Consider the following 57,671-nt stretch of genomic DNA (forward strand, 5'->3'; position numbering starts at 1 on the left):
GCGGAGGCCTTCCCGCCGCCCTTGCGGCTCTCGCGGGCGGCCTTCTTGCTCTCGTAGTCGGCCTTGCGGGCCGCCTTCTTGCGCTCGTACTCGGCCTTGCGCTCGGCCTTCGCCTGCTCCCGCTTGTCCTTCTTCGACTCGGCGGCGGACTGGTCCGCGCGCGGCGGAAGGCTCGGCACAGCAGTCTGGCCCGGCGGGACGTTGGACTGCGGGGCCACGCGCACCCACGCGGCGGCCACCTGGCTGCGGGCCGCCTCCGCGGAGAGCTGCGGCGCGACGGGGGCCTCGTACGGACCCGGCGCTTGCTGCGCGGGGTGCCCGGCGGGCCGGCCCTCGCCGACCGCGTCCGCAGAACTGCTGTGGTCCGTCATCGGCTCGGCTCTCTCCCCGCATGTGTTCCCCGTCCGCCGGTCGGGCGTGCGGCGGGCCCTGGTGAGATCAGGTGCGGTCGGCAGTGTGGCAAATCGAGCTGACATTCCCCTCCCGGATTTCCTCGCGGGGAGAGGTGAGGAAAAAGTAAGGAATCCCCGTGGGGAAAACCGGGGGGCCGGTGGCGCGGCGACCTGTCGGCGGCTCCGTCACAATGCCGGGTTGTGCCCGGGTTGCGGGTGCGGAGCCGTCCCCGACCTCCCGAAGGACGAGAGTTGAGCGATCAGAAGGTCCACCCGTGGCAGGACGCGGGCACCGCCCCCGAAGCCCCCGAGCCGCCGCTGGTGGAGGCCGAGCACGCCTGGATCTCCGGCTACGAACCGGGAAACCCCTGGCAGTCGAAGCTCTGCCTGCGCACCCCGCACGGCACGGTCGCGTACCCCCTCACCCCGCACACCATGCCGGACCTGCTGGAGGGCCTGGTGGTGGTCGCGCAGGAGCAGCAGGGGGTGACGGGGGCGGACCTGTACGACCCCGAAGCCGAGGAAGCCGACAACGATGCCGAACCTGACGGCCCGGCAGTGCCCACGAACATCCACAACGGCCGCGCCGCGCGCCTGACCGGCTGGGCCGTGGTGCACGAACTGTGGGAGCGCGAGGACCCGAAGGTCCGCCTCGCCATGGGCGCGGTCGTGGTCGCCGTGTTCCTGTTGGGGATCTTGCTTTCCTGACGGGATACGTTCAACTCACCACGGACGAAGGAGCCAAGCATGCTGACGGAGACGACCGGCCGGACGCCCCAGGACCTCGCCGCCGAACTGGCGGGGATGCGGGCTGTCGACGACTGGCCCTCGGTCTGGTCCGGCCCGCCCCAGGGCGGTTCGGGGATGTTCAACGAGTGGTGCGGACGGTACGGCTGGGATCCGCAGACGCTCGACCGGCAGTTGATCGTGCGGACGCGCAGTGGGGGGCGGTGGACGTTCTACGACCGCATCGGCGGCGAGTGGAGCCCGCTGGTGAGCCTGACGCACTACCCGTGGCAGGTGAAGGCCGGCTCTGCGGCCGAGAACGGTGAGGTCCTCGCGACCGCCGCCGCGGTCTGGCCGGCGCACCTGGAGGCAGCCGTGGACGTCCTCGGAGCGCCGACGTGGACCGGCCCCTGGGACGCCGCGGACTTCCCGGAACCGCCGCACCCGTCCTACTGGCACGGCCGTGAGGCACGTATGCGGTCCCGCCGCCCCTACCAGTTCGCGTACTGGGCGCCGGGCGGAGACGTGCCGGGACAGCCGTTCGTCGTGCTGAGCCAGTCCGTGGCCTTCCCGACCTGGACCGCCGACATGGCCGGCGCATCGGCAATCACCCTTGACGTGTACGCACCTGAAGAGTTCCAGGGCACCGTCCGATGACGGACGCGAGGCACCCCACCCCTGACGAGCTCGCACGCGCCATCGCGCTCGAGGCCGCCTACGAGGCGTCGAAGCCCCGGACCCCGGACCGGGTGGAGGAGGTCACGTCCCGCATATGGGGGGACTGGGCCGCCGCCTACCCGGAGGCAGAGGGGCGACCGTCCCTGCTGTCGTTCATCAGGGAGGTCGCCAACACCCAGGCGGTCACCATCGAGGACCGCGGCGAGACCCGCGCCTTCTGGTCCTGGAGGTCCCAGCCGGAGGGCGCCCCGCAGGACGTGGGACACCGGTTCGTCGCGCAGGCGTGCGGCGAGAGCCGCGGCTACCAGGTGCTCGAGGACACCGAAGCGGGCCGGACCCTGGACTCCTACCACTTGTGGCAGCCCGAAGTGCAGAAGGCGCTGGCGCAGGACCTCGGTCTGCCCGAGAAGGAGTTGCAGGACCTGGCTCCGGAGGTCTGGCGGGCGGCGTCGTTCCGCTACGCCCAGGAGTCCCAGGGGCCCGTCGTGGCCTTCGCCGCCGATCTCGGCGCCGGTTCCGTCCTCGGTGAGATCGAGATGCCGCAGCTTCTCGACCACCCGAACGTCGGGAAGGAGGGGGTGAGGTTCCCCCTCCCGCTCCCCCGCCACGAACATCTGCCCGCGGAGATCGACGAGCTGATGTCGGACGAGGCCGTGCGGTGCCAGGTGCGGATGGAGGACTACGACGCGAAGGACACGACCCCCGCGCAGTTCGCCGCCAGACTCGCCGCCATCGACGCCCCCGAGCGGCAGCGGACCGCGCTCGAAGCGGCGGTCGGAACCCTGTCGGCGGCCCAGGGCTACGAGGAGCTGACCGCAACCCCACCGGAGCGGGAACAGCCCGAGCCCCCGAAGCCCGCACTGGGCCATTCCTTCATCCACGGGGCCACCATCCCCCGCACCATGACGGTCCCGCCCCGCCCCGCTCCCGCCGTGGTCAGCACGCACGGCGTGATCAACCCGGTGGTCGAGGCCGCCCCGAAGTCCCCTGGGATCGAACAGTGACCGGCCGCGAAGAGGTACCCGCCCCCGGCGAGGAGGTCGAGCTCTTCTTCTCGGACGTCTTCGCCTTCGTCAGCGAGTTCCTCGCCCCGACCGTGCGCCGCCGGCTGAACGGTTCCTCCGCCACCTGGTGCCCCCGCTGGTGGGAGCACCCCGAGGCCGGCGCGCGGCTCTCCGCGCTGTGGCTGGCCTGGGAGCAGCTGCGCCTGGAGCCCACCCTCGGCCTGTCGACGTGGTGGCTGCACCACGCCGACCCGCACCTGCGGGTGCTGATGGACACGGACCTCGGCCCGTTCGCCGCCTGTTCGCCCAAGGTGGGCGGGCACACGGCGTACCCCTTCGACCCGCTCCCGCTGGAGGAGTACGACCCCGAGGCGCAGCCGTTGTAAGGGATCGGTGAGGGCGCGCGACGCGTTCCTCACCGTTTCCCCACACAGCCCAACCACCCACTGACCGCGCCGCTTTCCTCGCTCCGCCCCCGCGGTTTCCTCGACTTTCCCCACGGGGAAATCGCGCGCTCCCCCGGCCGTCCCGCCACCTACGGTGGCTCGGCGACCTGACTGAGGGAGGCCCGGGACGGTGGAATCACCTGCCGAGAACAAGCGAAGTGCCGTACTGGCCCTGGCACTGCTCGGTGCCCTGCTGGTCGGCAGCCTGGTCGTCCTCACCGTCTTCGACGGCGAGGACGACCCCAAGGCCTCGACCGCACCCACGCCGACGGCCACGCGAGGCGCGGCAAAGGGCACAGGAGCAGGCACAGGTGCTGCAGGCGCCCCCGCGCCGCAGTCAGGCGCCGCCGACGCGGTGCCCTCCATCGTCAAGCCGGACGACCTGGCCGCGGCCCACCGCGTGATGGCCGAGTACATGTCGGGCCTGAACACCTACACGCACACCGACACGGCCGCCTCCTGGGCGCCCCCGCTGCTGGACCGCACGGCGCGCAACGAGGAGATGAAGAAGCTGACGGTGCTGCCGTCGGGCAAGGCGTGGGCGACGTGCCAGCAGGCCAAGTGCTCCTCCGCAGGGAAGGCGGTCGTGCGCCGTGACGCGCTGATCGCCGACGAACTCACGCGGGGCAGCGGCCAGACGATCTCGAGCGTGGTGGAAGTGACCGCGACCCGCTCGAACGGGGGCAGCAAGAACGAAACGGAGACGAACACCTGGCTCGTGAACGCACGCAAGACCGGCAACGAGTGGCAGGTGTCCGGCTTCGACATCTACGGGCTGGGCAACGTGGGCGCGCCCGAGCCGAAGGGGGAGTGAACGCCCGTGGTGGCTCCTGCCGTACTGGCAGCCGCTTCGAAGGCAGCCAAAGTGGCGAAGGCCGCCAAGGGCGCGGCACAACTCGCCTCGGGACAGGGGGGCGGAGGCGGGGGGAAGAAGAAAAACAACCTCAAGTGGGTGTTGCTCATCGCCGCCGCCGGCGGGATGCCGATGTTCGGCATCGGGCTCGTCCTCATCATCCTCCTCATCTCCCTCGTGGGCGGCCTGGGCAGTGGCGCCGCCCAGGCCGCCTGCGGCAACTACGGCGAGACCGCGGGAGCCGGCAACACCGGCGACAAGGCGGCCACGAACCCGATCATGCCCGCCGGCAAGATGTACATGCCGAGCGACACCGCCCGCGACGAGATACCCCCGAAGATGATCCTCGCCTCGATGCGCGCGGCCGCCCGCTACGACGGCCTCGACTGGACGATCATCGCCGGGCAGATGTACCAGGAGACGAGGTACGGCCAGGACAAGTCCGCTGCCCCCGGCGGCGACAACGGCCTCGGATACAAGGGCCTGCTGCAGTTCGGTGACTGGGCCTGGGGCCAATACGGCGAGGACGGCAACGGCGACGGCCAGAAGGACCGCTACGGCATCGACGACCTGGCCTTCGCGGCGGCCAACTACATGCACGCCCTGAAGGTGGAGACCAACGCCTGGGACGCGCTGCTCGGCTACTCCGGCTCGACCAAGACCAACACCGTCTACCCCCGCGTGGTCCTCACCCAGGCAGCCCGCTACCGCGGCACCCTCACCGGCGACAAGGACCTGATCAACCGCTGGTACGCGCACCTGAAGACCACCGTCGAGAAGAATCCTTCCTTCCCGGTCCTGGGCCAGAGCTCGGACATCCCCGAGCCCGTCGGCAACGACGCCCAGCCGAGCGAGGCGCTGAGCATCCGCTCCAAGGGCCCCCACAGCTGGTCCACCCCGCCCCTCGACGGCGGAGGCGGACAGGGCGGTACGACCACGGCCATGGCGCCGATGGGGTTCTCCCGCCCGCTCACAGCCCCGTTCCGCCCGGACGACCCGCCCGCGACGACCGGCGGCAAGGACTGGCAGTGGCCGCTGAAGCAGGGCACCTACACGATCGGCACCAAGTACCACCAGGAAGGCCCGCACTGGAGCCTCGGCTACCACACCGGCCTCGACCTGGTGGCCTCCACCGGAACCCCGATCTACGCCCCGGCAGACGGCAAGGTCGTGAAGGTCGGCAGCGGCGGCGCGTACGGCAACGAGACCCGCATCGAGCACGCGGGCGGCGTCATCACCCTCTACGCCCACCAGAGCAGCGTCGCCGTGAAGATGGGCGACACCGTCAAGCGCGGTGACCAGATCGGCCTGGTCGGCGCCACGGGCAACGTGACCGGCCCGCACCTCCACTGGGAGGTGCTGATGCCGGGCGTCGACGACCCCTTCCGCAGCGGCCAGGACAACGGACCCGGCGAGATCGACCCCGAGGCCTGGCTGGCCGGCAAGATCACGGCCAGCCCCGACTACGGCGGCGTGCCCGGCGGCAACGGAAACGGCAAGGGCAAGGACGCCGACTACCGCTCCTGCGCCAAGAACGGCAAGGGCACCCCCGTCCCGCCGGACGGCGCCGGCTCGACCGGACCCCTGCCGGACGTCGACGACCAGGTGGTCCGCGCGGCGCTCGGCTGGGCCCAGCGCGGCATCGGCAAGCCCTACGTCTGGGGGGCCACGCGCCTCCAAGGCGACAACCCCACGTCCTTCGACTGCTCCAGCTTCACGCAGTGGATGTACTACCAGGCCAGCGGCGGCAAGATCAACATCGGCTCCACCACCTACGACCAGCAGCCCAACCTCTCGAAGTACAAGGTGGACCTGAGCCAGTCCAAGCCGGGCGACGTGATCTTCTTCCACCCCAGCGCGGCGGGTTCGGAGCACGTCGGCATCGTCTGGGACCCGGCCAAGCACACGATCCTGCACGCCCCGAGGCCGGGCAAGAACGTCGAGTTCAGCAACTGGGAGTGGCAGGGGCAGATCACGGGCGTCTACCGGGTGCCGACGGGCGGCAACTTCCCCTAACCCAGCGGTGCTTACGGCGCGCGACCCACCGGAACAACGCAATGCCGACGTCCATCCCGGGCCCGGCGGAAGGAACGCCCTGACCATGGCCCAAGAACCACAGAAGAAGCCACGCGCCGAAGACGACTGGACGACGGAGATCGTCCTCCTCGTGGTCGGCGTCCTGGCCCTCCTGTCCGCCGCCTGGCTCGCGGCCCGCCTCGGCGCGTCGTTCACCGACCAGCCGGAACCCCCGGGCAACCCCTTCTCCTTCGCCATCGCCCTGGCCAAGGGCGACTACGCCTGGCCCGGCGGCGCGGCCAGCGCGATCGCCGCCGCCGAGGCGCTGCTGCTCGCCGGCCTGATCACCGCCGGGTACCGGATACGCCAGCGGATGCGCAACAAGCCCGAGGTAGACCGCGCGGCCAAGCACATGGTGGACGGCGCGGACCTCGGCAAGCTCACCATGAAGGGCGCGGCCGCCACCGCGGAGCGCCTCGGCGTGAAGGCCGGCGTTCCCGGCGTGTTCATCGGCCGGTCGGTCAAGGGCCGCCAGCCGCTGTTCGGCTCCTTCGAGGACATGCACGTCGACATCTGGGGCCCCCGTACCGGCAAGACGACCCGGCGCGCCATCCCGGCGATCCTCGACGGCCCCGGGGCGGTCCTCGTCACCTCCAACAAGCGGGACATCGTCGACGCCACCCGCGGACCCCGCCAGGCCCACGGGCAGGTGTGGGTCTTCGATCCGCAGCAGGTCGCCCAGGAGGCGCCGGCCTGGTGGTGGAACCCGCTGTCCTACGTCACGGACGTGGCCAAGGCCCGCAAGCTCGCCGACCACTTCGCCTCGGGCTCCCGCGACCCCGACTCCTCCGGCGACGCGTACTTCGACCCGGCGGGCCAGGACCTCCTCGCCAACCTGCTGTTCGCGGCCGCGACCGGCAAGATGCCCATCACCCAGATCTACACCTGGCTGACCAACCCGAAGGACGACACCCCCGAGCGCATCCTGCGCGGCGCCGGGCACCACATGCCCGCCGACGCCCTCAACGGTGTGATCACGGCCCCGGACAAGCAGCGCGGCGGTATCTATGGCGTCGCCCTGCAGATGGCGTCCTGCCTGATCAACCCCGAGGTCAACAAGTGGGTGTCCCCGCTCGGCCCGACCGACGGGCGGCCCGAGTTCGACCCGCACGAGTTCGTCCGCACCCGCTCGACCCTCTACTCGCTCTCCCGCGAGGGCACCGACTCCGCGGGCCCGCTGGTGACCGCCCTGACGGTGGCCGTCGTCGAGGCGGCCGAGGAGTACGCCACCAGCCAGCGCGGCGGCCGCCTCTCGCTGCCGATGGTCGGCGTCCTGGACGAGGCGGCGAACGTCTGCCGCTGGCGCGCCCTGCCCGACCTCTACTCGCACTACGGCTCGCGCGGCATCATCCTGATGACGATCCTCCAGTCCTGGGCCCAGGGCGTCGAGGTGTGGGGCGACCGCGGCATGGAGAAGCTCTGGTCCGCCGCGAACGTCCGCGTCTACGGCGGCGGCGTCTCCGACACCCGCTTCCTCGGCGACCTCTCGGAGCTGGCGGGCGAGTACGAGCTCCGCGAGTACTCCGCGACGCAGGAGTCGGAGCGCGGCCGCTGGTCCGGCAACCGCACCGTGAACCAGTCGGTCCGCCGCGAGCGCGTCCTCCAGGTCTCCGACCTGGGCTCGATGCCCCCGGGCCGGGCCCTGGTCCTGGCCTCGGGCACCAAGCCCGTCCTGGTGGAGACGATCCCCTGGTGGGAGGGCCAGCACGCCGGCGAGGTGAAGGCCTCCCTGTCGAAGTACGACCCGGGCGCCCACTGAGCACCCCACCCGTACGGGAAACCCCAGGTCACGAGCATCGCGACCTGGGGTTTCCCCGTATTACCCGGCGTACTCCGCCCACTTGCCGCTCGTCGCCATCTCCTTCAGCTGCGCCATCGTCAGCGCCGGCTCCTTCCGGGAGGCGTCGCTCTCCTGGTTCTTGGAGTTGAAGGCCGAGACGATCACGCGGGTGCCGTCCGTCCGCAGCGTGTCCACGTTCCACCAGACCACGTTCTTGCCGCCCTTCTCCCCGGGCGTCTGGCGGGCCACCACCTTCGTGCCGTCCGGCATCACCGTGGCGCCCGCGAACAGGCTGTCCACGGGACCGGCCTTCCCGACCGACTGGACCTCGACGCTGACCATCGACTTGCCCTTGCCGTCGTCGAGCACGGCGTAGGCGCTGCGGCCCTCATCCCCCTTGGCGACGACCGGGATGCCGTACCCGGCCAGCAGGCCGTCCAGGACCGGCCCGACCGGGGCGCCGGGACGCGGGGCCGAGCGCGGCGACTCCGGGTGGGCCGGCGGCAGGTCCTCCAGCGCCGGGCGCCACAGCGGTGAGAGCGCCAGGGCCTTCAACTGGGCCGGGTCCAGCGGAGGATTGGGCCGCGAGACGGGCTCGTCCTTCTCCGCGGCCGCGTTCCACTCCTGTACGTCCACCAGGTAGCCCTGCGGGGTCACCAGCGTGGCCCGCCACGCCTTCGTGAGGACGTGCCGGTCGGGGTACTCGTAGCCCTGGTAGACCATGATCTTCGAACCGTCCGCCAGCGTCTCGGACGTGCAGCCGTCGTAGTCGAACTTGTTCTTGTCGGGGCAGGTGATCAGCTCGGCGTTGCTGGCGCCCTTCGGGTCCACGCGGTTGAGACCGACCCCGATGGCCGCATTGCCCTTGCCGTCGTCGTACACGCCGGAGGCCCCCGTCATCCCCGCGGGTCCGGCACCCGTTCCGTGCCCCTTGGCCTCGGTCAGCCGCCCGCCGGGCAGCAGCTGCGTGAGCCAGGCGACCATCTGCTCGTCGGAGACGGCACCGGTGCCGGACCCCGGAACCCCCTTCGCCGGCGGGGGGCTCGACAGGGCCGGCGGGGCCGCGACGTCGGCCGTCCCCGAGCCGCCCGAGCCGCCGGAGCCGCTCAGCAGGCCGCCCGCGAAGGCGCCGACGGTACCGATCAGTGCCAGCCCCACCGCCGATCCGCCGATCACGGCGGCCCGGCGGCGGAACACCAGCCTCCGTCCGCGCCGCTCACCCCCGGCAACGAGGGCCTGCCGGTCAGGCGTGAAACCGTCCCCCGCCTGCCGCAGGGCTTCACCGAGCTCATCTTCAAAGGACATGCGAACCCAGACCTTCCACTCAGGAGCGAGGAGGAACGAGGAATGACAACGAAAGAAGGCGCCGCGGACGGCCCACAGGGCTCAGCGGGCGACCAGCTCGGACAGCGAGCCGCCCAGTTGCTGCCGCAGCCGCGTCAGCGCCCGCGTGCTCCGGGTCCGGACCGCCGCCGAGCTGACGTTCATCGCCTCGGCGGTCTCCTCGATGCTGCGGTCCTCCCAGTACCGCAGCACCAGCACCGCCCGGTCCTTCGGCGCCAGCTGCCCCAGCGCCTGCAGCAGGGTCACCCGCAGCTCCGGGTCGGCGGCGCCGGCCTCCGGGACACCCGACTCGGGGAACTCCCCGACCGGGCGCTCCCCCGCCGAGCGGCGCCGCTGGTGCGTCAGGAAGGACCGTACGAGCACGGTCTGCGCGTAGGCGGCCGGATTGTCGATGCGGGAGATCCTCCCCCAGAGCAGGTACATCCGCCCCAGGGTCTCCTGCACCAGGTCCTCCGCGAGGTGCACGTCACCGCTCGCCAGCAGGCAGGCCGACCGGTACAACGGCCCCGACCGGCCCGCCGCGAACTCCCGGAACCCGTCCCTGCGCCCCTGCCGCATCCACTCCCCCTCGCGCCCGTCTCACTCCTTCGACGCGACGGCGGTCCGAAAATGTTTCAGCCGAGTTCGAGGAAGGGGACGCGCGGGTCCGCTTCACCACAGGCGCGGTGGCCGTCTGCCTGCTGGTACCGGGGATCGCCCCGTACTGACGACCGCAATCCGGCCGTACGCAGCGGGGCCGGCGGCAGGTGGACGTTCGAAGCGGGCGGCAACTGGCGTCCCGTACGCCGCCTGACCCACTGGGCGTGGCACCTCAAGGCGGACGAGGCGTCCGAGAACCCCGGTCTCCTGGTCCGCTCGGCCGACGAGTGGCCCGAGTTCCCCGAGGCAGCCGAAAGCGTGCTCGGGCCTGCGGCCTGGAACGGCGCCTGGGACGCACCGGACTTCCCGGAACCGCCGGAACCGGCGTTCTGGGAGAACCGTGAATACCGCCTCGAGACCCGCACGCGCCGTCTACGCCGGGGTCGGGGAAGCGTCGGGCCTCACGGGTTCCTTCGTGAGCCTTCAGGGGCGTTCACGGTCAAAAAGCAAAAGCCCCAGGTCACGGCGAGTGAGTCCTGGGGCTTCGCTGGAGCCGCCTTCGGGATTCGAACCCGAGACCTACGCATTACGAGTGCGTTGCTCTGGCCAACTGAGCTAAGGCGGCACCGCTGGGAAGACGAGAAAAATTCCCCGGAGGGAGCCTCTCATCAGCAGCGTCGCCAAGTCTACAGGGTTCAACCGGATGCCCCGAACCAGGGTCGCCGCCGGGGTCAGCAGCGCTTGCCGGCGGGTGGGGCCTGGCCTTCCAGGAGGTAGCGGTTGATCGCGGTGTCGATGCAGTCGCTGCCCCGGCCGTACGCCGTGTGGCCGTCGCCGTCGTACGTGAGGAGGGTGCCCGAGTCCAGCTGCTCCGCCAGGGCCCGGGCCCACTTGTACGGGGTCGCCGGGTCGCGGGTGGTACCGACCACCACGATGGGGGCCGCTCCCCTGGCCTCCAGGCGCTTGGCCGCACCGGTGGCCTTGACCGGCCAGTACGTGCAGTTCAGCGAGGCCCACGCCAGTCCCGCGCCGAAGACCGGCGAGGCCTTCTCGAAGGAGGGCAGAGCGGCGTCCACCGCCTCCGGGCCGCTGAAGGCCGGGGGCTGGTCGAGGCAGTTCACGGCGGCGTTGGCGAACATGAGGTTGGCGTACTTCCCGTCCGCCTCGCGCTCGTAGTAGCTGTCGGCGAGGGACAGCAGGCCGGCGCCGTCCCCGTTCATCGCGTCCGTGAGGGCCTGGCGCAGCTGCGGCCAGGCGCTCTCGTCGTACAGCGCGGCGATCACGCCCGTCGTCGCGAGGGCCTCGCCCAGCGGGCGGGCCGGGTCGCCGGAGGGGACCGGCTGGGCGTCCAGCTTGCGGAAGAAATCCTTCAGCCGCTGGCCCTGCGCCTCCGGGCCGCCCTGCCCCAGCGGGCAGTCGGCCTGCTGGGCGCAGTCCTTCGCGAAGGAGCGGAAGGCCGTGTCGAAGCCCGCCGTCTGGTCGCGGTTGAGGTCGAGCGCCGGCCGCGAGGGGTCCATCGCCCCGTCCAGGACCAGTCGGCCCACCCGGCCGGGGAAGAGGTCCGCGTACGTCGCGCCGAGGAAGGTGCCGTAGGAGGCGCCGACGTAGTTCAGCTTCCCGTCGCCCAGGACCGCCCGGAGGATGTCCATGTCGCGGGCGGCGTCCACGGTGGAGACGTGCGGCAGGACCCGCGCGGAGCGCTGCTCGCAGCCCGCCGCGAACTCCTTGAACGCCGCCACGAGCCGGGCCCGTTCCTCCTGGTCGTCCGGCGTCTGGTCCACCTGGGTGAACCGGTCCATCGCCGGGCCGCTCAGGCACTCCACGGGGCTGCTGCGGGCCACCCCGCGCGGGTCGAAGGAGACCATGTCGTAGCGGGCGCGGACGGGCGCCGGGTAGCCGATGCCGGCGTACGCCTGGAGGTAGCCGATGCCGGAACCGCCGGGACCGCCCGGGTTGACCACCAGGGAGCCGAGCTTCTTGCCCGGCCCGGTCGCCGTCCTGCGGGCCACCGCGATGTCCACGTCCTGGCCGGAGCCCGGGTTCGCGTAGTCCAGCGGCGCCTTCATCGTGGAGCACTGGAACCCCTGGACACCGCAGTCGCGCCAGGTCAGCTTCTGCTCGTAGTACGGGCGCAGCCCGGCGGGGACCGAGGACGGCTCGGCCGAGGCCGAGGCCACGTCCGGGCTGCCGGAGGTGCAGCCGGAGAGCAGCAGCCCGGCGGCTGCGATCACGATCCCGGTGGTGCGCAGCAGTCGCCTGGTGTCCATGCGGCGAGCGTACGTCCTGCCGGGGCGCCTGTCCGTCGGCCGCCGCCCGGGCGGCGGACCGCCGGCCGGGGACCGGCCCCGGGTGCGGCGACCGTACCGTCCGCCCGGCGCCGGGCCCGGGATCGCTCGTACGGGTGAACCGGTCAGCCGGCGCGCAGCGCCATCGTCATGGCCTCCACCGCCAGGAGCGGGGCCACGTTCCGGTCGAGGGCCCCGCGGCAGGCGATGATCGCCTCGATGCGCCGCAGCGTCCGCTCGGGGCCCGAGGCGCGGGCGATCCGGTCGAGGTCGGGGCGTATGTCCTCGTTGGCGATGGCCAGGGCCGAGCCCAGCTGGAGGGCCAGGACGTCCCGGTAGAAGCCGGTCAGGTCGGTGAGGGCGAGGTCGAGGCTGTCGCGCTGGGTGCGGGTGCGGCGGCGCTTCTGGCGGTCCTCGAGCTCCTTCATCACCCCCGCGGTACCGCGCGGCAGCCGGCCTCCGGCGCCCGCTCCGGCGCCGAGGGCCGCCCTCAGCTCCTCGGTCTCCTTCGCGTCGACCTCCTCGGCGACCTGCTTGGCGTCCTCCGCGGCGGCGTCGACGAGCTCCTGCGCGGCCTTGAGGCAGCCGCCCACGTCATCGACCCGCAGGGGGAGCTTCAGCACGGCGGCGCGGCGGGAGCGGGCGGCCTCGTCGGTGGCGAGCCGGCGGGCCCGGTCGATGTGTCCCTGGGTCGCGCGGGCGGCGGCCGCGGCGGCGGCCGGCTCGACGCCGTCGCGGCGCACCAGCACCTCGGCCACCGCCGCCACGGACGGGGTGGTCAGGGTGAGGTGCCGGCAGCGGGAGCGGATGGTGGGCAGCACGTCCTCCAGGGAGGGCGCGCACAGCAGCCACACGGTGCGCGGGGCGGGCTCCTCCACGGCCTTGAGCAGGACGTTGCCCGCGCCCTCGGTGAGCCGGTCGGCGTCCTCCAGGACGATGACCTGCCAGCGGCCCACGGCCGGCGAGAGCTGGGCCCGGCGGACCAGGTCGCGGGTCTCCTTCACGCCGATCGACAGGAGGTCGGTGCGGACGACCTCCACGTCGGCGTGGGTACCGGCCAGGGTGGTGTGGCAGCCGTCGCAGAACCCGCAGCCCGGTTCGCCGCCGAGGGCGCGGTCCGGGCTGACGCACTGCAGGGCCGCCGCGAAGGCGCGGGCGGCGGTGGCCCGCCCGGACCCGGGCGGGCCGGTGAACAGCCAGGCGTGGGTCATCTTGGAGCCGGGAGGCAGCGGCTCGCCCTCGGCCGCGGCCGTGACCAGGGCGTCGGCGTCGCGGGCGGCGGCGGCCAGCTGCGCGTGCACGCGCTCCTGTCCCACCAGGTCGTCCCACACGGGCATCCCGCCCACCGCCTTTCACCGTCCGCGGATGCCGCGCACCCGTCTGCTCACATTGTGGCGCGCGCCGCCGACAATCCGTCCCCGGCACGGGGAGCGCCCGCCCGCCGGGTCAGCGGCGCCGGCGCCGGCCGCCGCGGCCGCCCGCGTCGCCGCGGTCGTCCCCGCCGTCCGGGCGCGGGCCCAGCAGCTCGTCCGCCAGGGTCGGCTGGTCGTCCTCCGCCGGGGCCGCCCCGGCGCGGTCGGACGTGCCGCCGCGCGGCCGGCCGCCCTCGTCGAAGACGGGGAGCTCGCGGGTCACGTCGTTCGCCGAGTCCCGGAAGATCTCCGGCGGGACGCGGTCGGCCGGGGGCTCCTGCGTGTGCGGGGCCGTCGGCCGCTCCGCCGGGCGGGTCCGGCCGCCCGGGCCGGCGGGGGCCTGGCCGTCGGGCCGTACGGCGGGCAGGACCGCCGTCTCGTCCGCCGCGCGCGCCGCGGCCGGGTCGATCTTGGGCACCGGGACCGTCTGGGTCACGTCGTCGGGCTGCACGAACCGGCGCACCACCGGCGTCTCGACGGTGACGGCATCGTCCGCCGGCAGCGGGTCCTTGCTCATCACGACCTTGGGCGCGGGAGCCTCGGGGGCCTTCGGCGCGGCGGCGGCAGCGGCGGCAGCCGAGGCCTCCGCGAGCTTGCGCGCCTCCTCGGCCCGCAGCAGGGCCTCCTCGGCCCGCCGCTGCTTCTCCAGCCGGCGCTCCTCCGCCTCGGCCCTGAGCCGGGCCTCCTCCGCCTCCTGGAGCCGGATCCGCTCCCGCTCGGCGGCCAGGGCCCGCTCCTCGGCCTCCGCGCGCAGCCGCTCGGCCTCGGCCCGGGCCCGGGCCTCCTCCTCGGCCCTGAGCCGGGCCTCCTCGGCCTTGCGCCGGGCTTCCGCAGCCTTGCGGGCGGCCTCCGCCTCGGCGAGACGGCGTGCTTCGGCGGCCTCCGCCTCGGCGAGACGGCGTGCTTCGGCGGCCTCCGCCTCGGCGAGACGGCGTGCTTCGGCGGCCTCCGCCTCGGCCTTGCGCCGGGCCTCCGCGGCCTCTTCCTCGGCCCTGATCCGGGCCTCCTCGGCCTCGCGGGCCAGGCGGGCCTCCTCCTCGGCCTTCAGCCGGGCCTCCTCCGCCTTGCGGGCGGCCTCCTCCTCGGCCTTGCGCCGGGCCTCCTCCTGGGCGAGGCGGCGGGCCTCCAGCTGTGCGGCGACCTCCGCCTCCGACAGCGGCAGCATCCGGTCCAGGCGGTGGCGCACGACGGTCGTCACGGAGCCGGGCTCCTGGCCGGCGTCGACCACCAGGTAGCGCCCGGGGTCGGCGGCGGCGAGCGTCAGGAAGCCGGCCCGCACCCGCTGGTGGAACTCGGTCGGCTCGGACTCGAGCCGGTCGGGCGCCTCGGTGAACCGCTCCCGGGCGGTCTCCGGGGACACGTCCAGCAGCACGGTCAGGTTCGGGACCAGGCCGTCGGTGGCCCAGCGCGAGATCCGGGCGATCTCGGTCGGGGACAGGTCGCGCCCGGCGCCCTGGTAGGCCACCGAGGAGTCGATGTAGCGGTCGGAGATGACCACCGCGCCCCGCTCCAGGGCTGGCCGCACGACCGTGTCGACGTGCTCCGCGCGGTCGGCGGCGTACAGCAGTGCCTCGGCGCGGTTCGACAGCCCGGCGGAGGAGACGTCGAGCAGGATCGAGCGCAGCCGCTTGCCGACCGGGGTGGCGCCCGGCTCCCGGGTCACGACGACCTCGTGGCCCTTGCTCCGTATCCAGTCGGCCAGTGCCTCGACCTGGGTGGACTTGCCGGCGCCGTCGCCGCCCTCCAGGGCGATGAAGAACCCGGTCGCGGAGGGCGCCTGTACGGGCTCCCCGCCGCGCAGCGCGTCGCGCAGGTCGCGGCGCAGCGGTACGCCGCCGCGGTCGTCGGCCTGGGTGAGGACCACGACGGCGGCGGGCAGCAGCAGGGCGCCGACCAGCATGAGGGTGTAGGCGGCGCCGCCGTGCGTGAGGACGATCCGGCCGGCGTCCAGCCGGTGCGGGCCGATCGCGCCGGCCAGCAGGGGGGCGGCCACCGCCCCGACGGCCACGGCCACCCGGACCACGGCCTGGAGGTGCTCGGTGACCCGGGCCCGGCGGAACTCCTCGGTCTCCTGGTCGAGCAGCGTGTGGCCGGTGTTGGCGGCGACGCCGGCGGCGGTGCCCGCGAGCAGCGCCAGGAACAGCACGGTCGCCGTGTCCCGGACCAGGCCGCTCAGCAGCAGCGCCAGCCCGGCGACCGCCATGGCCAGGGCCAGCAGCCGGCGCCGGGACAGGCCGGGCAGCACCCTGCCGGCCTGGGAGGCGCGGATGCCGACGCCGGTGCCGCCGACGAGGGCGAGCACCATCAGGGCGTACGAGGACGGGCCGCCGCCCAGGTCGAAGGCGTGCAGTACGGAGACGGAGGCCGCGCAGGCCACGGCTCCGGAGACGGCGGCGCAGGCCAGTACGAGGAGCGGGATCGCGCCGGTGCGGCCCTTCTCGGTCCGGTCGCCCGCCCGGGGGGGCCGCAGCCCCTCCAGCGGGGAGCGCGGCCGCGAGGTCTTCACGGCGGGCAGCGCCAGCGGCAGCAGCAGCGAGACGGACGCGGCGAACAGGCCGGCGGCGACGTACGACCCCAGCGCCGACTGGTTCACGGCGAACCAGTCCACGCCCAGGCCCAGCGCCCGGCCGACCAGGGTCGCGGCGAGCAGGGCGGCGGCCGCGGCGGGCATCGCCGCGAAGGCGGTGCGCAGGCTGAGGCGGCGCAGGGCGTCGAGGTGGTCCGGGAGCGGGCGGACGGTCGCCCCCTCCGGCGGCGGCGCGGGCAGCAGCGCGGGCGCGGCGTTCTCCTTGGCCACGGTCCACACGCGCTCGGCGGCGCCGGAGACGAAGACGGTGGCCAGCAGGGCGATCGTGGCGTGCGCCGGGATCCAGTCCAGCCAGAGCGGGGCGACGACGAACAGCACGATCCGCAGCCCGTCGGCGCCGACCATCGTCCAGCGGCGGTCCAGCTTCCCGTCGGGGGCGGTGAACCGGGCCAGCGGTCCGAGCAGGACCGCGCCGAACAGGACGGTGGCGAGGACGCGCACCGCGAAGACGGCGGCGACGGCGAAGGCCGCACCCCGGTAGCCGGTGCCGAAGAGGCCGCCGGTGGTGGTCGTGACGGTCGCCTGGAGCGTCAGCAGGACGAGGACCAGCAGGGCGAGGGCGTCGCCGATGCCGCTCACCAGCTGGGCGCTCCACAGCCGGCGCAGCCCGGGCGTGCGCAGCAGGGCGCGCACCGCTCGCTCGCGGGAGTCCGCGGCTAGGGCTTCGTCGTAGGCGGGGTTCTCGGAGGCGGTCACGACCGGTGGCTGCTCGGCTCGCGTCATCCGCCCAGCCTATCCGCTGTGATGGGCCGTCGCCGTGGCCTGTGGACGCCGCCGCATGTGACCCCGGACCCACCTTCCGGGGGCGGCTGCGCGGAGCCGGTCCCGTCCTCCTCCCCGGCGGTGGCCGGGGAGGAGGACGGGGCGGGGCGCCTACTCGTCCGCCGGGGCCGCGGCGGCCGCCTTCTTCGCGGCGGCGGCCGTCGTCGTCTTCTTCGCCGCCGTCTTCTTGGCCGCGGAAGCCGTCGTCTTCTTCGCGGCCGTCTTCTTGGCCGCGGTCGTCGCCTTCTTCGCCGGCGCCTTCTTCGCGGGCGCCTTCTTCACGGCCTTCTTCGCGGTCTTCTTGGCCGGCCCCTTGGCCCGCTTCTCCGCGAGCAGCTCGTAGCCCCGCTCCGGCGTGATCGTCTCGACGTCGTCGTCCCGCCGCAGCGTCGCGTTCGTCTCGCCGTCCGTCACGTACGGGCCGAAGCGGCCGTCCTTGACGACCACCGGCTTCTCGCTGACCGGGTCGGTGCCCAGCTCCTTCAGCGGCGGCTTGGCCGCGGCCCGGCCCCGCTGCTTCGGCTGCGCGTAGATCGCGAGGGCCTCGTCCAGGGTGATCGAGAAGAGCTGGTCCTCGGTCTCCAGGGACCGCGAGTCCGTGCCCTTCTTCAGGTACGGGCCGTAGCGGCCGTTCTGGGCCGTGATCTCCACGCCCTCCGCGTCCGCGCCGACGACGCGCGGCAGCGACATCAGCCGCAGGGCGTCCTCGAGGGTGACCGTGTCCAGGGACATGGACTTGAAGAGCGAGGCCGTCCGCGGCTTGACCGCGTTCTTGCCGGTCTTCGGGGTGCCCTCGGGCAGCACCTCCGTCACGTACGGCCCGTAGCGGCCGGCCTTGGCGACGATCTCGTTGCCGCTGACGGGGTCCTTGCCGAGCTGGAAGTCCCCGCTCGGCGCGGCGAGCAGTTCCTGCGCGTACGCGATCGTGAGCTCGTCCGGGGCGAGGTCGTCGGGGACGTCGGCCCGCTGGTGACCCTCCGCGTCCTTCTCGCCCTTCTCCACGTACGGGCCGTAGCGGCCGACGCGGAGCACGATGCCGTCGCCGACGGGGAAGGAGGAGATCTCCCGGGCGTCGATCGCGCCGAGGTCCGTGACCAGCTCCTTCAGGCCGCCGAGGTGGTCGCCGTCGGCCGGGACGACCTCGGCGGCGCTCTCGGAGCCGAAGTAGAACCGCTTCAGCCACGGCACGGACTGGGCCTCGCCCCGCGCGATGCGGTCGAGGTCGTCCTCCATCTTGGCGGTGAAGTCGTAGTCGACGAGCCGGCCGAAGTGGGTCTCCAGCAGGTTCACGACGGCGAAGGACAGGAAGGAGGGGACGAGCGCCGTGCCCTTCTTGAAGACGTAGCCGCGGTCGAGGATCGTGCCGATGATCGACGCGTACGTCGACGGGCGGCCGATCTCCCGCTCCTCCAGCTCCTTGACCAGCGAGGCCTCGGTGTAGCGGGCCGGGGGCTTGGTCGCGTGGCCGTCGGCGGTGATCTCCTCGGCAGTCAGCGCGTCGCCCTCGGCGACCTGCGGCAGCCGGCGCTCACGGTCGTCGAGCTCGGCGTTCGGGTCGTCGGCGCCCTCGACGTAGGCCTTCATGAAGCCGTGGAAGGTGATCGTCTTGCCGGAGGCGCTGAACTCGGCGTCGCGCCCGTCGGACGCGCGGCCGCCGATCTTCACGGTGACCGAGTTGCCGGTGGCGTCCTTCATCTGGGAGGCGACGGTGCGCTTCCAGATCAGCTCGTACAGGCGGAACTGGTCGCCGGTCAGGCCCGTCTCGGCCGGGGTGCGGAAACGATCACCCGAAGGCCGGATCGCCTCGTGCGCCTCCTGCGCGTTCTTGACCTTGCCGGCGTAGACGCGCGGCTTCTCGGGCAGGTAGTCGGCCCCGTAGAGCTGGGTGACCTGCGCCCGGGCCGCCGCCACCGCGGTGTCGGAGAGCGTGGTGGAGTCCGTACGCATGTAGGTGATGAAGCCGTTCTCGTACAGCTTCTGCGCCACCTGCATCGTCGCCTTCGCGCCGAAGCCCAGCTTGCGCGAGGCCTCCTGCTGGAGGGTCGTCGTGCGGAACGGGGCGTACGGGGAGCGGCGGTACGGCTTGGACTCGACCGAGCGGACGGAGAAGTCGGCGCCCTGGAGCGCGGCGGCGAGCGCCCGCGCGCCGGCCTCGTCGAGGTGCAGCACCTCGCCCTTGAGCTGCCCGTTCGGGCCGAAGTCGCGGCCCTGCGCGACGCGCTTGCCGTCGACCGTGTTCAGACGGGCGACCAGCGACGACGGGTCGGAGGCGTCGCCGGCGCGGCCGGTGCCGAAGGTGCCGGTCAGGTCCCAGTACTCGGCGGAGCGGAAGGCGATGCGCTCGCGCTCGCGCTCGACGACGAGGCGGGTGGCCACGGACTGGACGCGGCCGGCCGACAGCCGCGGCATGACCTTCTTCCACAGGACCGGCGAGACCTCGTAGCCGTAGAGGCGGTCGAGGATGCGGCGGGTCTCCTGGGCGTCGACCATGCGCTGGTTCAGCTCGCGCGGGTTGGCGACGGCGTCCCGAATGGCGTCCTTGGTGATCTCGTGGAAGACCATCCGGTGGACGGGGACCTTGGGCTTGAGGACTTCCTGGAGGTGCCACGCGATGGCTTCGCCCTCGCGGTCCTCATCGGTGGCGAGGAAGAGTTCGTCGGACTCGGCCAGCAGGTCCTTGAGCTTCCTGACCTGGGCCTTCTTGTCCGCGTTGACGACGTAGATCGGCGCGAAGTCGTGCTCGACGTCCACGCCGAGGCGGCGCACCTCGCCGGTGTACTTGTCGGGGACCTCGGCGGCGCCGTTCGGGAGGTCGCGGATGTGCCCGACGCTCGCCTCGACGACGTATCCCGGGCCGAGGTAGCCCTTGATCGTCTTCGCCTTGGCAGGGGACTCGACGATGACGAGTCGGCGGCCGCCCTTTGCGGTCTCGCTAGTCGGGGACAACTTGGCTCTTCTCTCCGGTCGGCACTCGGTCGCGGTACGGCGACGCTGCGGAGTGTGACGGTACAACCCGCCCCCGTGTCAAACGGCACAAGCCCGCAACGGCCACTCGAACGGTAACCCGACAAGTGCCATTTCTGCCGCCCGGATGCCGCGCCGGACCCCTCCCGGTCACCGGGCCGGGTGGCCGGGGGGCCGTCTGGCCCCACCCCCGCACCCGCCGCGACGTCGGGTTTCACACCCCGGTGGAGATCATCGCCGGTCCGCGCCTCAGAACCGCTGGAGGCACCAGACTCCCAGGGCCAGCGACCCCGCGCCGGCGAGCAGGGCGAGCGGTACGGCCACCGCGGGGCGCACGCCTTCGGCCACCGGCGCACGACGGCCTGCGCGCGCCCCCGTCCAGACCAGCAGAGCGGCCCCGAACAGCAGGAACACGCCCGCCGCGAAGACCGCCGGACCGCGTTCCATGCCGTTCCCCCTTCACCCCGGGCCGCCCGGGGGATCCCCCCGAATCCCCCGCTGCCCGGGAGCCTGCCACCCGTGGGGATACGGCGGGCGAACCCCGGGTTACATCACGGGTTCGCCGGGCGCGGCGGCCCCGGGCGGCTACCGGCCCTGCTCCCGGACGGGCTCCAGGAAGCCCTGCTCGACCAGCATCCGGATCGCCTCCGGGGTCCGGTCGCGCAGCAGGACCGGGTCCTCCTCGACCAGCTGCGCGATCGCGTCGAGGATCCGGCCCGCGCTGAGCGAGCCGTCGCAGACGCCGGCGAAGCCCGCGCCGACCGTGTCCACCTTGGTGGCCCGGCGCATCCCGCGGTTCTGCCGGAGCACCACGTGCTCGGGGTCCTCCGCGCCGGGCGCGCCGACCTGCTCCTGGACGACCTCCTCGGTCAGCCGGAAGTACCCGGCCAGCAGGGCGGCGTCGTCGTGCTCGCGCAGGTAGTCCTGGCGGGCGAAGTGCGCCAGGACGGTCTCGCCGAGCGGCTGTTCCACCGTGTGCGGCCACTCCTCGACCACGATCGAGGGCTCGGCGGCGTCGGTGCGGCGCAGCGTGATCCAGCCGAAGCCGACGGCCTTGGTCCCCCGCGACTCGAACTCGTCGAGCCAGTCCTCGTAGCGCGCGGCGTACTCGGCCGGCCCGGTGCGGTGGTCGCCGGCGTCGCGCAGCCACAGCTCGGCGTACTGCGTCACGTCCTGTACGTCGCGCTGCACGATCCACGCGTCGCAGCCGCGCGGCACCCAGGAGCGGACCCGGTCGTGCCAGTCCTCGCCCTCGACGTGCTGCCAGTTGCCGAGGAACTGCGCGAAACCGCCCGGGTTGAGGTGTTCCCCCGCCTGCCGGACCAGGGTGCGGCACAGGTCGTCGCCGCCCATCCCGCCGTCCCGGTACGTGAGCCGGGCGCGGGGGGAGATGACGAAGGGCGGGTTGGACACGATCAGGTCGTACGTCGCGTCGCCGACGGGCTCGAACAGGGACCCGGCGAGCAGCTCGGCCTCGGGGGCCCCGGAGAGTGCCAGCGTCAACCGGGTGAATTCCAGGGCGCGCGGGTTGACGTCGGTGGCGGTGACGCGGGTCGCGTGCTGGGCGGCGTGCAGCGCCTGGATCCCCGATCCGGTGCCCAGGTCGAGGGCGGATCCGACGGGGACGCGGACGGTGATCCCGGCCAGGGTGGTGGAGGCGCCGCCGACGCCGAGGACGACGCCCTCCTCGCGGCTGCCGATGCCGCCCGCCCCGCCGACGGCGCAGCCGAGGTCGGAGACGATGAACCAGTCCTCGCCGTCGGGGCCGCCGTACGGGCGCACGTCGACGGTGGCGTGCACCGTGTCCTCGCCGTCGGCGACCTCCTCGCGCCGCAGCCAGCCGTCGGCGAGCGCCGTCTCCAGGGGCAGCGCCCGGGCGGCGTGCACGCCGGGCACGGGGCACTGCAGGAGGAACAGCCGGACCAGCGTGGCGAGGGGGCCGTCGCCGTGGCTGCGGGTGGCGCGCAGGGCGGGGACCGTCTCGCTGCGGGCGAGCGCGGCGTAGGCGGGGGCGCCGAGCAGGTCGAGCAGCCCGTCGGCGGTGAAACCGGCGGCGAGGAAGGCTTCGCGGAGCTCGGCGGCGCGATCGGGCTTGGGGAGGCTGGTGGTACTCACGCGTCCATTGTGGCTGCTGGTCCCGGCGATCCGCGCGAAGCGCGGGGCGCGACGGGGCGTCCGCGAGCCCGCGGGACGGTCCGGCCCGGGGGCGCGGGACGGTCCGGCCGGGCACGGGACGGTCCGGCCGGGCACGGGACGGTCCGGCCGGGCACGGGACGGTCCGGCTGGGCACGCGGGGCGCGGCGGCCGGATCCGTCGGGGACCCCGGCCGCCGCGGACGGCGTACGCCCGCCCGCGCGGGGGCGGCTACTTGGGCGCCGAGACCTGGCAGCCCTTCTGGGTGTAGATCACCTTGAGGCCCGTGGAGTTGAGCTTCTCCTTGCTCGCGGTCTCGTTGGCCGCGACCTCCGTGAGGCCGCCGGCGACCTGCTGGAGGCCGTCCGCGAACTTGGCCTGGTCCTTGGGGTCCAGCGCGTCGATCTTCGTCTTGAGATCGGTGTAGCCCTTGGAGATCTCGCCGTAGCTCTTCACCACGGAGTCCTGGGCGGTCTTGCCGTCCGTGACCGGGGCCGTGCCGGCCGCCGTCAGGGAGCCCGCCATGCTCTTGTACGAGTCGGACAGGGTCTGGAAGGCGGCCGAGTCGGTCTTCTGGACCTCCTCGGGCTGGCTGCTCTGCGAGGCGACGCGCTTCAGCTCGTCATTGGTGGTCTTGATCTTGGTGAGCTCGGGCTCCCACTTGTCGCAGACCTTCTTGGCCCAGGCGTCGGCCTTCTTGTCGCCGTCGTCGTCCCCGCCGCAGCCGGACAGCACGAGCATCAGTACCGCGCCGCAGGACACCGCGGTCGCAAGCTTCTTGTTCACCGGATTGGTCCCTTCGAAGGCTCTCGGCCGGAAGATACACGCCCGCCATCCGAGCACACACAAAGGCGGACGGACGGCGCGTCAGTACGCGCCGCCCGTCCGCCGTTCGGGCGCATTCCCGGGCCGGTCGGCCCAAGGGGCCGCGGACGGCCCTCAAGGGGTCCGCGGGGTCAGGAGACGGGTGCCGGGTCCGCCGGCTTGCCCACGCGCTCCGCGGTCGCGTTCGCGCCCTCGTCGTCGCCGACGGCGATGCCGCGCCGCTTGGACACGTACACCGCGCCGATGATGACCAGGAGCGCGATCGCGGCGACGACGGCCCGTACGACCGCGCTGGTGTCCTCGCCGTAGCTGAACTGCACGACGGCGGGGGCGATCAGCAGGGCCACCAGGTTCATGACCTTCAGGAGCGGGTTGATGGCCGGGCCGGCGGTGTCCTTGAACGGGTCGCCGACGGTGTCGCCGATGACGACCGCGGCGTGGGCCTCGCTGCCCTTGCCGCCGTGGTGGCCGTCCTCCACGAGCTTCTTCGCGTTGTCCCAGGCGCCGCCGGAGTTGGCGAGGAACACCGCCATCAGGGTGCCGCAGCCGATGGCGCCCGCGAGGAAGGAGCCGAGCGCGCCGACGCCGAGGGTGAAGCCGACGGCGATCGGGGTGAGCACCGCGAGCAGGCCGGGCGTGGCCAGTTCGCGCAGGGCGTCCTTGGTGCAGATGTCCACGACGCGCCCGTACTCGGGCTTCTCCGTGTAGTCCATGATCCCGGGGTGCTCGCGGAACTGGCGGCGCACCTCGAAGACGACGGCGCCCGCGGAGCGGGACACGGCGTTGATGGCCAGGCCCGAGAACAGGAACACGACGGCCGCGCCCAGGATCAGGCCGACCAGGTTGTTGGGCTGGGCGATGGCGAGGCTGAGGTTCATCTCCCCGGCCTTGGCCCCGACCGTCCTGACCGCGTTGGTGATGGCGTCGTTGTACGAGCCGAAGAGCGCGGCGGCCGCCAGGACCGCGGTGGCGATCGCGATGCCCTTGGTGATGGCCTTGGTGGTGTTGCCGACGGCGTCGAGGTCGGTGAGGACCTGGGCGCCCGCGCCCTCGACGTCGCCGGACATCTCCGCGATGCCCTGGGCGTTGTCGGAGACCGGTCCGAAGGTGTCCATCGCGACGATGACGCCGACGGTGGTGAGCAGGCCGGTGCCGGCCAGGGCCACCGCGAAGAGCGCGAGCATGATCGACGTGCCGCCGAGCAGGAAGGCCCCGTAGACGCCGAGGCCGATGAGCAGCGCCGTGTAAACGGCGGACTCCAGGCCGACGGAGATGCCGGCGAGGACGACGGTGGCGGGGCCGGTCAGCGAGGTCTTGCCGATGTCCCGGACGGGGCGGCGGCTGGTCTCGGTGAAGTAGCCGGTGAGCTGCTGGATCAGGGCCGCGAGCACGATGCCGATGGCGACGGCGACCACGGCCAGGATGCGCGGGTCCCCGGAGTGGGCCAGGATCGCGGGGTCCTCGACCCCGGCGAGCTCCTTGTAGGTGGCCGGGAGGTAGGCGTAGACGGCGACGCCGACGAGCACCAGGGAGATCAGGGCGGAGATGAAGAAGCCGCGGTTGATCGCGGTCATCCCGCTGCGGTCGGTGCGGCGGGGGGCCACGGCGAAGATGCCGATCATGGCGGTGACGACGCCGATGGCCGGCACGATCAGCGGAAAGGCGAGGCCGAGGTCGCCGAAGGCGGCCTTGCCGAGGATGAGGGCGGCCACGAGGGTGACGGCGTACGACTCGAAGAGGTCGGCCGCCATCCCCGCGCAGTCGCCGACGTTGTCGCCCACGTTGTCGGCGATGGTCGCGGCATTGCGCGGATCGTCCTCCGGAATGCCCTGCTCGACCTTGCCGACCAGGTCGGCGCCCACGTCGGCGGCCTTGGTGAAGATGCCGCCGCCCACGCGCATGAACATCGCGATGAGCGCGGCGCCGAGGCCGAATCCCTCCAGGACCTTGGGGGCGTCGGCGGCGTAGACGAGCACGACGCAGGAGGCGCCGAGCAGGCCGAGGCCGACCGTGAACATGCCGACCACGCCACCGGTGCGGAAGGCGATCTTCATGGCCTTGTGGGCCACTTCGGTGAGGTCCTTGGCGGGCTCGCCCTCGGCGGGCGTGGCCTCGCGGGCGGCCGCGGCGACGCGGACGTTGGCGCGGACCGCCAGGCGCATGCCGATGTAGCCGGTCGTGGCCGAGAAGAGGGCGCCGACGAGGAAGAAGGCGGAGCGCCCCGAGCGCTGCGTCCAGTCGTCGGCGGGGAGCAGGAAGAGCAGGAAGAAGACCACGACGGCGAAGATGCCGAGGGTGCGCAACTGGCGGCCCAGATAGGCGTTCGCGCCCTCCTGCACCGCCGCGGCGATCTTCTTCATGCTTGCGGTGCCCTCGTCGGCCGCGAGGACCTGGCGGACCAGGATCTGCGCGACGACGAGGGCCGCCAGTGCGATGCCCGCGATGACGAACACGATGAGCCGGTTGTCATCGGTGAGTACTGCGGCCGCCAGATCATCGGCGGGAACCGCGGCATTGGGGGTGAAGAGCCCCGTCATTCGTCCTCCTTGACGTGATGAGCTCAAGATGTGGACGGATTGTAGGGAGCGCGACCGGATCAAAACAGTGGGCGTGAAACGGAATTGGCGTGCTCCTGCTCCTCAGCAATAGATCGCGTCACTCCTTTACCCCCGAAAGAAGTAATGGGACAAAGCCATTGACGGGCGATCAGCGATCTAGAGGATTTCCCGGGAAATGAAAAAGGCCCTGCTCAGCAGGGCCTTGATAAAGATCGGAAGATAGGACGGGCGGGCCTTACGGAAGATCGGCGACTCCGGAGACGGGCCAGCGCATGCGGATCGTTCCGCCCGATTCCCCACTGGTCACCGAGACGTCGTCGACGAGCCCGCTGATCACCGCGAGCCCCATCTCGTCCTCGCCGTCGGCGTCGGGGTCCAGGGCCGCGTCCATGCCGGGTACCGGCTCGGACGAACCGCCGCCCGGCCCGGGCACCTGGTCGCCGACCTCGATGGAGAACTGCTTCTCCTCCTCGATCAGCACCACCCGGACGGGCGCGGTCAGCCCGTTGCTGCGGTGCAGTCCGACGGCACGGGAACAGGCCTCACCCACGGCGAGGCGCACCTCGTCGAGGACGGCTTCCTCCACCCCGGCCCGGCGCGCCACGGCGGCCGCGACCAGGCGGGCCGTGCGGACGTGTTCGGGCTGGGCGCTGAAACGCAGTTCCACGGTGGCCATGTTCGTCCCCCTCGGACTACAGGCGTGCCTTGACAGGGGCCCGGACCACCCGTGGTCCGGTACCCCCTGCTCCTCATCGGCTCCCGCGCCGCCGGGCGGCGCCCGCCGGGAGCCGTCAGTCGGTGGCGCTGACGGCGTCGTCCACAGAGGTGTGGATCGGGAACACCTTCGTCAGACCGGTGATCCGGAAGATCTTCAGGATGCGCTCCTGGTTGCAGACCAGACGCAGCGAGCCCTCGTGCGCGCGGACGCGCTTGAGGCCTCCCACGAGCACACCGAGGCCGGTGGAGTCGAGGAAGTCCACTCGCTCCATGTCGACAACCAGGTGGTAGCTGCCGTCGTTCACCAACTCCACCAACTGCTCGCGCAGCTTGGGCGCGGTATACACATCAATCTCGCCACCGACCTCTACGACCGTGCGGTCGCCGACAGTGCGAGTCGACAGGGACAGGTCCACGGATCCTCCAGCACCTTGCTATCGAGCGGCGCCCCCCAGGGGCCTCCCACCCGAAGGTAGGGGAGGGATCGGCTGCCGCGATGGCATTCAATCACTTACCGGCAGGCGCGCACGACGCCTTGAGACCATTGTCCCGCACGCCGGTGACACACTCGGTTCCAATGGCCAACACTCACCGCCCCGGTCCGGCCACGGCACCGGAGGACCCACGACCCACCCCCGGCGCCGTTCTGGACCGCCTGTCACGGGGGCCTTCCCGAGCTGCGCGCATCACCCATACGGAGCACTTGCCCCCTCGGGAGGGCCGTCATGCGGTCTGGCCGCACCGCGTCCGAACGGATGTGGTGGCGGCGATCCAAGCCGCGGGCATCGAACACCCGTGGGAACACCAGGCGGCCGCCGCCGAGCACGCCCTGGACGGCGAGTCGGTGGTCGTCGCCACCGGAACCGCCTCGGGCAAGTCCCTGGCCTATCTGGCCCCCGTGCTGTCCGCCCTCGCCGACGGCGCCGAGGCGCCGAACGGGCGGGGTGCGACCGCCCTCTACCTGGCCCCGACCAAAGCTCTGGCGGCCGACCAGCGGCGCGCCGTCCGGGAGCTGGCCGCACCCCTCGGAAACGCCGTGCGACCGGCCGTGTACGACGGGGACACGCCCGTGGAGGAACGCGAGTGGGTGCGCCAGTACGCCAACTACGTGCTGACCAACCCCGACATGCTGCACCGCGGCATACTGCCCTCCCATCCCCGCTGGTCCTCCTTCCTGAAGGCCCTGCGCTACGTGGTCGTCGACGAGTGCCACAGCTACCGGGGGGTATTCGGCTCCCACGTCGCCCAGGTGCTGCGGCGGCTGCGCCGGCTGTGCGCCCGCTACGGCTCCGAGCCGGTGTTCCTGCTGGCCTCCGCGACCGCCGGCGACCCGGCGGCCGCCGCCTCCCGGCTGACCGGCGTACCGGTCACCGGGATCACCGACGACGCCTCGCCCCGCGGCGAGGTGGTCTTCGCGCTGTGGGAGCCGCCGCTGACCGACCTCAGGGGCGAGAAGGGGGCCCCGGTGCGCCGCACCGCCACGGCGGAGACCGCCGACCTGCTGACCGACCTGGTCGTCCAGGGAGTCCGGACGGTGGCCTTCGTGCGCTCCCGGCGCGGGGCCGAGCTGATCTCCGTGATCGCCCGGGAACGGCTGGCGGAGGTCGACCGGTCCCTGCCCCGGCGGGTCGCCGCCTACCGCGGCGGCTACCTGCCCGAGGAGCGCCGCGCCCTGGAGCGGGCCCTGCACTCCGGGGAACTGCTGGGACTGGCCGCCACCACGGCCCTGGAGCTCGGCGTGGACGTCTCCGGCCTGGACGCCGTGCTGATCACCGGCTATCCGGGCACCCGGTCCTCGCTGTGGCAGCAGGCCGGGCGCGCCGGCCGGTCGGGGCAGGGCGCCCTGGCCGTGCTGATCGCCCGCGACGATCCGCTGGACACCTATCTGGTCCACCACCCCGAGGCGCTCTTCCGGCAGCCGGTGGAAGCCACCGTGCTGGATCCCGACAACCCCTACGTGCTGGCCCCGCACCTGTGCGCAGCGGCCGCCGAGCTCCCCCTGACCGAGGCCGACCTCGACCTCTTCGGCCCGGCCGCGCCCGGGCTGCTGCCGCAGCTGGAGGCGGCGAAGCTGCTGCGGCGGCGGACCGCGGCCTGGCACTGGACCCGCCGGGAGCGGGCCTGCGACCTGGCCGACATCCGCGGCGGCGGGGGCCGCCCGGTCCAGATCGTCGAGGCCGCGACCGGCCGCCTGCTGGGCACCGTCGACGAGTCCGCCTCCCACACCGCGGTCCACGACGGCGCCGTCCACCTCCACCAGGGACGCACCTACCTGGTGCGGCGACTGGACCTGGAGGAGTCCGTGGCCCTGGTCGAGGAGGCGGACCCGCCCTTCTCCACCACGGCCCGCGACACCACCTCGATCACGATCCTGGAGACCGAGACGGAGGTCCCGTGGGGCACGGCCCGGCTCTGCTACGGCTCCGTCGAGGTCACCAACCAGGTCGTGTCCTACCTGCGCCGCAAGCTGATCACCGGCGAGGTGCTCGGCGAGGCCAAACTGGACCTGCCGCCGCGCACCCTGCGCACCCGCGCCGTGTGGTGGACGGTCACCGAGGACCAGCTCGACGAGGCCCGGATCTCCCCGGAGATCCTCGGCGGCGCCCTGCACGCCGCCGAGCACGCCTCCATCGGCCTGCTCCCGCTCTTCGCCACCTGCGACCGCTGGGACATCGGCGGCGTCTCCGTCCCGCTGCACCCCGACACCCTGCTGCCCACGGTCTTCGTCTACGACGGCCACCCGGGCGGGGCCGGCTTCGCGGAGCGGGCCTTCCACACGGCCCGGGAGTGGCTGACGGCCACCCGGGACGCCATCGCCGCCTGCGAGTGCGAGGCGGGCTGCCCCTCCTGCATCCAGTCCCCCAAGTGCGGCAACGGCAACGACCCCCTCCACAAGCGCGGCGCGATCCGCCTCCTCACCCGCCTCCTCGCCCCCGCCCCCTGACCGCCCGCCGGGGGCCGCGGGCGGCCGTACGGGGGCCAGGAGCGGGCGTACGGGGGCCAGGAGCGGGCGTACGGGGGCCGCGGGCGGCCGTACGGGCGCCAGGAGCGGGCGTACGGGCGCCAGGAGCGGGCGTACGGGCGCCAGGGGCGGGCCCGCACGGGCCCGGACCGCGGGGGCGAAGGGGCCGGCCCGGACGACCGCGGTGACCTCGGCCACCTCGCCCCCGACGCGGCACCCGGCCACCGCCGCCCCCTGGGCCGCCGCCACCCGTCCGGCCGCCGCGCAGGCGGCCCGCGGGCCGTGCGCCCAGGTGGCCGCCGCCGCGAGGGCCGCCAGATCGGCCGCGGCGCCCGCCCGGTGCCGGGCCACCACCGCCTGCCCGAGCAGCAGCACGCCCCCGAACACCGCCACCAGCGCCGTGGCCACCACGGTGGCCCACACCGTCGCGGAACCCCGGTCCCGGCTCACGGCGGCGGCCCGACGCCGTCCTCGGCCAGGGCCACCGCCCGGGCCCCGATCCGTACCGGCAGCCCGGCCGGCCCCGGGGCGGGCGCCGCCACCCGCACCCGCCACAGGTCCCCGGTCCGCTCCAGCTCCACCCGCGCCCCCGGCGGGGCCGCCTGCCGGGCCGCCGCGAGCGCCGCCTCGACGGGTTCCGACCGGGCCGCCGCCCGGGCACCGGCCCGGGCGGCGTCCACACACCGGATCTGCGCGGCCGCCGCCATCAGCGCCCACACCAGCAGCGCCGCGAACAGCACCAGCGCGGGAATGACGAGCGCCGCCTCCGCTGTCACATAGCCCCGGTCGGCCGATCCCCCGTCCGCGGACCCCCTGTCCGCAAAGGGCGGCGGCTTTCGCTCAGAAGGGCGCATCGAGTGCCTTCCCGATGGTCGACTGGAGTGCCGCCGAGACCACGTCACTCGTCACCACCTTGTACAGAACCGCGGCGAACGCACAGGCCGCGATCGTGCCCATGGCGTATTCCGACGTCGACATTCCCGCGTCGCTCCCGCGACGCCTCAGAGCCGCCCGCAGACGAAACACGAAGATCCTCATGACAACCTCCTGTGGGATTACGTTCTTGATGTGATTTCAGGTTTGTGATTCCGGAACTCCCCGGCGGAGCACGGGGGCTCCGGGATTTCAGCCGGCCGACAGCAGGCCGGACGCCATTCCGATCACCACCGGTGCCACCCCGACCGCGAGGAACGCGGGGAGGAAGCACAGCCCCACCGGCGCGGTGACGAGCACCGCGGCCCGCTGCGCCCGGGCGGCCGCCCGCCGGGACCGGTCCGCCCTCAGGGCCGCCGCCAGCCGGGAGACCGGCTCCGCCGCGGGAGCCCCCGTCCGCGCGGCGCGCTCCAGGCAGTCCGCCAGCCCCCGGGCCCCGGGCATCCCCGCCAAGCTCCCCCACGCCGCGCCCGGTTCACCGCCGAGCCGCAGCTCCGCCCCCGCGAGCGCCAGCCGCTCGCCCACCGGGCCCCCCAGCGACTCCCCCACCACCTCGGCCGCCTCCACCGGCCCCGCGCCCGCCGCCAGACAGGCGGCCAGCAGGTCCGCCGCGAACGGCAGCTCCCGTTCCGCCTCCCGGGGGTCGACCCCGGCGGGTGGCCGGGGCCGCAGCGACCACCACCGCACGACCGCCGCCGCAGCGCACCCGGCCGCCGGCCCCCACACCCCGCCGACCAGCGCCCAGGCCGCCAGCAGCGCCCCTGCGGGCCCCGCCCAGGCCACGGCCGCCGTCCGCACCCGGGGCCCCCACCGCGGCCCGCGCCGCACGGGCCCGGCCGCCGGTATGACCGCGGCGAGCCTGCGCCGCACCACCCGCTTCCCCATCCGCGCCGACACCGCCGACGCCAGGCACCACACCGCCGCCCCAAGGCACAGCGCCGTCCCCAGGCTGTGGACCGCCGGCCCGCCCCTCACCGCTCCCCCGTCCGTACGATCCGCCGGCACCACAGCAGCCCCAGCGCCTCCAGCACCCCACCCGCCGCCAGGCAGCCCCACCCCACCGGGGAGTGCAGCAGCACCCGCAGCGGATCCGCCCCGAGCGCGGTCCCCATCAGCAACCCCACCAGCGGCAGCAGCGCGAGCACCACCGCCGTCGACCTCGCTCCGGCCAGCTGGGCCCGCAGCGACTCCTTCCGGTCCCGCTCGGCCCGCAGGGCGCCCTCCAGCCGGTCCAGCCCCGCCGCGAGGCCCGCGCCGCCGTCCACCGAGACCCGCCAGCAGGCCGCCATCCCGGCCAGCCCCTCCGCGCCCGGCTCCCGCGCCGCCTCGCCCAGGGCGCAGGCCACGTCACCGCCGAACGCCGCGGCCGCCAGGACGGCCGTCTCGGCCGGTCCCGGGCCGTCCGGAGCGGCCGCCGTACGCCGTACCGCCGCCGTCAGCGCCGGACCGGGCTGGGCACCCGCCCTCAGCTCCCCGACCACGGCCGCGCACAGCGCCACCACCGCGCCGGCCCGGGCGGCCCGCGCCCGCTCGCGCTCCCGGGCCCGCAGCCACCGGCGCAGCAGCGGCACCGAGGCCGCCCCCAGCACCAGCGGGATCACCGAACCGCCGAGGACGGCGACCAGCACACCGGCCGCGAGCGCCGCCCCCTCCCGCCACCGGGCGGCCCGCACCCGTGCCGCGGCCACCAGCCGCCATCCGGGGGACGGCCCGCGCGGCACGGCCGGAACTCCCCCCGCCAGCACCAGCCGGGCCCGGCGGGCCGCCCCACCGCCCCCGGCCAGCCCCCAGGCGGCCGCACCGGCGCAGAGCACCGCGGCGAACACCGGCACCGCCCCGGGCACCCCGGCGTTCACCGGACACCCCGCAGCAGCGGACCGAGGCGCTCCCAGCCCCGCTCCCGTACGAAGCCGCGCATTCCCCAGCGCAGCGCGGGGACGGTCACCACCAGCCCGGCGGGATCCCGCTCCAGCACGTGCACCTCGGCCACCCGCCGGCGCCCCGACCGGTCCCGGACCAGATGGACCACGAGGGTCAGCGCGGCCGCCACCTGGCTGTGCAGGGCGGCCCGGTCGAGCCCGGCGGCGGTGCCGAGCGCCTCCAGCCGGGCCGGGACGTGCTCGGCGGCGTTGGCGTGGACCGTGCCGCAGCCCCCTTCGTGCCCGGTGTTCAGGGCGGCCAGCAGATCGGCCACCTCGGCGCCGCGGACCTCGCCGACCACCAGCCGGTCGGGGCGCATCCGCAGGGCCTGCCGCACCAGGTCGGCCAGTGTGACCAGCCCCGCGCCCTCCTGGTTGGCGGGCCGCGTCTCCAGCCGCACCACGTGGGGGTGGTCCGGCCGCAGTTCGGCGGAGTCCTCGGCCAGCACGATCCGTTCGGCGGGCCCGACCAGTCCGAGCAGGGCGCTGAGGAGGGTGGTCTTGCCCGTGCCCGTCCCGCCCGAGACGAGGAAGGACAGCCGGGCCTCGACCATCGCCCGCAGCAGCCGCTGCCCGCCCGGCGGCAGGGTCCCCGCGGCGACCAGCTCGTCCAGCGTGAACGCCTTGGGCCGCACCACCCGCAGCGACAGGCACGCCGACCCGACGGCCACCGGCGGGAGGACGGCGTGCAGGCGGGTGCCGTCCGGCATCCGGGCGTCCACCCAGGGCCGGGCGTCGTCCAGCCGCCGCCCCGCGACGGCGGCGAGCCGCTGGGCCAGCCTCCGTACCGCCTCGGCGTCCGGGAAGGTCACGGCCGTCAGTTCCAGCCCACCGCCCCGGTCCACCCACACCCGGTCCGGGGCGGCCACCAGCACGTCGGTCACCCCGGGGTCGTCGAGCAGCCGCTCCAAGGGGCCCGCACCGACGAGCTCGGACCGCAACTCGGCCGCTGCGCCCAGCACTTCCGCGTCCCCGAGCAGCCGGCCCTGCGCCCGCAGGGCCGCCGCGACCCGGGCCGGCGTGGGCTCGGCACCGCTCTCGGCGAGCCGTCGGCGGACGGCGTCCAGCAGGACCGCGCTCATGCCGGCACCTCCTGTGCGGAGCCGAGCGCCCGCTGCCAGAACCCGTCGCAGAAGCGAGCCAACGCGCCCCGCGCGCCCGGCGGTTCCCCCTCGGCCACCCGTCCCGGGAGCCCCACCTCCACCGGCACCTCGCCGGCCAGCGGCGCTCCCAGCAGGCCCGCGACCGCTTCGGCGTCGAGCCCCTGCCGGCAGCGGCCCCGTACGACCACGCGGACGTCCCGGGCCACCATCCGCACCCCGGCGGCGACCCGCCCGGCCGCGGCCACCGACCTCAGTTCGCCGGGGACCACCAGCAGGACGAGGTCCAGCTGGGCCAGCACCTCCGCCACGGCCTCGTCCACCCGGCGGGGCAGGTCGACCACGACCACCCCGCCCCGCCGGCGCGCGGCGGCCACGACCGACCGCATCGCGGCGGGCGGTACCACCACCCGGTCCCCGCGGTCCCAGCTCAGCACTCGCAGCGCGTGCAGCTCGGGGAGGGATTCCTCCAGCGCTCCGGCCCCGACCCGGCCGCGGGAGGCGGCGAAGTCCGGCCAGCGCAGCCCCTCGGCGCCCTCCCCGCCGAGCAGGACGTCCATGCCCCCGCCGAGGGGGTCCCCGTCGACGAGGATGGTGCGCTCCCCGGCCCGGGCGGCCCGGAGCGCGAGGGCGCAGGCGAGGGTAGACGCCCCGGCTCCGCCGCTGCCGCCGATGACCCCGACGGTGAGGGCGGGCCGTCCGGCCCCTTCGACGACATCGGCGAGGCGGTCGACGAGCCGGTTCTCGGCATCGGGCAGCCGCAGCACCTCCTCGGCGCCGATCTCCACCGCCCGCTGCCACACGAACGGGTCGTCGAGGTCCCGGCCGACGAGGAGGACCCCGTCCCGGCGCGGCGCCCCGCGGACCCGGCGCGCGGCGTCGTCCCCGACCAGGACCAGCGGGGCGGTGTCCCAGCCGGTGCCCGCGCGGGGCCCGGCGCCGCCCGCACCGTCCCCGCCGGCCCGGTCGTCCCCGGGGCCGCTCCGCTGCGGCACCGCGTGGTGCACGTGCGGCTCGGCGCCCGCGGCGGCGCACAGCCGCAGCAGGTCGTCGAGCAGCAGCGGGTCCTCGGTGATGATCAGCGGTCGCCCGCCCGCCGGCCCGGCCCCCGCGCCCCGGGCGGACAGCCCGCTCCCACCCGCCACGACGGGCACCGGCGCTTCACACGACTTCGATCCAGCCACGATCTCCGCCCCTTCTCGCTGCAAATCCACACGCCGCGGACTTCGCGGCTGGAATCACGGTGGAGGGATCGGGAAAAAGAAGTGGATCTTGCTGGAAAACTGTGGACAAGAAGGCACTTGTGAATATCTTCTCCACCCCGGCGAGTGAGTTCCGGAGTGCGCCGGAACGACTACGCAGCGCGATGCGTCGGAGGGTGCGAGGACCTGCGCCGGGCGGGTCCGCCGAAGCGGAAGGGCCGGGAGGATGTCCGTCGAAGACGCGGGATGGGGGCGCGAACCGCGTCCGGACATGCGACGACCCCCGCCGGGGGGGAGAGCGGGGGTCGTCCCCACGGTCCGACTCGGGGGGGGGAGGAGCCAGACCGGGTTAGCACGGTCGCGAACGATCCGTGACTTCCATGGTGTACCCGAGAGCCCTCTCAGGCAAACCCACGCGCCACACCTTACGCCGAATGGTGGGCGCATATGCTCGGGTCGTGGAAAATCAGCCCTTGCCGCACTCCTCGCCTCGGACCGCCGCCTTCTTCGACCTGGACAAGACGGTCATTGCGAAGTCCAGCGCCCTGACGTTCAGCAAGTCCTTCTACCAGGGTGGCCTGATCAACCGTCGGGCCGTGCTGCGGACCGCGTACACCCAGTTCATCTTCCTGGCCGGCGGCGCCGACCACGACCAGATGGAGCGGATGCGCGAGTACCTGTCCGCCCTCTGCAAGGGGTGGAACGTCCGGCAGGTGCGGGAGATCGTCGCCGAAGCACTGCACGACCTGATCGACCCGATCATCTACGACGAGGCCGCGTCCCTCATCGAGGCCCACCACACCGCGGGCCGCGACGTGGTGATCGTCTCGAGTTCCGGTGCCGAAGTCGTCGAGCCCATCGGCGAGATGCTCGGCGCGGACCGGGTCGTTGCCACCCGCATGGTGGTCGGTGAGGACGGCTGCTTCACCGGGGAGATCGAGTACTACGCCTACGGACCCACGAAGGCGGAAGCCGTGCGGGAGCTGGCCGAGTCCGAAGGCTACGACCTCGCGCGGTGCTACGCGTACAGCGACTCGATCACCGACGTGCCGATGCTGGAGGCCGTCGGGCACCCGCACGCGGTCAATCCCGACCGGGCCTTGAGGCGCGAGGCGGTCGCGCGGGAGTGGCCGGTACTGGTGTTCAGCAAGCCCGTGCGGCTGAAGCAGCGGCTGCCCGGGCTCTCCGTGCCCGCGCGGCCCGCGCTCGTCGCCGCCGCGGCGGTCGGCGCGGCCGCCGTCACCGCCGGGCTGGTCTGGTACGCGAGCCGCCGGCGGGCCGCCGCGACCCTCGCGTCGACCTGAGTTCCACGCCGTTCCGGGGCGAAGAATCGTCCCGGCCTGGGCCGATATGGACTGTCCGAATCACCCGGGATCGCCCCGGAAAGTAAAGAACTCGGGCCAGGGGTTTCACTCCGCCGCGAAGCGAGGTACAAAGGAGTCACGGCCCGCGAGACCAAAGAACATCCGAGAGGATCATCTTTAAAACGCAGTAAGGCCCACGGACCGAAGCAGGAGCGCCGAGCACCCACGCGACGTCGACCCGTCGATTACGGGCCAGCCGCACCAGGCCACGGGCAAAGTACCCGGCCTGATGGGCACCTTCGAGGACGCTTGGTAACTGGGCGCGAATGCCAGCGGCGACACCAGAGCAGGACGGTGTCGCCGCAACCCGTTGCCCGGGCGGCCGGCGCACATCCGCGCCCCGTCCGCCCCGGACCCACGCCGCCGGGAACCTACGCCGCGCCGCGCTGGAGCGCCTCGCAGACCGCCGTCGACTCGCGCGCACCGAGCTCGATCGCACGCCCGCAGTGCGCGATCCAGGCCGCCATCCCGTCCGCGGTGCCGGAGACGTAGCCCTTGAAGGCCTCCAGGTAGGCCTCGGACCCCTGTTCGGCGTGCCCGACCTCCGCCGGGCAGATCGCCTTCGGGTCCAGACCGCTGTTGATCAGCACGATCCGCTCGGCGGCCCGCGCGACCAGGCCGTTGTACGAGGCGAAGGGGCGCAGGGCCAGCAGCTCGCCGTGCACCACCGCGGCGGTGACCAGGGCCGGAGCCGACCCGCCCGCGATGACCACCCTCGACAGCCCGTCGAGCCGGCCCGCGGCCTCGTCGGCATCCGGAAGCGGAAGGTCGACCAGCGGCTCGTCCACCGGCTCACCGGCCAGGCGCGGACGGCCCACCACATCGCCCGCCTCGGCCGAACCGGACGCGACCAGGTGGAGCCGGGCCAGGACCCGCATCGGCGACTGGCGCCAGATGCTCAGCAGCTGGCCGGCCTCCGCCGTCAGGCGCAGGGCCGCGCCGACCGCCAGCGCCTCCGGGTCCGCGCCGAAGTCCGTCCGGCGGCGCACCTCCTCCAGCGCCCAGTCGGCCCCCGACAGCGCCGCGCTCCCCCGGGCGCCGCGCAGTGCGGCCTCCGAGGTGATCTCCCCGCTGCGCCGGCGCATGACCCGGTGCCCGTAGACCCGGTCCACGGCCTTGCGTACGGATTCCACGGACTCTGCGACGCCCGGGAGGGCACCCAGGGCCGCCAGCGGGTCAGAAGCGCTACTCATAAGTAGGGAGCCTACGCACTGCGGACCCCCGGCACCGACCCCTCCTTGGAGTGGTCTTCTTCACTCACCCCGACCACACCCCGCGTTCGATCAACTACTCTTGGTGAACATGAAGATCGCTTTCGTGGGAAAGGGAGGCAGTGGGAAGACGACGCTGTCCTCCCTCTTCATCCGCCACCTCGCAGCCAGTGGAGCCCCCGTCGTCGCGGTGGACGCCGACATCAACCAGCACCTCGGAGCCGCCCTCGGGCTCGCCGAGGAGGAGGCCGCGGCGCTGCCGGCGCTGGGCGCGCACCTGCCCCTGATCAAGGAGTACCTGCGCGGCTCGAACCCGCGCATCGCCTCGGCCGACAGCATGATCAAGACCACGCCGCCCGGGGCGGGTTCGCGCCTCCTGCGGGTGGACGAGGACAACCCGGTCTACGAGGCCTGCGCGCGCACGCTGCTGCTCGACGGGGACTCCGTGCGGCTGATGGCGACCGGCCCCTTCACCGAGTCCGACCTGGGGGTGGCCTGCTACCACTCGAAGGTCGGGGCGGTGGAGCTCTGCCTCAACCACCTGGTCGACGGGCCGCACGAGTACGTCGTCGTCGACATGACGGCCGGCTCGGACTCCTTCGCCTCGGGCATGTTCACCCGCTTCGACATGACCTTCCTGGTGGCCGAGCCGACCCGCAAGGGGGTCTCGGTCTACCGCCAGTACAAGGAGTACGCCCGGGACTTCGGCGTCTCGCTGCGGGTCGTCGGCAACAAGGTCCAGGGTCCGGAGGACATCGAGTTCCTCCAGGACGAGGTGGGCGATGACCTGCTGGTCACCTTCGGCCACTCCGACTGGGTGCGGGCGATGGAGCGGGGCCGCCCGGCCGCCTTCGAGCTGCTGGAGGCGGCCAACCGGCTCGCCCTGGAGACCCTCCGGCACGCGGCCGAGGACTCCTACTCCGGCCGCGACTGGGACAAGTACACCGAGCAGATGGTCCACTTCCACCTGCGCAACGCGGAGAGCTGGGGCAACGCCAAGACCGGGGCCGACCTGGCGGAGCAGGTCGACCCCGGCTTCGTCCTCCACGAGGGCCTGGTCAGCCCTCGTCCGGCTCGCCGGCCGGCCCCTCAGCCGGCTTGACCCTGCCCGCCGCCGGGGCGGCCGGGGCGGCCGGCGGCCCCGCGGTGAGGAACTTCGTCCAGCCCTCCTTCGGCGCCTGCCCGACCTCCAGGGTCCGCAGCCAGTCCAGCGTCTTGGGGTCCTGGGCGTCCAGCCAGTCGGCCAGCTCCCGGAAGGGCACGCAGCGGACCTCCTTCTGGGTGCACATGCTCTTGATGGACTCCTCGACGGCGCGCATGTAGGTGCCGCCGTTCCAGGACTCGAAGTGGTTGCCGATGATCAGCGGTGCGCGGTTGCCCTGGTAGGCCCGGTCGAAGGCCTGCTTGAGGCCGTCGCGCATCTGGTCGCCCCAGTACTGGTGCTGCGAGGGGTCGCCCTGGGTGGTCGTGCCGGACTGGTTGACCATGTAGTTGTAGTCCATGCTCAGCGTGTCGAAGGCCCGGCCGGGCATCGGCACCAGCTGGAGCGGGAGGTCCCAGAGCCCGTCCGTCTTCTTCGGCCAGACCTGCTTGCTGATCCCGCTGGAGTCGTAGCGGAAGCCCATGTCCTTGGCCGCCAGCATGAAGTTCTTCTGCCCTTCGAGGCAGGGGGTCCGGGCGCCGATGAGCTCCTTGTCGTAGTCGAACGGGAGCGGCTCCATGTCCTTCAGGCCGGCGTTCGTCTTCCAGTTCTTGACGAAGGACTTGGCCTGGTTGATCTCGCTCTTCCACTCCTCGACGGACCACGTGCCCACGCCGCCGTCGGGGCCGCAGAAGTGGCCGTTGAAGTGGGTGCCGATCTCGTTGCCCTCCAGCCAGGCCGCGCGGACCTGGTCGGCGGTGTCCCTGATGCCCTGGAGGTCGCCGAACCCGATGTCGGAGCGGCCCGGCGAGTGCTGCGGCGCGGTGTAGAGGGAACGCTTCTCCTCGGGCAGCATGTACACGCCGCTGAGGAAGTAGGTCATCCGCGCGTTGTGCTCCTTGCCGACCTCGCGGAAGTGGGAGAAGAGCTTCTGGCTGTCCTCGCCGGCCCCGTCCCACGAGAACACCACGAACTGCGGCGGCTTCTCACCGGGCTTCAGCTTCTGCGGCTTCTGCACGTTCGGCTGCGGACCGGTGTAGGCGGTCGATCCGTCGCCGATGAGCCGGTTGGCGCTGCCGGGTGCCTCCGGGGCGGCGGCACCCTTCCTCCCGTTCGACCCGCCGGGGGCCGCACGCCCCGCGGACCCCGAGCCGCTGCACCCGGCGGCGCACAGGACCAGGGCCGTGGCGACCAGCCCGCCGGCGATCTTCTTCGTGGCGGCCATCATCCGCACACCTCTCCCTCGCAGTACCGATGCAGGACGTTCGCGACGCAACGTCCCATGCGGTGCTCTTTTAGGAAGGTGTGACAAGCCAGACAAAATGCTTAATCACTCCCAAGAGGGAGTTCCTAGGCCGCATGCCAGGATTTCCCCCCAACCTTCTTTACTCTCCATTACCATCCATTTACCGAGTGTTGAGAATCCCGCCGCTTCATCCCTCCGCAGAGGAGACGGGAACCCATGACAGCCACCGCACCAGCCCCCTCTGCCCACCAGAAGCCGTGGGGCGCGGGGAACTTCCGCAAGGACCTGCCGGCCGACCTGTCCGCGTCCGCAGCCGTCTTCCTGATCGCCCTGCCGCTCTCCCTGGGCATCGCACTGGCCACCGGCGCCCCCCTCCAGGCCGGGCTGGTGGCCGCGGCCGCGGGCGGGATCGTGGCCGGGCTGCTCGGCGGAGCGCCGCTCCAGGTGAGCGGCCCCGCCGCCGGACTCACGGTCGTGACCGCCGAGTTGATCCAGCGCTACGGATGGCGCACCACCTGCGCCATCACCGTCCTGGCGGGCTGCTGCCAGCTCGCCCTCGCCTTCCTGCGCACCGCACGGTCCGCGCTCATGGTGAGCCCGGCCATCGTGCACGGGATGCTCGCGGGCATCGGCGTGACCATCGCGCTGGCCCAGCTGCACATCGTGCTCGGCGGCACCCCGCAGAGCTCGGCCGTGGCCAACGTGCTCGGCCTGCCCGCCCAGTTGGCCGATCCGCATCCGGCTGCCCTGGCGGCGAGCGCGCTGACGCTGTGCGTCCTGCTCGGCTGGAACCGGCTGCCCGGACGGGCGGGCCGCGCCCTGCGCAAGGTGCCCGCCGCGCTGGCCGCCGTCGCCTCGGCCACGGCGTTCGCGGCGCTCGCCGGGCTGTCGCTGCCCCGGGTCGACCTGCCGTCCTGGAGCAGCCACGCGCTGCCCGAACCGCCCCAGGGGCCGGTGCTCGGGCTGATCGCCGCCGTCCTGACGATCACGCTGGTCGGCAGCGTGGAGTCCCTGCTGTCCTCGGTCGCCACCGACAAACTGATCGCCTCCGAACGCGGTACGGAGGACCGCCCGCCCCGCGCCGACCTCGACCGCGAACTGCGCGGCCAGGGCGCGGCGAACATCGTCTCCGGACTGCTGGGCGGACTGCCGATCACGGGGGTGGCCGTGCGCAGCGTGGCGAACGTCAAGTCGGGTGCCGTCAGCAGGAAATCGGCCATGTTCCACGGCCTGTGGGTGGTGCTCGCGGCCGGTCTGCTCGTCCCGGTCCTGGACCTGATCCCCCTCGCGGCCCTGGCCGCGCTGGTGATGTTCGTCGGAGTCCAGATGGTCAGCATCACGCACCTGCGGACCGTCTCGCGGCACCGCGAGATCCTGGTCTACGCGACCACGATCGCGGCCGTGGTGCTGGGCGGGGTGCTGGAAGGGGTGGCCGTCGGGATCGCGGTCGCCGTGGCCCTGGCCCTGCACCGGCTGGCCCGGACGCGGATCACGGTCGCGGAGGCCGACGGCGTCCACCGGATCGCGGTGCACGGGCAGTTGACCTTCCTGGCCGTGCCCCGGCTGAGCCGGGTGCTGAACCAGGTCCCGCACGGCGGGAGCGCGGTGGTCGAGCTCGACGGATCGTTCATGGACCACGCCGCCTACGAGACCCTGCACGACTGGCAGGAGTCGCACCTGGCGCACGGCGGCTCGCTCGAACTGACCGGCCGGGGCGGCGCGGCGATCTCCGGCGGACCCCCGGGCCCGTCCGGCGGCTCCGGGTCCCCCGGGGACGGGCACGCCGACGGGGGCGTGCGGGAGGGTGCGGCGGCCGGAAGCCACCGGGCCGAGGCGGGCCGGGGGACGCACCAGTGCTGCCGCCCCTGGACGCCCTGGCAGAACCACTGCGACCACCGGGCGGTCCTGGCGGCGCAGCCCGCGCCGGCGGGCGGGGAGGGCGGGGTCGAGGCCGGGGGCGCGCCCGGGCGTCCGGTGTCCGGCGCCCCCGGAGCCTCCGGCTCCCCGGCGGCCGCGGCCCGGCGGCGCGGGGCGGGCCAACTCGCGAGCGGGATCGGCGCCTTCCAGCGGGACACCGCCCCGCATGTGCGCGAGGAGCTGGCCCGGCTGGCGCGCGAGGGTCAGCGGCCCTCTCAGCTCTTCCTGACCTGCGCGGACTCCCGCCTGGTCACCAGCATGATCACCGCCAGCGGACCGGGCGACCTGTTCACCGTGCGCAACGTGGGCAACCTCGTCCCGCTGCCCGGTGCGGAGTCCGGCGACGATTCCGTCGCGGCGGCCATCGAGTACGCGGTGGACGTGCTGGAGGTCGCCAGCATCACGGTGTGCGGGCACTCGGGCTGCGGTGCGATGCAGGCCCTGCTGAACTCCCGACCGGGCACCCCGACGACCCCGCTCAGCCGCTGGCTGCGCCACGGCCTGCCCAGCCTGGAGCGGATGGGCAGCCGGCACCACGCCTGGGCCCGGATCTCCGGGCGGCTCCCGGCCGACGCCGTGGAGCAGCTCTGCCTGACCAACGTGGTGCAGCAGCTGGAGCACCTGCGGGCCCACGAATCGGTGGCCCGGCGCCTCGCCGAGGGGGCGCTGGAACTGCACGGGATGTACTTCCACGTGGGTGAGGCCCAGGCCTATCTCCTCTCCGCCGGCGAGGACTTCTTCGACTGTCGGGTTTTCGACAGCGTCGGGCAGAACGCCTGACCAGCGGCCCGCCGGAACCGATACCCTCCCGTATCCGTGCGAGCTGACGGCCCCCTCCCGCACCCTGCGGCGGGAGGGGGCCGTTCGCGCGCCGCCGGCCGACGCCGACACGCCGTGCGTGCGTACGGAGGCCGGGTACGGGCCCAGTCGTGGTATAGGTCTAAACCAATTTTCGGCAACCCCTTGTCACCTGGGCGTCTGACTGATGAGCTGTCCCCGGGGACTCAGCTATGCCCGGGGACAACGGACACCCTGGGAAAGGGAGATGTCGTGAGCAACGAGAGCCTGGCCAATCTGTTGAAAGAGGAGCGGCGGTTCGCGCCGCCCGCCGATCTGGCCGCCGCCGCGAACGTGAAGGACGCCGCGTACGCGCAGGCCGACGCGGACCGGCTGGGCTTCTGGGCGGAGCAGGCCCGACGGCTTTCCTGGGAGACCGAGCCCACCGAGACGCTCGACTGGAGCAACCCGCCCTTCGCGAAGTGGTTCGCCGACGGCCGGCTGAACGTCGCGTACAACTGCGTGGACCGGCACGTGGAGGCCGGCAACGGCGACCGCGTCGCGATCCACTTCGAGGGCGAGCCCGGCGACAGCCGCTCGATCACCTACGCGCAGCTCAAGGACGAGGTCTCACAGGCGGCCAACGCCCTGACCGAGCTCGGCGTCCAGGCGGGCGACCGGGTCGCCGTCTACCTCCCGATGGTCCCCGAGGCGGTCGTCGCGATGCTGGCGTGCGCCCGCGTCGGCGCCGCCCACTCGGTGGTCTTCGGCGGCTTCTCCGCCGACGCCGTCGCCTCCCGCATCCAGGACGCCGACGCCAAGCTGGTGATCACCGCCGACGGCGGCTACCGCCGCGGCAAGCCCAGCGCGCTCAAGCCCGCGATCGACGAGGCCGTCGCCAAGTGCCCGCAGGTCGAGCACGTCCTCGTCGTCCGCCGCACCGGCCAGGACACCGCCTTCACCGAGGGCCGCGACCTGTGGTGGCACGAGGTGGTCGGCCGCCAGTCCACCGAGCACGCCCCGCAGGCCTTCGACGCCGAGCACCCGCTCTTCATCCTCTACACCTCGGGGACCACGGGTAAGCCCAAGGGCATCCTGCACACCTCCGGCGGGTACCTCACGCAGGCCTCGTACACCCACCACGCCGTCTTCGACCTGAAGCCGGAGAGCGACGTCTACTGGTGCACCGCCGACATCGGCTGGGTCACCGGGCACTCCTACATCGTCTACGGCCCGCTGGCCAACGGCGCCACCCAGGTGATGTACGAGGGCACGCCGGACACCCCGCACCAGGGCCGGTTCTGGGAGGTCGTGCAGAAGTACGGCGTCACCATCCTCTACACCGCGCCCACGGCGATCCGCACGTTCATGAAGTGGGGCGACGACATCCCCGCGAAGTTCGACCTGTCGAGCCTGCGCGTGCTCGGCTCGGTCGGCGAGCCGATCAACCCCGAGGCCTGGGTCTGGTACCGCAAGCACATCGGCGGCGACCGCTGCCCGATCGTGGACACCTGGTGGCAGACCGAGACCGGCGCGATGATGATCTCCCCGCTCCCGGGCGTCACCGCGACCAAGCCGGGCTCCGCCCAGCGCGCCCTGCCCGGCATCGGCGCCACCGTCGTGGACGACGAGGGCCACGAGGTCCCGAACGGCGGAGGCGGCTACCTGGTCCTCACCGAGCCGTGGCCGTCGATGCTGCGCACCATCTGGGGCGACGACCAGCGGTTCATCGACACCTACTGGTCCCGCTTCGAGGGCCGCTACTTCGCGGGCGACGGTGCCAAGAAGGACGACGACGGCGACATCTGGCTGCTGGGCCGGGTCGACGACGTGATGCTGGTGTCGGGCCACAACATCTCCACCACCGAGGTGGAGTCGGCGCTCGTCTCGCACCCCGCCGTCGCCGAGGCCGCCGTCGTCGGCGCGGCCGACGAGACCACCGGCCAGGCGATCGTGGCCTTCGTGATCCTGCGCGGCAGCGCTTCGGAGACGGACGGCCTGGTCGGGGAACTGCGCAACCACGTGGGTGCCACGCTCGGACCCATCGCCAAGCCGAAGCGGATCCTGCCGGTCCAGGAGCTGCCGAAGACCCGGTCCGGCAAGATCATGCGCCGTCTGCTGCGCGACGTGGCGGAGAACCGCGCGGTCGGGGACGTCACCACGCTCGCCGACTCCTCCGTGATGGACCTGATCCAGACGAAGCTGCCCAGCGCCTCCGACGAGGACTGACCCGCGGCAGGGGACACGACCGCCCCGGAGGGCGTCCGGCGCACAGCGCGCCGGACGCCCTCCGTCCGTTTAAGGTGAAGATCACCCGATACGACGGCACGGAGCCCTGTAAAATACGAGAAGCGTCAAGAATTGACGTCTGAAAGTCTTCAGAAACGTCTCTGGGTGCGCCGGGAAGTCTGGTCGGCAACTGCATGTGTCATGCCGTCGACCGACCGGAGGTCCCCCCGTGGCCACGTCCGCAACCCGCCGCAAGCTCCTCGGACGGCTCTCGCTCCCCGAGCGCCGCTTCGTCGCGGACGCGCTGCGCACCGAGACCGTAGGCGGCGTCCTGCTCCTCGCAGCCGCGATCGCCGCCCTGCTGTGGGCGAACATCCCCGCCCTCTCGGACAGCTACGAGAGCGTCCGGTCCTTCCACATAGGCCCCGCCGCCCTCGGCCTGGACCTCTCGCTCCAGCACTGGGCCGCCGACGGCCTGCTCGCGGTCTTCTTCTTCGTCGCCGGCATCGAGCTCAAGCGCGAACTCGTCGCGGGCGACCTGCGCGACGCCAAGGCGGCCGCCCTCCCCGTCATCGCAGCCGTCTGCGGGATGGCCGTACCCGCGCTGGTCTACCTGCTGGTCAACACCCTCGGCGGCGGGTCGACCACCGGCTGGGCGGTCCCGACCGCCACCGACATCGCCTTCGCCCTCGCCGTACTCGCGGTCATCGGCACCTCGCTGCCCTCCGCCCTGCGCGCCTTCCTGCTGACCCTGGCCGTCGTCGACGACCTCTTCGCCATCCTGATCATCGCGGTGTTCTTCACCGGAACGATCGACTTCGCGGCGCTGGGCGGCGCCGTCGCCGGCCTGGTCCTGTTCTGGTTCCTGCTGCGCGCCGGCGTCCGCGGCTGGTACGTCTACGTCCCGCTCGCCCTGGTCATCTGGGGCCTGATGTACAACAGCGGCGTCCACGCCACCATCGCCGGCGTCGCCATGGGCCTCATGCTGCGCTGCACCCGCAGGGAGGGCGAGGAGCACTCCCCCGGGGAGCACATCGAGCACCTGGTCCGGCCCCTGTCGGCCGGCCTGGCCGTGCCCCTCTTCGCCCTGCTCTCGGCCGGTGTCTCCCTCTCGGACGAGGCGATCGCCCAGGTCTTCACCCGCCCCGAGACCCTCGGCGTGGTCATCGGCCTGGTCGTCGGCAAGACGGTGGGCATCTTCGGCGGCACCTGGCTGGCCGCCCGCTTCACCAAGGCCGAGCTCAGCGAGGACCTCGCCTGGCCCGACGTGCTCGCCGTGGCATCCCTCGCCGGCATCGGCTTCACGGTCTCCCTGCTGATCGGCGAACTCGCCTTCGCCGGCGACCCCGTCCTCACCGACGAGATCAAGGCCGCCGTCCTGTTCGGCTCGCTCATCGCGGCGATCATCGCCTCCGTCATGCTCAAGCTGCGCAACCGCACCTACCGGCGGCTGACCGAGGCCGAGGACCGCGACGAGGACCACGACGGGATCCCGGACATCTACGAGGAGGAGAACCCGGAGTACCACCTGCGGATGGCGCGGATCCACGAGGAGAAGGCCGCCGAACACCGCCGCCGGGCCGCCGCGGCCGCCCCGGCTCCGGGCCCGGCGGCGGGCCCCGAGCCGGACGGCGCCGCGGGCGAAGCCACGGGCGGGTCCAGCACGCGGGCCGACCGTCCGGCATGATCTGACTGACGACGGAGGACAGCCGCCGGCAGACGACGACAGAGGGAGACAGAGATGAGCGCAGTGGACCAAGGGGCTCCGGGGGCCGAGCGCACCCTCGGCCAGCTCGTCGCCGCGGCCACCGCCGAGATGTCCGCCCTGGTGCACGACGAGATCGCGCTCGCCAAGGTGGAGATCAAGCAGGACGTCAAGCGCGCGGGCATCGGCAGCGGCGCGGCGATCGCGGCGGGCGTGCTCCTGCTCTTCTCCCTCCCCGTACTGAGTTTCGCCGCGGCCTACGGCATCCACAACCTCGGTCTCGGGCTCGCCTGGTCCTTCCTCATCGTCGGCGTGGCGTTCTGGCTGCTGGCGGCCCTGGTCGGGCTGCTGGCCATGAGCAAGTTCAAGAAGATCAAGCCCCCGGTGAAGACGATGGAGTCCGTCAGGGAGACCGCCGCACTGGTGGGGACCGTCAAGCCGCATCCGCGGCCGTTGAGTGACCAGGCCGTGGGTGTGGCACGCTCGTCCTCATGACAGCCCCCTCGCCGGACTCCAGTACTCCGCCCACCGCCGCCACGGCGGTACGGATCGACCTGCCGGACGGCAGGGCGGTGACCCACCGGGACGTCGCGGCCAACGGCGCCCGGTTCCACGTCGCGGAGCTCGGCGACGGGCCGCTGGTCCTCCTGCTGCACGGCTTCCCGCAGTTCTGGTGGACCTGGCGCCACCAGCTGACCGCCCTCGCGGACGCCGGCTACCGGGCGGTCGCGATGGACCTGCGCGGGGTCGGCGGCAGCGACCGCACGCCACGCGGCTACGACCCCGCGAACCTCGCACTCGACATCACCGGGGTCGTGCGGTCCCTCGGCGAGCCGGACGCCGCGCTCGTCGGGCACGACCTGGGCGGCTACCTCGCCTGGACGGCCGCCGTGATGCGGCCCAAGCTCGTGCGCCGGCTGGTCGTCTCCTCCATGCCGCACCCGCGCCGCTGGCGCTCGGCCATGATGGGCGACCTCGGCCAGACCCGGGCGAGCTCCCACATCTGGGGCTTCCAGCGGCCGTTCATCCCCGAGCGGCAGCTGGTCGCCGACGACGGGGCCCTCGTGGGGCAGCTGATCCGTGAGTGGTCCGGACCGCGGCTCGGGGAGGACGGCCCGGACGAGGAGGCGCTCGCCGTCTACCGGCGGGCGATGTGCATCCCGTCCACCGCGCACTGCTCCATCGAGCCCTACCGCTGGATGATGCGGTCGATGGCCCGGCCCGACGGGCTCCAGTTCTACCGCCGGATGAAGCGGCCCGTACGGGTGCCGACGCTGCACCTGCACGGATCGCTGGACCCGGTGATGCGGACGCGGAGCGCCGCCGGCTCCGGGCAGTACGTCGAGGCTCCCTACCGCTGGCGGCTCTTCGACGGTCTCGGGCACTTCCCGCACGAGGAGGACCCGGCCGCCTTCTCCACCGAGCTGGTGAACTGGCTCAAGGACCCCGAGCCCGACCGCCCCTGACGGCGCGTTGGCCAGTACCTGACGGATCGGTGACCGGTTCCTGACGGTCCAGCGGTTTGTTCGTACGACAGGCATACGGGCATTCAATTGCCCCGCGCATAGGCCAATTGGCCGCCCCGGACGGGGTTACCGACCTTGGAGGCCGGGCAGAGCTCGTTGTATGGGCTGGACGCACGACCACGGTGACACCGCACGCGAACGCCGCTCGGCCACGGTGCCGGGTACGCACGACAGGGGGTCCGGCCGCGAAGGCCACGACCCCCGCCTCGGGATTCCGCGCATCCTGCGCCGCCGCGCCCGCTGGGTGTCGGCGCGGCTGCGCCATCCACGGGTGTAGCGGCGCCGCGGCCCCCGGACCCCGGGCCGGACCCGGAGCCCGGGGGCACGGCCCCGGGCTAGAGGGCGCAGCCCTGGGTGTCGACCCGCCGGTCGGCGATCCGGCCGACGCGGATGTCGTCCCGGATCTCGTCCGCCGTCAGGGCGTACCCGGTGTCCGGGTCGTCGAGCGACTTCGCGAAGACGACCCCGTACACCCGGCCCTCGGGCGTGAGCAGCGGGCCGCCGGAGTTCCCCTGGCGGACGGTCGCGTAGAGCGAGTAGACGTCGCGGCGGACGGTGCCCCGGTGGTAGATGTCCGGGCCGTTGGCGTTGATCCGGCCGCGGACACGGGCCGAGCGCACGTCGTAGCCGCCGTTCTCCGGGAAGCCGGCGACGATCGCGTCGCTGCTGCTCGTCGCGTCCTTCTCGGTGAACTCCAGGGCCGGGGCACGCAGCTTGGGCACGTCCAGGACGGCGATGTCGCGCTCCCAGTCGTAGAGCACGACCTTGCCGTCGTAGAGCTTGCCCTCGCCGCCGACCTGCACGGTCGGCTCGACGACCCCGCCGACGACGTGGGCGTTGGTCATCACCTTGCCGGGCGCGAAGACGAAGCCGGTGCCCTCCAGGACCTTGCTGCAACTGGGGGCGGTGCCGACGACCTTCACGATCGAGAGCCTGGCCTGCTGGGCCACCACGCTGCGGGCGAGCGCCGGGTCGGGCGGCTTGACCTCGGTGATGGGCTCGTTCGAGAACGGGCTGAAGACCTGCGGCAGGCCGTTGCGGGCGAGGGTGGAGCTGAAGTCCGAGAACCAGGTGTTCGCCTGGCCGGGCAGCACCCGCGACACGCCCAGCAGCACCTTGGAGTTGCGGACCTCCTTGCCCACCGTGGGCAGTGAGGTCCCGGCGAGCGCCGAGCCGATCAGCCAGGCCACCAGCAGCATGGCGACCACGTTCACCAGCGCGCCGCCGGTCGCGTCGAGCGCGCGGGCGGGCGACCAGGTGATGTGGCGCCTGAGCCGGTTGCCCAGATGGGTGGTCAGCGCCTGCCCGATCGAGGCGCAGATGATGATGACCACGACGGCGATCACCACCACGGTGGTGGACACCTGGGTGCCGTTGTCCGTCACCCGGTCCCAGATCAGCGGCAGCAGCGACACGGCGATGAGGCCACCGCCCAGGAAGCCGATCACCGACAGGATGCCGACGACGAAGCCCTGGCGGTAGCCGACGATCGCGAACCACACGGCCGCGAGCAGCAACAGGATGTCCAGCACGTTCACGAGGGTCACCGTCTCATGCGTGCCAGTCGAGCGGGACGTGACGTGAGCGGTCCCACGGGCGTTCCCAGCCCGCGAAATGCAGGATCCGGTCGATCACCCCGGCGGTGAAACCCCAGACCAGGGCCGATTCCACGGTGAAAGCGGGCCCCTGATGGCCTCTCGGATGGACCACGGTGACCCGGTGGGCGGGGTCCGTGAGATCCGCCACGGGGACCGTGAAGACCCGGGCCGTCTCCGCCGGGTCCACCGGGCCGACCGGCGAGGGCTCGCGCCACCAGCCGAGCACGGGGGTCACCACGAACTCGCTGACCGGGATGTAGAGCCGGGGCAGCACGCCGAACAGCTGCACGCCCGCCGGGTCCAGCCCGGTCTCCTCCCGGGCCTCGCGCAGGGCGGCGCGCAGCGGCCCGGTGGTGTGCGGGTCGCCGTCCTCCGGGTCCAGGGCGCCTCCGGGGAAGGAGGGCTGGCCGGCATGCGAGCGCAGGGTGCCGGAGCGCTCCTGGAGGAGGATCTCCGGGCCGCGCGGCCCCTCCCCGAAGAGGATCAGCACGGCAGACTGCCGGCCCCGGCCGTCCTCGGGGGGCAGGAAGCGGCTGAGCTGCCGCGGCCGGACCGTCCGGGCCGCCTCGGCGACGGGGTCGAGCCAGCCCGGCAGGCCGGCGGTCGTGAGCGCGAGCCCGTCGGCCCGGCGGTCGGCCGCGGCCGTGGTCTCGTCCTGCGTACCGCGCGTCATGGGCAACCCCTGTCCGTGTTCTCCCCGTCCGCTGAACGCGGACCGGGTACCGATTCGTTCCGCCGGGGGCGCGCAGGCGCGGCTGGCGCGCCCCCGGGCCGGCGGTCGCGCCCCGCTCAGGGCCCCGTACGGGGCGCCAGGGGCGCCGCGGGGAGCCCCGGGTAGTCCGGGGGCGGGGAGAGCCGCTGGCCCGGCTGGCCGCCCTTCTCGTACTTCAGCAGCTTCTTCGCCTTCTCCGGGTCGGTCTCGCCCTCCCCGTAGGCCGGACAGAGCGGGGCGATGGGGCAGGCGCCGCAGGCGGGCTTCACGGCGTGGCAGATCCGGCGGCCGTGGAAGACGACGCGGTGCGAGAGCATCGTCCACTCGCTCCGGGGGAAGATCGCGCAGATCTCCGCCTCGACCTTCTCCGGGTCCTGCTGCTCGGTCCACTTGAACCGGCGCACCAGCCGTCCGAAGTGGGTGTCGACGGTGATCCCGGGGACCCCGAAGACGTTGCCGAGGACCACGTTGGCGGTCTTGCGGCCCACTCCGGGCAGCTTGACCAGGTCCTCCATCCGGCCCGGCACCTCGCCCCCGAAGTCGTCCCGCAGGGCCTGCGAGAGGCCGAGGAGGGACTTCGCCTTCATGCGGAAGAACCCGGTCGGCCGAATGATCTCCTCCAGCTCCTCCGGCACGGCGGCGGCCATGTCCTCGGGGGTCGGATAGGCGGCGAAGAGGGCCGGAGTCGTCTGGTTCACGCGCAGGTCGGTGGTCTGCGCGGAGAGGACGGTGGCCACCAGGAGCTCGAAGGGACTGCGGAAGTCCAGCTCCGGATGGGCGTACGGGTACACCTCGGCGAGCTCGCGGTTGATCCGGCGGGCCCGCCGGACCATGGCGAGGCGGGACTCCGGGCGGTGCGCCCCGGCCGGCCTGGCGGGCGCCGCGGTCTTCGCGGGAGCGGCGGTCTTCGCGGCCCGCGGTTTCTTGGCCGAAGCTTTGCCCAGGGGGGCAGGTCGGGCCTTTTCGGACGTCGCCGCGGGGGCCTGTTCGCCCACGGCTGAATTCTGGGCCGCCGTCACTCCCGCGGACCCCTTGGCCTGTGCTCTCACCGGCTTATTGGACACCCGGCCAGCCTAAGGCCGGCGGCTGACACCCCGCCCGGACCTCAGGTAACACCACCCCGATCGGCCTCTCGCCGCACAGCACGCCCGTCCGTCCGGCATCCTTGTGATTGATCGCACTGTTTGAGCCGTCCGGCAAAATGGGGAACGGTCCCCATTGGCCGGTCGACATAGGAGAGAGACTCGTGGACGACGTTCTGCGGCGCGCCCCGCTCTTCGCGGCGCTCGATGACGAGCAGGCCGCGGAGCTCCGCGCCTCCATGGGCGAGGTGACCCTCGCACGCGGCGACGCCCTGTTCCACGAGGGCGACCCCGGTGACCGGCTGTACGTCGTGACCGAGGGCAAGGTGAAGCTGCACCGCACCTCCCCCGACGGCCGCGAGAACATGCTGGCCGTCCTCGGCCCCGGCGAGCTGATCGGCGAGCTGTCGCTCTTCGACCCGGGCCCGCGCACCGCCACCGCCACCGCCCTGACCGAGGTCAAGCTCCTCGGCCTCGGCCACAGCGACCTCCAGCCCTGGCTGAACGCCCGGCCCGAGGTCGCCACCGCGCTGCTGCGCGCCGTCGCCCGGCGCCTGCGCAAGACCAACGACCAGATGTCCGACCTGGTCTTCTCCGACGTCCCGGGCCGCGTGGCCCGCGCGCTCCTGGACCTGTCGCGCCGCTTCGGCGTGCAGTCCGAGGAGGGCATCCACGTCGTCCACGACCTCACGCAGGAGGAGCTGGCCCAGCTCGTCGGCGCCTCGCGCGAGACCGTGAACAAGGCGCTCGCCGACTTCGCGGGCCGCGGCTGGCTGCGCCTGGAGGCGCGCGCCGTGATCCTGCTGGACGTGGAGCGGCTCGCCAAGCGCTCGCGCTGACGAAGCTTCGCGGAGGGGCCCCGTCCGGGTGTCGGACGGGGCCCCTCCGTGCGTTCGCGGCACCGGCGGGGCGGTGGCGGCGCGGGCCCGGAGGCGGTCGTCGCGGGCTCGGGCGGTGGCGGCGCGGGCCGTAAATGCGTTCGCCCCGGGCCGTGCGGCGGGCAGAGTGGGGATCATGGACCACAGAGGGCTGGACGAGGACGGGTACTTCGAGCGGGACGGATCCCTCGGGCGGATCCAGCCCGAGTTCGCCGGACTCGTGGCCGCCGCGCGCGGCCGGCTGGCGGAGGCGTACGGGAACCGGCTGCACAGCGCCTACCTGTACGGCTCCGTGCCGCGCGGCACGGCCCGGCCCGGGCGCTCCGACCTCGACCTGCTGATCGCCCTGCACCGGGAGCCCTCCGACGAGGACCGCGACACGGCCGAGGTGCTGGGCCGCGGGCTCGACCAGGACTTCCCGCAGATCGACGGCGTCGGCATCCTGCTGTACGGCAAGGAACGGCTGCTCAGCGAGCCGGAGCGGCACGACCTGGGCTGGTTCCTGGCCTGCCTGTGCACCCCGCTGCTCGGCGCCGACCTGGCCGAGCACCTGCCCCGCTACCGCCCCGACAGCCTGCTCGCCCGGGAGACCAACGGCGACCTGGCCGCCCTGCTGCCCCGGTGGCGGGCCCGGTTCCAGGCGGCCTCGGAGCCCGCGGAGTTCCGCAGGATGAGCCGGTTCTTCTCCCGGCACCTGGTGCGGACCGCCTTCACCCTGGTCATGCCCGAGTGGAACGGCTGGACCAGCGACCTCGCCGAGTCCGCGGAAGTCTTCGGCCGCTACTACCCGCGGCGGGCGGCGCAGCTGCGGGAGGCGGCCGCCGTGGCGCTCGACCCGGTCGAGGACCCGGCCGTGGTGCGCCGGTACCTGGACGACCTCGGGCCGTGGCTGGCCGCGGAGTACGAGGCCCGGCACGGCACGAAGACGCCGCGCCCGGCGGTCTGACGGCCTAGACCTCGGCGGAGGCCGGGTCCAGGGACTCGACGGCCTGCTTGGCCTCCGCCAGGCCCGCGCCGGTGATCCGGCGGTACTCCTTGATGGCGGACACGGTCCGGCCCTCGCGCATCAGCGCGCGCACGGCGTCCAGCCCCGCCGGCTCCGGCTCCTCGATGCCCAGGTGCTCCAGCACCAGGCCGAGCCGCCGCTCCAGCCGGTCGGCGCGGTCCTGCAGGGCGCGCATGCGCAGGTTCACCGTCGAGGTGATCCAGCCCGCGACGGCGAGCAGCGCGAGCGCCAGGTACAGCGTGTTCATTCAGGTCCCCCCGGGATCAGTCCGTGCTCCCGAAGGTACTCGAGCTGTGCGCGGACGGACCATTCGGCGGCGGGCCAGAGGGAGCGGTCCACGTCGGCGTAGACGTGGGCGACGACGGCCTCGGGGGTGACCAGGCCGTCCTCCACGGCCGTCTCGACCTGGGCGAGCCGGTGGGCGCGGTGGGCCAGGTAGAACTCCACGGCGCCCTGGGCGTCCTCCAGGACCGGCCCGTGGCCCGGGAGCACGGTGTGGACCCCGTCGTCGACGGTGAGGGAGCGCAGGCGGCGCAGGGAGTCCAGGTAGTCGCCGAGGCGCCCGTCGGGGTGCGCGACGACCGTCGTACCGCGGCCCAGGATGGTGTCGCCGGTCAGCACGGCCCGGTCGGCCGGCAGGTGGAAGCAGAGGGAGTCGGCGGTGTGTCCCGGGGTGGGCACGACGCGCAGCTCCAGGCCGCCGGTGCGGATCACGTTCCCCGCGGCCAGGCCCTCGTCGCCCAGGCGCAGCGCCGGGTCCAGGGCCCGCACCTTGGTACCGGTCAGCTCGGCGAAGCGGCCGGCGCCCTCGGCGTGGTCGGCGTGGCCGTGGGTGAGGAGGGTCAGCGCGATCCGCTTGCCGGCCCGCTCGGCGGTGGCGATGACGGCGCGCAGGTGGGCCTCGTCGAGGGGGCCCGGGTCGATGACGACGGCGAGTTCCGAGTCGGGCTCGGAGACGAGCCAGGTGTTGGTGCCGTCCAGGGTCATGGCCGACGGGTTGGGCGCCAGGACGTTGACCGCGCGGGCGGTGGCCGGTCCGGAGACGACCGCTCCGCGGGGCTGGCCGGGCAGGGCCGCTGCGTCGGTCATGCGGGGCCTCCTCCGAGGGTGACGCGCTTGGTGAACTCGTCGTGGCCCGGCCAGCTGAGCACGACCACGCCGTCCTCCAGCGCGGCCTCGGCCAGCACCGGGGCGAGGTCCTGCGCGCCGGCCGCCGCGAGGGCGTCGGCGGCGGCCCCGTACGGCTCCAGGGAGCGCAAGGTGGAGATGGTGGGCGGCATCATCAGCAGTTCGCCCGCGTCGTAGCCGGCGGCGGCGTCCTGCGGGCGGATCCAGACGGTCCGGTCGGCCTCGGTGGAGGCGTTGCGGGTGCGCTGCCCCTCCGGGAGGGCGGCGACGAAGAACCACGTGTCGTAGCGCCGGGGCTCGAACTCGGGGGTGATCCAGCGGGCCCAGGCCCCGAGCAGGTCGGAGCGGAGCAGCAGGCCGCGGCGGTCGAGGAACTCGGCGAAGGACAGCTCGCGGCCGACGAGGGCCTCGCGGTCGGCCTCCCAGTCGTCCCCGGTGGTGTCGCCGACGACGGTGTCGGGGGTCGTCCCCGCGAGGAGTACGCCGGCCTCCTCGAAGGTCTCGCGGACCGCGCCGCAGACGATCGCCTGGGCGGTGGCGGCGTCGGTGCCGAGGCGCGCCGCCCACTGCGCCTGGTCCGGACCGGCCCAGCCGATGCGGTGGTCCTCGTCGCGGGGGTCGACGCCGCCGCCCGGGTAGGCGTAGGCGCCGCCGGCGAACGCCATGGAGGCGCGGCGGCGCAGCATGTGCACGGCGGGGCCGTCGGGGGTGTCGCGCAGCAGCATCACCGTGGCGGCGCGCTTGGGCGCCGCCGGCGTGAGGGCGCCCTCCGCCAGGGCGCGGATGCGGGCGGGCCACTCCGGCGGGTACCACTGGCCTCCGGCGGGGGGCTGCTCGGGCGAGGGCTGTCCGTGCTGACCATTCGGCATGGCCGGATGCTACGGCCATCCGGCCCGATGTTCGAGGCCCTCCCCGGGCGGGGCCGGCCGTCGGCCGCGGGCGGGCCGCCGGGCGGGGACCCTCCACGGGCTCCGGGGCTCGGACGTCCGGCGGGGCTGCGGACAGCCCCGCCGGGCCGGGTCAGGCGTCCGGGGTGAGTTCCACCTGGATCTCGATCTCGACCGGGGCGTCCAGCGGGAGCACCGCCACGCCGACCGCGCTGCGCGCGTGCACGCCCTTCTCGCCGAGGATCTCGCCCAGCAGCTCGCTCGCGCCGTTCAGCACGCCGGGCTGACCCGTGAAGTCGGGGGCCGAGGCGACGAAGCCGACGACCTTCACCACGCGGGTGATCCGGTCCAGGTCACCGACCACGGACTTCACGGCGGCCAGCGCGTTCAGCGCGCAGGTCGCGGCCAGCTCCTTGGCCTGCTCGGGCGAGACCTCCGCGCCGACCTTGCCGGTCAGCGGGAGCTTGCCCTGCACCATCGGGAGCTGGCCCGCGGTGTACACGTACGCGCCCGAGCGCACCGCCGGCTGGTACGTGGCCAGCGGCGGGACGACCTCGGGCAGGGTCAGTCCGAGCTCGGCGATCCGGGCCTCGACGACGCCGCTCATACCTTCTCCCGCTTGAGGTAGGCCACGAGCTGCTCGGGGTTGTTCGGGCCGGGCACGACCTGGACGAGCTCCCAGCCGTCCTCGCCCCAGGTGTCCAGGATCTGCTTGGTGGCGTGGACCAGCAGGGGGACCGTCGCGTATTCGAACTTCTTGGTCATGGGGGCGAGCGTAGCGCCTGAGCGGGAGTGGTTAGGCTCGGAGGTTGTGAGCAGGCTCCAGGTGGTCAGCGGCAAGGGCGGCACCGGCAAGACCACGGTCGCCGCCGCACTCGCGCTGGCCCTCGCGCGCGAGGGCAGGCGGACTCTTCTCGTGGAGGTCGAGGGCAGGCAGGGCATCGCACAGCTATTCGGCACGGAAGCGCTCCCCTACGAGGAGCGGAAGATCGCCGTCGCGCCCGGCGGGGGCGGCGGCGAGGTGTACGCGCTCGCCATCGACGCGGAGCGGGCGCTGCTGGACTACCTCCAGATGTTCTACAAGCTCGGGTCGGCCGGGCGCGCCCTCAAGAAGCTCGGGGCCATCGACTTCGCGACGACCATCGCGCCCGGTCTGCGGGACGTCCTGCTGACCGGCAAGGCGTGCGAGGCGGTGCGCCGCAAGGACAGGTCCGGGCGGTTCGTCTACGACCACGTGATCATGGACGCTCCGCCGACCGGGCGGATCACCCGCTTCCTGAACGTCAACGACGAGGTGGCGGGGCTGGCCCGGTTCGGTCCGATCCACAACCAGGCGCAGGCCGTCATGAAGGTGCTCAAGTCCCCGGACACCGCCGTGCACCTGGTGACCCTGCTGGAGGAGATGCCGGTCCAGGAGACCGCCGACGGGATCGCGGAACTGCGCGCGGCCGGACTTCCGTTCGGGCGCGTCATCGTCAACATGGTCCGTCCGCACCACCTGGACGAGGACACGCTGCGCACCGCGGCGGAGGGCCGCCGCACGGAGATCGCCAAGGCCCTGTCCCGGGCGGGCCTGGGTGGGGCGCGGCGCGGCGGGCTGGCCGAGCGCCTGGTGGACCCGCTCCTGACGCAGGCCGCCGAGCACGCGAGCCGGGTGGAGCTGGAGCGGGAGCAGCGCCGCGTGCTGGCGGGGCTGGACGTGCCGGCGTACGAACTCCCCCTGCTGGGCTCGGGGATGGAACTGGCCGGGCTGTACGAGCTGGCGACGGAGCTGCGCAAGCAGGCGGACGCCGAATGAGCGGGGGCGGGAACACCATGAGCCTGGACACGCCGCAGCGGCTGGTGGTCGACGCGCTGCTGGACGACCCCGAGACCCGGATCATCGTGTGCTGCGGGGCGGGCGGGGTCGGCAAGACCACGACGGCCGCAGCGCTGGGCGTACGGGCGGCCGAGCGCGGGCGGAAGGTGGTCGTGCTGACCATCGACCCGGCGCGCAGGCTGGCGCAGTCGATGGGCATCGACTCGCTGGACAACACCCCGTGCAGGGTCGACGGGGTGGACGGCGACGGCGGTGAACTGCACGCCATGATGCTGGACATGAAGCGGACCTTCGACGAGATCGTCGAGGCGCACGCGGACCGCGAGCGGGCGCGGGCGATCCTGGCGAACCCCTTCTACCAGTCCCTGTCGGCCGGCTTCGCGGGCACGCAGGAGTACATGGCGATGGAGAAGCTGGGCCAGCTGCGGGCCAAGGACGACTGGGACCTGATCGTCGTGGACACCCCGCCGAGCCGGTCCGCGCTGGACTTCCTCGACGCGCCGAAGCGGCTGGGGTCCTTCCTGGACGGGAAGTTCATCCGGGTGCTGATGGCCCCGGCGAAGGTCGGCGGGCGGGCCGGCATGAAGTTCCTGAACGTCGGCATGTCGATGATGACCGGCACGCTGAGCAAGCTGATGGGCGCCTCGCTGCTGAAGGACGTCCAGACCTTCGTGGCGGCCATGGACACGATGTTCGGCGGTTTCCGCACCCGCGCGGACGCAACGTTCCGCCTGCTCCAGGCGCCGGGCACGGCCTTCCTGGTGGTCGCGGCCCCCGAGCCGGACGCACTGCGCGAGGCGGCGTACTTCGTGGAGCGGCTGGCCGCGGAGAAGATGCCGCTGGCGGGCCTGGTGCTGAACCGGGTGCACGGGAGCGACGCGCGGCAGCTGTCGGCCGAGCGGGCCCTGGCGGCCGCAGAGAATCTTGAAGAAGGCGGCATTGTCGATCAGGAGTCCGGGAAGGCTGGACTTCGTGACGCCGCCGACGACGGCTCCCCCGCCGTGGACGACGTGGAAGACGTGGAAGACGCAGAGGGCACGGAGGGCGCGGGAGGCACGGCCGGTCCCGGTGACGCTGACGCGATCACCGCAGGACTGCTGCGCCTGCACGCGGAACGGATGCAGGTGATCGCGCGCGAACAGCGCACGCGCGACCGGTTCACCTCGCTGCATCCCGAGGTGGCGGTGGCCGAAGTGGCCGCCCTGCCC

Annotated in this window: 48 protein-coding genes, 1 tRNA gene and 1 pseudogene (2 of these 50 only partly in view); 19 read left to right on the forward strand and 31 right to left on the reverse strand. The window is 73.3% G+C overall.

Annotation, left to right across the window (positions count from 1 at the left end; translation table 11 throughout):
• On the reverse strand, window positions 1-371 hold the 5' portion of the coding sequence (locus AB0469_RS04005) for a conjugal transfer protein (RefSeq protein ID WP_366449732.1). 1,255 nt of this gene lie to the left of the window's left edge; only the first 371 of its 1,626 coding nucleotides appear in the window; its start codon is at window positions 369-371; its stop codon lies off the left edge, out of view.
• Window positions 372-644: 273 nt separating this feature from the next.
• Here AB0469_RS04005 and AB0469_RS04010 point away from each other — a divergent pair, with 273 nt between their 5' ends.
• From AB0469_RS04010 to AB0469_RS04040, 7 genes are all read left to right on the forward strand, one after another.
• A complete protein-coding gene (locus tag AB0469_RS04010; protein ID WP_366449733.1) occupies window positions 645-1,100 on the forward strand; it encodes a hypothetical protein in 456 nt (151 codons plus the stop codon).
• Between the two features lie 39 nt (window positions 1,101-1,139).
• The gene (locus tag AB0469_RS04015) at window positions 1,140-1,775 is read left to right on the forward strand and encodes a hypothetical protein (RefSeq protein ID WP_366449734.1); all 636 of its coding nucleotides are present in this window, start codon (window positions 1,140-1,142) and stop codon (window positions 1,773-1,775) included.
• Window positions 1,772-2,800 (forward strand): hypothetical protein, encoded by a 1,029-nt coding sequence (locus AB0469_RS04020; RefSeq protein ID WP_366449735.1) that lies wholly within the window; start codon window positions 1,772-1,774, stop codon window positions 2,798-2,800. The genes AB0469_RS04015 and AB0469_RS04020 overlap by 4 nt, the downstream gene beginning before the upstream one ends.
• Window positions 2,797-3,186, forward strand: coding sequence for a DUF4913 domain-containing protein (locus AB0469_RS04025; protein ID WP_366449736.1), 390 nt, complete (start codon window positions 2,797-2,799; stop codon window positions 3,184-3,186). The genes AB0469_RS04020 and AB0469_RS04025 overlap by 4 nt, the downstream gene beginning before the upstream one ends.
• A gap of 190 nt (window positions 3,187-3,376) precedes the next feature.
• A complete protein-coding gene (locus tag AB0469_RS04030) occupies window positions 3,377-4,060 on the forward strand; it encodes a hypothetical protein (RefSeq protein ID WP_366449737.1) in 684 nt (227 codons plus the stop codon).
• A gap of 138 nt (window positions 4,061-4,198) precedes the next feature.
• Window positions 4,199-6,115 (forward strand): peptidoglycan DD-metalloendopeptidase family protein, encoded by a 1,917-nt coding sequence (locus AB0469_RS04035; protein WP_366449738.1) that lies wholly within the window; start codon window positions 4,199-4,201, stop codon window positions 6,113-6,115.
• Window positions 6,116-6,200: 85 nt separating this feature from the next.
• Window positions 6,201-7,934, forward strand: coding sequence for a TraM recognition domain-containing protein (locus AB0469_RS04040; protein WP_366449739.1), 1,734 nt, complete (start codon window positions 6,201-6,203; stop codon window positions 7,932-7,934).
• A 60-nt stretch (window positions 7,935-7,994) separates the two neighbouring features.
• Here AB0469_RS04040 and AB0469_RS04045 read toward each other — a convergent pair whose 3' ends face one another.
• The 13 genes from AB0469_RS04045 to bldG all read right to left on the reverse strand — a co-directional run bounded on the left by AB0469_RS04045 (window position 7,995) and on the right by bldG (window position 26,537).
• Window positions 7,995-9,260 (reverse strand): hypothetical protein, encoded by a 1,266-nt coding sequence (locus tag AB0469_RS04045; RefSeq protein ID WP_366449740.1) that lies wholly within the window; start codon window positions 9,258-9,260, stop codon window positions 7,995-7,997.
• A gap of 81 nt (window positions 9,261-9,341) precedes the next feature.
• Window positions 9,342-9,857, reverse strand: coding sequence for a SigE family RNA polymerase sigma factor (locus AB0469_RS04050; protein ID WP_366449741.1), 516 nt, complete (start codon window positions 9,855-9,857; stop codon window positions 9,342-9,344).
• A 569-nt stretch (window positions 9,858-10,426) separates the two neighbouring features.
• Window positions 10,427-10,503: transfer RNA gene (locus AB0469_RS04055), tRNA-Thr, on the reverse strand.
• 106 nt (window positions 10,504-10,609) lie between these two features.
• A complete protein-coding gene (locus AB0469_RS04060) occupies window positions 10,610-12,145 on the reverse strand; it encodes an alpha/beta hydrolase (RefSeq protein WP_366449742.1) in 1,536 nt (511 codons plus the stop codon).
• Between the two features lie 143 nt (window positions 12,146-12,288).
• On the reverse strand, window positions 12,289-13,500 hold the full coding sequence (locus AB0469_RS04065; RefSeq protein ID WP_366449743.1) for a DNA polymerase III subunit delta': 1,212 nt from the start codon (window positions 13,498-13,500) through the stop codon (window positions 12,289-12,291).
• Between the two features lie 109 nt (window positions 13,501-13,609).
• On the reverse strand, window positions 13,610-16,885 hold the full coding sequence (tmk, locus tag AB0469_RS04070; protein WP_366449744.1) for a dTMP kinase: 3,276 nt from the start codon (window positions 16,883-16,885) through the stop codon (window positions 13,610-13,612).
• A gap of 150 nt (window positions 16,886-17,035) precedes the next feature.
• Window positions 17,036-19,870, reverse strand: a complete 2,835-nt coding sequence (gene topA / locus AB0469_RS04075; RefSeq protein ID WP_366449745.1) for a type I DNA topoisomerase — start codon at window positions 19,868-19,870, stop codon at window positions 17,036-17,038.
• A gap of 267 nt (window positions 19,871-20,137) precedes the next feature.
• Window positions 20,138-20,335, reverse strand: a complete 198-nt coding sequence (locus AB0469_RS04080) for a hypothetical protein (protein WP_042820710.1) — start codon at window positions 20,333-20,335, stop codon at window positions 20,138-20,140.
• 138 nt (window positions 20,336-20,473) lie between these two features.
• Window positions 20,474-22,003, reverse strand: a complete 1,530-nt coding sequence (locus tag AB0469_RS04085) for a methyltransferase (protein ID WP_366449746.1) — start codon at window positions 22,001-22,003, stop codon at window positions 20,474-20,476.
• Window positions 22,004-22,252: 249 nt separating this feature from the next.
• A complete protein-coding gene (locus AB0469_RS04090; protein WP_366449747.1) occupies window positions 22,253-22,807 on the reverse strand; it encodes a small secreted protein in 555 nt (184 codons plus the stop codon).
• A gap of 170 nt (window positions 22,808-22,977) precedes the next feature.
• Complete coding sequence (locus AB0469_RS04095; RefSeq protein ID WP_366449748.1) at window positions 22,978-25,383, reverse strand: sodium-translocating pyrophosphatase; 2,406 nt, start codon at window positions 25,381-25,383, stop codon at window positions 22,978-22,980.
• A 256-nt stretch (window positions 25,384-25,639) separates the two neighbouring features.
• Window positions 25,640-26,080, reverse strand: a complete 441-nt coding sequence (locus tag AB0469_RS04100; protein WP_366449749.1) for an ATP-binding protein — start codon at window positions 26,078-26,080, stop codon at window positions 25,640-25,642.
• Between the two features lie 115 nt (window positions 26,081-26,195).
• Window positions 26,196-26,537, reverse strand: coding sequence for an anti-sigma factor antagonist BldG (gene bldG, locus AB0469_RS04105; protein ID WP_049716377.1), 342 nt, complete (start codon window positions 26,535-26,537; stop codon window positions 26,196-26,198).
• An 80-nt stretch (window positions 26,538-26,617) separates the two neighbouring features.
• Between bldG and AB0469_RS04110 the strand changes: the two genes are divergently transcribed.
• Window positions 26,618-29,065 (forward strand): DEAD/DEAH box helicase, encoded by a 2,448-nt coding sequence (locus tag AB0469_RS04110; RefSeq protein ID WP_366449750.1) that lies wholly within the window; start codon window positions 26,618-26,620, stop codon window positions 29,063-29,065.
• 207 nt (window positions 29,066-29,272) lie between these two features.
• Here AB0469_RS04110 and AB0469_RS04115 read toward each other — a convergent pair.
• From AB0469_RS04115 to ssd, 7 genes and pseudogenes are all read right to left on the reverse strand, one after another.
• A pseudogene (locus AB0469_RS04115) lies at window positions 29,273-29,638 on the reverse strand (Rv3654c family TadE-like protein); the annotation flags it as partial.
• Window positions 29,530-29,937: a TadE family type IV pilus minor pilin gene (locus AB0469_RS04120; RefSeq protein ID WP_366449751.1), complete on the reverse strand. Its 408-nt coding sequence runs from the start codon at window positions 29,935-29,937 to the stop codon at window positions 29,530-29,532. The gene AB0469_RS04120 and the pseudogene AB0469_RS04115, both read right to left, overlap by 109 nt.
• A complete protein-coding gene (locus tag AB0469_RS04125) occupies window positions 29,924-30,121 on the reverse strand; it encodes a DUF4244 domain-containing protein (RefSeq protein ID WP_366449752.1) in 198 nt (65 codons plus the stop codon). Before AB0469_RS04125 ends, AB0469_RS04120 begins: the two co-directional genes overlap by 14 nt.
• 87 nt (window positions 30,122-30,208) lie before the next feature.
• A complete protein-coding gene (locus AB0469_RS04130) occupies window positions 30,209-30,901 on the reverse strand; it encodes a type II secretion system F family protein (RefSeq protein ID WP_366449753.1) in 693 nt (230 codons plus the stop codon).
• Between the two features lie 86 nt (window positions 30,902-30,987).
• Window positions 30,988-31,872 carry a hypothetical protein gene (locus AB0469_RS04135; protein WP_366449754.1) on the reverse strand — a complete coding sequence of 295 codons (885 nt, stop codon included), beginning with the start codon at window positions 31,870-31,872 and terminating at the stop codon, window positions 30,988-30,990.
• The gene (locus AB0469_RS04140; RefSeq protein ID WP_366449755.1) at window positions 31,869-33,017 is read right to left on the reverse strand and encodes a TadA family conjugal transfer-associated ATPase; all 1,149 of its coding nucleotides are present in this window, start codon (window positions 33,015-33,017) and stop codon (window positions 31,869-31,871) included. Before AB0469_RS04140 ends, AB0469_RS04135 begins: the two co-directional genes overlap by 4 nt.
• Window positions 33,014-34,180 carry a septum site-determining protein Ssd gene (gene ssd / locus AB0469_RS04145; RefSeq protein ID WP_366449943.1) on the reverse strand — a complete coding sequence of 389 codons (1,167 nt, stop codon included), beginning with the start codon at window positions 34,178-34,180 and terminating at the stop codon, window positions 33,014-33,016. The genes AB0469_RS04140 and ssd overlap by 4 nt, the downstream gene beginning before the upstream one ends.
• 491 nt (window positions 34,181-34,671) lie before the next feature.
• Between ssd and AB0469_RS04150 the strand changes: the two genes are divergently transcribed.
• A complete protein-coding gene (locus tag AB0469_RS04150) occupies window positions 34,672-35,541 on the forward strand; it encodes an HAD-IB family hydrolase (RefSeq protein WP_366449756.1) in 870 nt (289 codons plus the stop codon).
• Between the two features lie 431 nt (window positions 35,542-35,972).
• Here the strand turns inward: AB0469_RS04150 and AB0469_RS04155 are convergent, their stop codons facing one another.
• On the reverse strand, window positions 35,973-36,794 hold the full coding sequence (locus AB0469_RS04155) for an oxidoreductase (RefSeq protein WP_366449757.1): 822 nt from the start codon (window positions 36,792-36,794) through the stop codon (window positions 35,973-35,975).
• 109 nt (window positions 36,795-36,903) lie between these two features.
• Here AB0469_RS04155 and AB0469_RS04160 point away from each other — a divergent pair, with 109 nt between their 5' ends.
• Window positions 36,904-37,914, forward strand: coding sequence for an ATP-binding protein (locus AB0469_RS04160; protein WP_366449758.1), 1,011 nt, complete (start codon window positions 36,904-36,906; stop codon window positions 37,912-37,914).
• Here the strand turns inward: AB0469_RS04160 and AB0469_RS04165 are convergent.
• Entirely contained in the window at window positions 37,871-39,181 is a 1,311-nt protein-coding gene (locus AB0469_RS04165; RefSeq protein ID WP_366449759.1) for a hypothetical protein, read from the reverse strand. The genes AB0469_RS04160 and AB0469_RS04165 overlap by 44 nt on opposite strands.
• 234 nt (window positions 39,182-39,415) lie before the next feature.
• On the opposite strand from AB0469_RS04165, the gene AB0469_RS04170 reads away from it, so the two are divergent.
• The 5 genes from AB0469_RS04170 (at window position 39,416) to AB0469_RS04190 (ending at window position 47,293) form a co-directional block, all read left to right on the forward strand.
• Window positions 39,416-41,896, forward strand: coding sequence for a SulP family inorganic anion transporter (locus AB0469_RS04170; protein ID WP_366449760.1), 2,481 nt, complete (start codon window positions 39,416-39,418; stop codon window positions 41,894-41,896).
• A gap of 270 nt (window positions 41,897-42,166) precedes the next feature.
• Entirely contained in the window at window positions 42,167-44,122 is a 1,956-nt protein-coding gene (acs, locus tag AB0469_RS04175; RefSeq protein WP_366449761.1) for an acetate--CoA ligase, read from the forward strand.
• A 229-nt stretch (window positions 44,123-44,351) separates the two neighbouring features.
• Entirely contained in the window at window positions 44,352-45,809 is a 1,458-nt protein-coding gene (gene nhaA, locus AB0469_RS04180; protein WP_366449762.1) for a Na+/H+ antiporter NhaA, read from the forward strand.
• 54 nt (window positions 45,810-45,863) lie between these two features.
• Complete coding sequence (locus AB0469_RS04185) at window positions 45,864-46,322, forward strand: phage holin family protein (RefSeq protein ID WP_366449763.1); 459 nt, start codon at window positions 45,864-45,866, stop codon at window positions 46,320-46,322.
• Window positions 46,319-47,293 carry an alpha/beta hydrolase gene (locus tag AB0469_RS04190; protein WP_366449764.1) on the forward strand — a complete coding sequence of 325 codons (975 nt, stop codon included), beginning with the start codon at window positions 46,319-46,321 and terminating at the stop codon, window positions 47,291-47,293. The genes AB0469_RS04185 and AB0469_RS04190 overlap by 4 nt, the downstream gene beginning before the upstream one ends.
• A 395-nt stretch (window positions 47,294-47,688) precedes the next feature.
• On the opposite strand, the gene AB0469_RS04195 is transcribed toward AB0469_RS04190, so the two are convergent.
• The 3 genes from AB0469_RS04195 to nth form a co-directional block, all read right to left on the reverse strand.
• Entirely contained in the window at window positions 47,689-48,891 is a 1,203-nt protein-coding gene (locus AB0469_RS04195) for a MarP family serine protease (RefSeq protein WP_366449944.1), read from the reverse strand.
• A 13-nt stretch (window positions 48,892-48,904) separates the two neighbouring features.
• Window positions 48,905-49,624 (reverse strand): CoA pyrophosphatase, encoded by a 720-nt coding sequence (locus tag AB0469_RS04200; protein WP_366449765.1) that lies wholly within the window; start codon window positions 49,622-49,624, stop codon window positions 48,905-48,907.
• Window positions 49,625-49,740: 116 nt separating this feature from the next.
• On the reverse strand, window positions 49,741-50,658 hold the full coding sequence (gene nth, locus AB0469_RS04205; protein ID WP_366449766.1) for an endonuclease III: 918 nt from the start codon (window positions 50,656-50,658) through the stop codon (window positions 49,741-49,743).
• Between the two features lie 251 nt (window positions 50,659-50,909).
• Here nth and AB0469_RS04210 point away from each other — a divergent pair, with 251 nt between their 5' ends.
• Window positions 50,910-51,584: a Crp/Fnr family transcriptional regulator gene (locus AB0469_RS04210; RefSeq protein ID WP_042811540.1), complete on the forward strand. Its 675-nt coding sequence runs from the start codon at window positions 50,910-50,912 to the stop codon at window positions 51,582-51,584.
• Window positions 51,585-51,759: 175 nt separating this feature from the next.
• Window positions 51,760-52,569, forward strand: a complete 810-nt coding sequence (locus AB0469_RS04215; protein ID WP_366449768.1) for a nucleotidyltransferase domain-containing protein — start codon at window positions 51,760-51,762, stop codon at window positions 52,567-52,569.
• Window positions 52,570-52,573: 4 nt separating this feature from the next.
• Here AB0469_RS04215 and AB0469_RS04220 read toward each other — a convergent pair whose 3' ends face one another.
• From AB0469_RS04220 to AB0469_RS04240, 5 genes are all read right to left on the reverse strand, one after another.
• Window positions 52,574-52,876 (reverse strand): hypothetical protein, encoded by a 303-nt coding sequence (locus AB0469_RS04220; protein WP_366449769.1) that lies wholly within the window; start codon window positions 52,874-52,876, stop codon window positions 52,574-52,576.
• Entirely contained in the window at window positions 52,873-53,718 is an 846-nt protein-coding gene (locus AB0469_RS04225) for an MBL fold metallo-hydrolase (RefSeq protein WP_366449770.1), read from the reverse strand. The genes AB0469_RS04220 and AB0469_RS04225 overlap by 4 nt, the downstream gene beginning before the upstream one ends.
• A complete protein-coding gene (locus AB0469_RS04230; RefSeq protein ID WP_366449771.1) occupies window positions 53,715-54,626 on the reverse strand; it encodes an NUDIX hydrolase in 912 nt (303 codons plus the stop codon). The genes AB0469_RS04225 and AB0469_RS04230 overlap by 4 nt, the downstream gene beginning before the upstream one ends.
• 151 nt (window positions 54,627-54,777) lie before the next feature.
• The gene (locus AB0469_RS04235) at window positions 54,778-55,251 is read right to left on the reverse strand and encodes a RidA family protein (RefSeq protein WP_366449772.1); all 474 of its coding nucleotides are present in this window, start codon (window positions 55,249-55,251) and stop codon (window positions 54,778-54,780) included.
• Window positions 55,248-55,409, reverse strand: coding sequence for a DUF4177 domain-containing protein (locus tag AB0469_RS04240; protein WP_150528430.1), 162 nt, complete (start codon window positions 55,407-55,409; stop codon window positions 55,248-55,250). The genes AB0469_RS04235 and AB0469_RS04240 overlap by 4 nt, the downstream gene beginning before the upstream one ends.
• A 46-nt stretch (window positions 55,410-55,455) precedes the next feature.
• Between AB0469_RS04240 and AB0469_RS04245 the strand changes: the two genes are divergently transcribed.
• Both AB0469_RS04245 and AB0469_RS04250 read left to right on the forward strand, forming a co-directional pair.
• On the forward strand, window positions 55,456-56,442 hold the full coding sequence (locus tag AB0469_RS04245; RefSeq protein ID WP_366449773.1) for an ArsA-related P-loop ATPase: 987 nt from the start codon (window positions 55,456-55,458) through the stop codon (window positions 56,440-56,442).
• A gap of 17 nt (window positions 56,443-56,459) precedes the next feature.
• Window positions 56,460-57,671, forward strand: the 5' portion of a protein-coding gene (locus tag AB0469_RS04250; protein WP_366449774.1) for an ArsA family ATPase. It continues 75 nt past the right edge of the window; the window shows 1,212 of its 1,287 coding nt (coding positions 1-1,212); the start codon lies at window positions 56,460-56,462; its stop codon lies off the right edge, out of view.

It is taken from the genome of Streptomyces sp. NPDC093801, from assembly GCF_040701585.1.
Lineage (GTDB): Bacteria > Actinomycetota > Actinomycetes > Streptomycetales > Streptomycetaceae > Streptomyces.

Coding starts and splice junctions, on each gene's coding strand:
- AB0469_RS04015 (WP_366449734.1), top strand. CDS start 1,140: ATGCTGACGGAGACGACCGGCCGGACGCCCCAGGACCTCGCCGCCGAA.
- AB0469_RS04020 (WP_366449735.1), top strand. CDS start 1,772: ATGACGGACGCGAGGCACCCCACCCCTGACGAGCTCGCACGCGCCATC.
- AB0469_RS04040 (WP_366449739.1), top strand. CDS start 6,201: ATGGCCCAAGAACCACAGAAGAAGCCACGCGCCGAAGACGACTGGACG.
- AB0469_RS04045 (WP_366449740.1), bottom strand. CDS start 9,260: ATGTCCTTTGAAGATGAGCTCGGTGAAGCCCTGCGGCAGGCGGGGGAC.
- AB0469_RS04050 (WP_366449741.1), bottom strand. CDS start 9,857: ATGCGGCAGGGGCGCAGGGACGGGTTCCGGGAGTTCGCGGCGGGCCGG.
- AB0469_RS04060 (WP_366449742.1), bottom strand. CDS start 12,145: ATGGACACCAGGCGACTGCTGCGCACCACCGGGATCGTGATCGCAGCC.
- AB0469_RS04065 (WP_366449743.1), bottom strand. CDS start 13,500: ATGCCCGTGTGGGACGACCTGGTGGGACAGGAGCGCGTGCACGCGCAG.
- tmk (WP_366449744.1), bottom strand. CDS start 16,885: ATGACGCGAGCCGAGCAGCCACCGGTCGTGACCGCCTCCGAGAACCCC.
- AB0469_RS04080 (WP_042820710.1), bottom strand. CDS start 20,335: ATGGAACGCGGTCCGGCGGTCTTCGCGGCGGGCGTGTTCCTGCTGTTC.
- AB0469_RS04095 (WP_366449748.1), bottom strand. CDS start 25,383: ATGACGGGGCTCTTCACCCCCAATGCCGCGGTTCCCGCCGATGATCTG.
- AB0469_RS04100 (WP_366449749.1), bottom strand. CDS start 26,080: ATGGCCACCGTGGAACTGCGTTTCAGCGCCCAGCCCGAACACGTCCGC.
- AB0469_RS04110 (WP_366449750.1), top strand. CDS start 26,618: ATGGCATTCAATCACTTACCGGCAGGCGCGCACGACGCCTTGAGACCA.
- AB0469_RS04120 (WP_366449751.1), bottom strand. CDS start 29,937: ATGCGCCCTTCTGAGCGAAAGCCGCCGCCCTTTGCGGACAGGGGGTCC.
- AB0469_RS04125 (WP_366449752.1), bottom strand. CDS start 30,121: ATGAGGATCTTCGTGTTTCGTCTGCGGGCGGCTCTGAGGCGTCGCGGG.
- AB0469_RS04130 (WP_366449753.1), bottom strand. CDS start 30,901: ATGGGGAAGCGGGTGGTGCGGCGCAGGCTCGCCGCGGTCATACCGGCG.
- AB0469_RS04140 (WP_366449755.1), bottom strand. CDS start 33,017: ATGAGCGCGGTCCTGCTGGACGCCGTCCGCCGACGGCTCGCCGAGAGC.
- AB0469_RS04150 (WP_366449756.1), top strand. CDS start 34,672: ATGGTGGGCGCATATGCTCGGGTCGTGGAAAATCAGCCCTTGCCGCAC.
- AB0469_RS04155 (WP_366449757.1), bottom strand. CDS start 36,794: ATGAGTAGCGCTTCTGACCCGCTGGCGGCCCTGGGTGCCCTCCCGGGC.
- AB0469_RS04160 (WP_366449758.1), top strand. CDS start 36,904: ATGAAGATCGCTTTCGTGGGAAAGGGAGGCAGTGGGAAGACGACGCTG.
- AB0469_RS04165 (WP_366449759.1), bottom strand. CDS start 39,181: ATGATGGCCGCCACGAAGAAGATCGCCGGCGGGCTGGTCGCCACGGCC.
- AB0469_RS04170 (WP_366449760.1), top strand. CDS start 39,416: ATGACAGCCACCGCACCAGCCCCCTCTGCCCACCAGAAGCCGTGGGGC.
- AB0469_RS04185 (WP_366449763.1), top strand. CDS start 45,864: ATGAGCGCAGTGGACCAAGGGGCTCCGGGGGCCGAGCGCACCCTCGGC.
- AB0469_RS04190 (WP_366449764.1), top strand. CDS start 46,319: ATGACAGCCCCCTCGCCGGACTCCAGTACTCCGCCCACCGCCGCCACG.
- AB0469_RS04200 (WP_366449765.1), bottom strand. CDS start 49,624: ATGACGCGCGGTACGCAGGACGAGACCACGGCCGCGGCCGACCGCCGG.
- AB0469_RS04215 (WP_366449768.1), top strand. CDS start 51,760: ATGGACCACAGAGGGCTGGACGAGGACGGGTACTTCGAGCGGGACGGA.
- AB0469_RS04220 (WP_366449769.1), bottom strand. CDS start 52,876: ATGAACACGCTGTACCTGGCGCTCGCGCTGCTCGCCGTCGCGGGCTGG.
- AB0469_RS04225 (WP_366449770.1), bottom strand. CDS start 53,718: ATGACCGACGCAGCGGCCCTGCCCGGCCAGCCCCGCGGAGCGGTCGTC.
- AB0469_RS04230 (WP_366449771.1), bottom strand. CDS start 54,626: ATGCCGAATGGTCAGCACGGACAGCCCTCGCCCGAGCAGCCCCCCGCC.
- AB0469_RS04235 (WP_366449772.1), bottom strand. CDS start 55,251: ATGAGCGGCGTCGTCGAGGCCCGGATCGCCGAGCTCGGACTGACCCTG.
- AB0469_RS04240 (WP_150528430.1), bottom strand. CDS start 55,409: ATGACCAAGAAGTTCGAATACGCGACGGTCCCCCTGCTGGTCCACGCC.